A 57,204-nucleotide genomic window follows, 5' to 3' on the forward strand; every position below is an offset into this window, starting at 1 on the left:
GTGCCGCGGGGGGCGGGGCGTGCCCGCGGTAGCTGCGGGCTGCTCAGTGCAGGCGTTCCACGAGGACCGCGGCGTGGCTGCGTTCCGGGTGCTTGGAAGCCGTCAGGAGGGTGACCGGGCCGGACGCGACCTTCTCACGCAGCGCGTCGAGCGCGTCCGACTGCTCGGGTTCCGCGAGTTCCGCGAGGTAGCGCTCGCGGAACTCGGCGAAGGCCGCGTCGCCCTCGTCGGTGGCGTGGTACCAGCGGCGCAGCTCGGGCGACGGGGTCAGCGCCTTGGGCCAGTCGTCCAGCTCCGCCGCCTCCTTGGACAGGCCGCGCGGCCAGAGGCGGTCGACCAGCACACGCGCGCCGTCGTCCGGCTCCGGCGCGTCGTAGACGCGGCGGACACGCGGGTTGTGGCGGGCTGCGGGGCTCATGCCCCAAGTCTCGCCGAGGCGGCACCTGTCAGCCGGCACGGCACGCCAGGGGCGCCGGGTGATCCGTCGCCTCCCAGCGGGCAACCCTCCAGTGCTAGGGTCTGCGCGCCGAACGACATATCCAGGGGGAAAACCGGCATGAGTGCCAGTACGGGCCTGACATCTGACGCGGGGTCGTCCGCAGGCGGGCGCAAGGGTCTCGTCCTCGCGGCGATGATCTGCGCCGTAGCGATGACCTTCATCGACCAGACCATCGTCTCGATCGCCGCGCCCAAGATCCAGAGCGAGCTGAACCTGAGCGGGACCGGCGTGCAGTGGGCGGTCAACGCCTACCTGCTGGCACTGGCCGCCTTCTTCGCGCTCGGCGGGCGCCTGTCCGACACGCTCGGGCACACCCGGATGGTGGTGATCGGCGTCATCGTCTTCGCCGGCGCCTCGGGGCTGTGCGGCCTGACGCCGCACGGCTCGGCCGCGCAGGCGTGGATCATCGTTTTCCGCGCGGTGCAGGGGCTCGGCGGCGCGCTGATGTACCCGGCCGCGCTCGCGATCGTGGTCAACACCTACGACCTGAGGTCGCGCGGTCGCGCGCTCGCTCTCTTCTTCGGGATCGCCGGCGGTCTGACCGCGGTCGGCCCGGTGCTGGGCGGCTACCTGACGGAGTGGACCTGGCGCGGCATCTTCTGGGTCAACATCCCGGTGGCCCTCGTCGCGCTCCTGCTGATCGCGGTCGCGCGCCCGAAGACGCAGTTCCGCCCGGCCCCGATCGACTGGGTCGGCGTGGTGCTGATCGCCGCCGGCGTCGCGCTCAGCGTCTTCGGCTTCCAGCAGTCGCACGTCTGGGGCTGGCACAACCCGCTCATCGGGCTCTCCATCGCGATGGGCGCGGCGCTGCTGGTCGTCTTCTACCGTTACGAGCGCGGGCGGTCCGCTCCGCTGATCGACGTGGCGATCTTCGGCGACCGGGCGTTCCTGGTGCAGTGCGTGATCCTGGCCATCGCGATGGCCGTCTTCCTGCCGATGTTCTTCTTCGCGAGCGAGTACGCGGCCGTGTCGCTCGGGCAGAACACCCAGAAGTCCGGCATCACGCTGCTCTACTTCTTCATCGGCTTCGTCGTGACCGCCCAGATCGGCGGACGGATGCTGGACAAGTTCGGCGCCAAGCGCCCGGTCGTCATCGGCTCGGTGATCGCGGCGGTGGGCTTCTACCTGTGGGCGAGCAAGGTGACCTCGCTCGACCTCAACCAGCTCACCTGGGCGATCATCGTCTCCGGCGCGGGCATGGGCATGATGGTCGGCCCGTCCAACACGGATGCCGTCAACCGTGCCTCCAGCGTCTCCTACGGCGAGGCCACCGGCATCACCCAGACCGTGCGCAACTACGCCTCGAGCCTGAGCTTCGCCGTGCTGGGCACCGTGATGATCTCGGTGTTCCAGGCCCGGATCGCCGACTCCCTCGTCAACGACCAGCACATGTCCCGGGCGGCGGCGAACGCCGCGGCGGAGGCGTCGACCCACGGAGCGTTCAGCGGCGGCGGCTCGGCCGGTTCCGGCGGTTCCGGCGGTTCCGGCGGGGGCTCGGCGGCGGCCATCCCGCACTTCGTCCGGTACGACTTCGCCCAGGGCGTCCAGTACGTCCTCTACATCATGGCCGGACTGATGGCGCTCAGCGCGCTCGTCGCCGTGCTGGGCCTGCGCGGCGGGGTGCAGACCGCGCCCGCGGGGGACAGCGAGCCCGAGGCCGAGACCGTCTCGGGCGGCTCGGCGGCCTGAGGGGCCGTCAGCCGTCGTTCCTGAGCCGCCGAGGGCACCCCGTCCGCCGCTGGGCCGTGGACCAGCGCCGAAGCCCGCAGCGCCGCCGCGACCACGCGGTGAAGGCTCGTCACGCCACCGGCGTCACGCCGCCGTCGTCACGGCGGCGGCCGCGTCGTGCAGTGCCGTCCACAGGTCCAGGGCGCGGGGGCGCTCCTGGCGCAGGCCCTCGTGCTCCGGGTTCGCCTCGGCGAGGGCGAGGTAGCCGTCCAGCGCCCGCAGGGCCTGCTCGACCGCACGGGGCACCCCGCCAGGGTGCGCGCGCAGCCGAGCGGCCAGCGCGTCGAGTTCGTTCCGGGTCACAGCGCCAACTCCTACGGGCGGAATCGGGGCCGCGATCGGCGGCCTGCGTTCGGGGAAGCAGCTCAAGACTCGCCCGTACTGGGCGCAGGTGTCAACCATTACACGAAAACCGTGTCGTGATTCTGCTGCCGCGAATCCGTGTGCGAGACGGCGGGTCGCCGTCCCTCAGATCTCTTCTCCCGTGCGCCGGGCGCGGAACGCCGCGGCCTTGACCCGGTTCTGGCAGGCCGTCGAGCAGAACTGGCGACCCGCGTTGCGGGAGAGGTCCACGTAGACGCGGTCGCACCGGGGGGCCGCGCAGACACCGAGGCGGCCGGCGTAGTCGCCGCCGATGGCCATGGCGAGGCCGGTGGCGCAGCCCGCGCTCCACCCGACGGCGTAGGAGTCGTCCGCGCCGTGGAAGTGGACCTGCCACGGCTCGCCCGCGACACGGTCGAGCTGAGGCCGTGCGCCGCTCTCCCGGAGCAGGGCGTTGAGCGCGTGCGCGGCCTCGTCGAGGCGCTCGTCCGCCACGGCTTCGAAGACGGTCCGCAGCGAGCGCGCGGTGGCGGCCAGGTGGTCGGCGGCAGCAGGACCGAGATCGGCGTCGGCGTTGAGGAGCGCGCGAACCGCGCCGACGCGCTCGGCGCCCTCCGGGGCGAGGTATCCGCGCCCGCGCGCCTCACCGTCGGTCAGCGCGTTGACCAGCGCGACCGAGGCCTCGAGCAGCGTCCGCATGTGACTGTCGAACAGCACTTGGCCAGTTACCTTTCGTCCGCCTACGGTGAAGCCACCGGTTCATCACTGACCATAGTCGATTCACCAGTGACGCGAGGGGGCCCCGGCCGTGAGGCGATCCGAAGCGCTCCCCCGCACCGTCCGCCTGCTGCTGCTCGCACGCGTCGTCAACCGCCTCGGTGCCTTCTCGCTGCCGTTCCTGACCGCGATGATCTGCGCCGACCACGGCGCGAGCCTCACCACCGCCGGACTGGTCACGGCCGCCTTCGGCCTGGCGACCATCCCCTCCCGGCTGACCGGGGGACGCCTCGCCGACCGCCTCGGCCGGCGCACGACGATCCTGCTCGGCCTCTGCGGATGTGCGGTGTCGCAGCTCGCCATCGCCGCCTCGGGCTCGCTCGCCTGGGCGGTGGCGGGCGCGGTGCTGCTCGGGCTCGCCTACGAGCTCTACGAACCGCCGAGCCAGGCGATCATCGGCGAGTCCGTGGCCCCGGCGCAGCGGGTGCGGGCGTTCAGCCTGTTCAGCGCCGCGCTCGCGGCCGGCGCCATGGGCGCGGGGCTGCTCGCCGCGGTGCTCGGCCGCTGGGACCTGCGCTGGCTGTTCGTCGTCGACGCCCTCACCTGCCTCGCCTGCGCGCTGCTGGTCAGGCTGGTGCTCCCCCGCGACCGTCCCGCCGTTGGGCGGCGAGGCAGAGCGGAGCCCGCTGCCGCCGCGCCGACGTCCCCGCCCGTCCGGCCGCTGCGCGACCGGGCGCTGGTGAGCATCCTGTGCACCGGCACCGCCTACGCCCTGATCAACCAGCAGACCGTGATGTCGCTGCCGCTCGCGCTCGCCCGGCAGGGGAGGCCGGCCGCCGACGCCGGGCTGCTGTTCACCGCCGCGGCGGCCACCACCGTGCTCGCGCAGCCACTGGTCCGGCTGCGGGGGGTGACGCGGCTCTCGACGCCGACCGCGCTCGCGCTCGCCCATCTGCTGCTCGCCGCAGGGCTGCTCGGGTATGCACTCCTGCACGCACTGCCGGCCCTGCTCGTCTCCGCGGCGGTCTGGAGCCTCGGTGACCTGCTGGTCATGGGCCGCGCCTACGCACTCGTCACCGACCTGGCGCCCCCCGGAGGCAGCGGCCGGTATCTCGCGGTCTTCGGCACCAGCTGGGGCGTCGCCGCGACGCTCGCACCGCTGCTCGGCACCCAACTGCTCGCCCGCGCGGGGACGACGGCGCTGTGGTCGGCGACGGCGGGGCTGTGCGTGGTCCTCGCCGCCGTGCATCTGCGGGCGACGCCCGACGCGGCGCGTCCGTCGGTGCGTCCCGAGCCGGAGTGGCGCCCTGCGGCTAGGGTCGTGCTACGCACACGGAGCGCGCGCGACGAGGAGTGAGCCGTCATGACCATCGCCACCGAGCTGCTCACCGACGCCTTCGGCCGGATCAGGGAGGTCGTCCACGACACGGTCACCGATCTGACGCCCGACCAGCTGGCGTTCCGGCCCGAACCGGGCGGCAACTCGATCGGCTGGCTCGTCTGGCACCTCACCCGTATCCAGGACGACCACATCAGCGACCTCGCCGACCAGCCGCAGGCCTGGACCGAGCTCGGCTGGCACGAGCGCTTCGACCTGCCCTTCGGGCCCGGCGCCACCGGCTACGGCCACAGCTCGCGGCAGGTCGCGTCGCTCAGCGGCATCGACGCGGAGCGGTTGCTCGGCTACCACGACGACGTGCAGGACCAGACGGCCGCCTTCCTCGCCGGACCCGGCATCCACCATCTGGACCGGGTCGTCGACTCCAACTGGGTTCCGCCGGTCACCGCGGCGGTCCGGCTGATCAGCGTCGTCTCCGACGCCCTGCAGCACGCCGGCCAGTCCGCCTACGTGCGCGGCCTGCTCCCCCGCTGAGCCGGATCCGACGCCCGCGGCCAAGACGGACCGTCGGCTCAGGCCGACTGGCGCACCACCAGCCGGGTGCCCATCACCACGGGCCCTGCCACCGCTCCGCCGCCCACCAGCTCGGACACGACACGTGCGCCCATCTCCTCCACCGGCTGCCGCACCGTCGTCAGGCGGGGCGTCGTGCGGAGGGCGAGCGCGTCGTCGTCGAAGCCGATCAGTGCGATGTCGTCCGGCACGCGGACGCCCAGGCGCGCCAGGGCGCGCAGCGCGCCGGCGGCCATCGGGTCGGACGCGGCGAAGACAGCGTCCAGGCCGGGACACCTGTCGAGCAGACGCAGCATCGCGGCCTCGCCGGAGGCGACGGTGAAGTCGCCGTGGGCCACGATCTCGCGTGCCGCGCCCGCGAGCCGCACCGCGCGGCGGTAGCCGGTGAGGCGGTCGACGCCGACGGACATGTCCGCGGGGCCGGCGATGGTGGCGATGCGGCGGCGGCCGCGCCTCTGCAGGTAGCGGACCGCACCTGCGGCTCCGCCGACGTTGTCGGCGTCGACGAACGGGATCTCCGCGCCACCGGGCGGGCGGCCCATCGAGACGACGGGGACGTCGGCGGCCCGCAGCAGCCGCGGCAGGGTGTCGTCCCCGCGCAGGCCGACCAGGACCACGCCGTCGACGTGGCCGCCGCCCAGGAAGCGCAGCAGGGAGGGGCGGGAGTGCCACAGCGCCGTCAGCACCAGCAACTCGCGCTGCTGCGGCACCAGGGCGCGCTCGATCGCGACGAGCAGGCGCGGATAGAACAGGTCGGACTGGTAGTGGAGCATGTCCTCGCAGACCACGACCGCCACCGCGCCGGTGTCCCTGGCCCCCGCACGCGGGGCGCGGTGCCGGACGTAGCCGAGGTCCGCGACGGCCTGCTCGACCGCCCGGCGCGCCGCGCCGCTGACCCGGGCCGACCGGCTGAGCGCGCGGGACGCGGTCGCGGTGGACACCCCCGCCCGCAGGGCGACCTCGGCGAGCGTCGGCTTGGCGGTCACGGATCCGACTCCTTGAGTTCTCGTCATGGCCCGTCCAACTGGGAGCGCTCCCAATATGGAGCCAGGAACGCAAGAAGCCGTCAAGGGCCCGTGCGGCGTTTGATTCTTGAAGCCTCGTCGGCCTTCTCGGCCCCGCGGCCGTGCCGAGCACGCGTCGTCCACCGTCGGCCCCGGGTCGGGTATCTGGGCGAGCGCCTCGGCCGGCGGTTCGAGAACGGCGGGCGTGCAGAGCGCGGTCAGGTACACGATCGCGAGCCGCGCGCCCTCGGCGGCGAACGCGGCCGCCGTCGCGGCGGTCGCCGGGGGCGTGCCCAGTTCGACCCCGTAGGCGCGGGACTCCTCCGCGTTCCAGCCGACGCCGACGCCGAGTTCCAGGCGGCCGGCGGAGAGCACGTCCACGGTCGCGGCCATCTTCGCCGGCATGGCCTGGCGCCGGTAGGGGACGCCCGCGTGACGAGTGCGCCGAGCCGCAGTCGCCGCGTGGCCAGGGCGACGGCGCGAGAGTCGTCCAGTGCCGCCCCGTCACCGTCGCCCCGCCATCGCCGGAGCGGGCCGGACCGACCACGGGACCCGCCACAGAGGTGGCAGGTCCCGTCGTCCGCGCGCTCCTGACGCTCAGGAGGCCGTGCAGGTGAGCGTCGGCACGGCGTTGCTGCCGCTGTACGTCGCCCCGAAGCCGAAGCTGGTGTTGCCTCCGGCCGCTATCGCGCCGTTGTAGGACATGTTGGCGGCGGTCACGCTCGAACCGCTCTGGGTGTAGGCGGCGTTCCACATGTTCGAGACCGCCTGGTTGCCGCCGAACGTCCAGGTGACCTTCCAGCCCGTGGTCGCGGCCGTTCCGGTGTTGGTGACGGTGACGTTGGCGTTGAAGCCGCTGCCCCAGTCGCTGCTCACGGTGTAGGTGGCGGTGCAGCCGCTCCCGCCGCCCGTACCCCCGCCGCCGGAGGCCGACGTCGTGGCGGTGACGGCCGCCGAGGCCGCTGAGACGTTGCCCGCGGCGTCCTGGGCGGTGACGGTGTAGCTGTATGCGGTCGACGCCGTCAGCCCGGTGTCCGTGTAGCTGGTGCCGCTGGGCACCGTGGCGACCTTGGTGCCGCCCCGGTACACGCTGTAGGCGGTGACGCCCACGTTGTCCGTGGAGGCCGTCCAGGACAGCGTGACACTGCTGCTGGTGGTGCCGGTGACGGTCAGTCCGGTCGGTGTGCTGGGCGGGGTGGTGTCGCCCCCGCCGGAGGAGGCGCCCAGGCTCGGGAAGGCGTTCGTCACCAGCTGCTGGAACTGGGCGGCGAACCACTGGCCGGCCGGGATGTCGTAGCCGGGGATGGCGTCGGTCGGGTAGGTGCCGCCGTTGCCGTCGGTCTGGGTGCCGCTGGGGTCGCAGTGCGGGTCACCGTGGGCGTGGGTGGCGGTCGGGTAGTCGCCGTCGGACTCGCCCGGCGGCTTGACCCAGACGAAGGCGATGATCGGGTCGCTGCTCCCGTAGGGCTGCGCCTGTGGCCGCGCGCCGATGCCCGCGCCGTTGACGTTGCACCAGTCGCCGCGGAACGGACGCTGGTCGACCTTGTTGGCGGCCACGTAGGCGTCGACGGTGGTGGGCGTCGAGTTGAGCGCGGTGGGCCGGGCGGAGCCGCCCCAGCCGTTGCGCGAGGTGTCGACGATCATGCCGACGCTGCTCGGGAAGCCCTGGGCGACCAGCGCGGCGTGCATGTCCTCGTCGTAGTGGTGCTCGTCGAACTCGGGGTTCCACTGGTAGAACTTGGCCGAGTCGAGCGGCTGGCCGCCCACCTGGAGGGTGGAGTTGGGCAGGAACGGCTCGTCGACCGGCGTGGTGTTGGCGGTGTCGCTGATGAAGCCGTCGACACTGGCGACCCCGGCCGCCGTGGCCTTGGCGACCTTGGCGAACTCCTGCGCGGCGGGCGTCATGTTGCTGGACCAGCCGAGCCAGCCGGAGTGGCCGATGTCCAGGTAGTCGTAGACGTTCGGGATCGCGTGCAGCTTGTTGAGCGCGTACTCGACGCCGGTCTCGTAGTAGGGCGTGGCCGTCGCGCAGGCGGTCTTGCTCTGGTTGGTGACGGCGTTCGGCAGCGAGTCCGGCTCGATGATCGCCGCGATGCGGATGTTGCTGTACTTGCTGTTGCCCAGGATCGCGGCGATCGGGTCGATGTACTGGGACTCGTACTCGGTGAGACCCGCCGAGGTCGCCGGGATCTCGCCGTTGGAGGCGAGCGCGGCGCAGTCGCGTCCCGGCAGGTCGTAGATGACGACCTCGAACAGGTTGTCGCCCTCGGCCACGGCGTTGTCGAGCTGGGCCTGCAGGCCCCGGTGGGTGCTGTCGCCGGCGATCGCGCCGATGTGGTCCATCCAGATCGCGGTCTGGTAGCCGGCGACCTTGCTCTCGGCCGCGCCGAGCGTGCCGCCGTCCGCGCCGGCCTGGGCGCTGACCTCGCCCACGTAGTCCGGGTTGAGGTAGGGGGTGGCTCCGACGAACGGGTTGGCCAGGTGGGTCACGGCGGCATGGGCGGCGGGTGCGGTGGCGAGCGGGACGACCAGCCAGGCCATGCCCAGCGTCGCGGCCACGGCCGCGATCCGACGGCGTCTGCGCAGGGGTGGATGCGCCACGGTGGTTGCCTTTCTGTGCCTGGGAGCGATCCCAGATCTGGAGGGGGATTCCCGTACAGGGCGCCCGCCTGGCGAGCAGGGGCGCACCTGGGGGCTGGGGCAGCTGTTGGGAGCGCTCCCAATCGTTGGCAGTCACTGACGCGGCGTCAAGTGTCTTGTCGGTGTTCAGGAAAATTCCATCCGAGTCCGCTTGCGGGGCTGTCGGCGCGTCGCCGGCTCCGCTACGGTGGCGCCCGGGCAGCGCGGGGAGCACTCCTCCCGAAGGAACCACCACCGTCAAGGAGCGTGCCTTCCATGCGACTTCGCGCCATACGCCCGCGCACCCAAGTGGCGGCCGTCGCCGCCGCGCTCGGCGGCTTCACCGCCGCCGTCGTCCCGCTCACCGCGACCGCCGCGACGCCGACGTCCGCGGCCGCCGCCGCCCCGGCGGCCTGCAGCGTCGCTTACACCGTCAGCAACGACTGGGGCACCGGCTTCACCGCCGCGATCACCGTCACGGACACTGGAACCGCCCCGCTGACCTCCTGGACCCTGGGCTATGCCTACAGCGGCAACCAGACGCTCCAGTCCGGCTGGAACGGCACCTGGAGCCAGTCGGGCAGCGCCGTCACGGTGACCGCGCCCAGTTGGGCCACCACGATCGCACCCGGCGCCTCGTACACGACGGACGCAAACTTCGGCTACTCGGGCGTGAACAGGGCGCCCACGGCTTTCACCGTCAACGGCGTCGCCTGCGGCGGCGGCGCCTCGCCGAGCTCCAGCCCGACCCCGTCGCCGAGCACCTCACCGAGCCCTTCGCCGAGCCCGTCCGCGAGTTCGAGCCCGACCGGCTCCCCGGGGGCCGCGCCGGCCCTGCACGTGTCCGGCAACCACCTGATCGACGCGAACGGACGCACCGTCACCCTGCACGGCGTCGACCGCTCCGGCACCGAGTTCGCCTGCGTGCAGAACACCGGCATCTTCGACGGGCCTTCGGACCAGACGTCCGTCTCGGCGATGACCTCCTGGCACATCAACGCCGTGCGGGTGCCGCTCAACGAGGACTGCTGGCTCGGCACCGACGGCGTCAACCCCGCCTACGCCGGGTCCAACTACATCACCGCGATCAAGGCCTACGTCGCCCTGCTGGAGCAGAACGGCCTGAACGTCATCCTGGACCTGCACTGGACCGACGGCGTCTACACCGGCAACTCCTCCGGCTGCTCCGGCGCGACGGCGGTCTGCCAGAAGCCCATGCCGGACGCGGCGGGCGCGGTGCCGTTCTGGACCTCGGTCGCCTCGACGTTCAAGGGCGACAACGCCGTCGTCTTCGACCTGTTCAACGAGCCCTACCCGGACCGGGCGACGGGCAGTGAGACGAGCGGCTGGACCTGCTGGCGCGACGGGGGCACCTGCCCGGGCATCGGCTACTCCGTCGCGGGCATGCAGTCCCTCGACAACGCCGTGCGCGGCACCGGCGCGACCAACGTGGTCATGCTGGGCGGACTCGCCTACTCCAACGACCTCACCCAATGGCTGGCGTACGAGCCCACCGACCCGACCGGCAACGTCGCGGTGTCCTGGCACTCGTACAACTTCAACGCCTGCGGATCCAGCTCGTGCTGGAACGCGCAGATCGCGCCGGTGGCGGCCAAGGTGCCGCTGGTCACCGGCGAGCTGGGCGAGAACGACTGCGCCCACGGCTACCTCGACTCGCTGCTGCCCTGGCTCGACAGCATCGGCGCCTCCTACCTCGCCTGGACCTGGAACACCTGGGACTGCTCCAGCGGCCCGGCCCTGATCAGCTCCTACGACGGGACGCCGACCGGCTTCGGCGCCGGCTACAAGGCACATCTGGCCGCGCTCGGCTGATCCGACGTCAGGCCTTGCTGCGGCCGCGGCCCCGGCGACACCCGGCCCGGCGCGAGGCGGTCGGGGCGTCAGCCGACCAGCAGCGCCAGCGAGCCGTCGCGTTCGACCAGCGGGCGGACCTGGGAGAGGTCGGCGATCATGACGTCCGCCTCCAGGTCGGCGGGGTCGTGGCTGGTCGCGAGGGCGAGGGTGCGCATGCCGGCGGCGCGGCCCGCGGCGAGGCCCGCCGGGGCGTCCTCGACGACCAGGCAGCGGGCCGGCTCCACGCCCAGGCGGTCCGCCGCGGCCAGGAAGGCCTCCGGGTCGGGGTGGCCGCGGCGGACGTCCTCGGCGCCGACCAGCATCGGCACGGTCAGGCCGAGCGTCGAGAAGCGGCGCAGGGCCAGCGTCCGGGTCGCGGCGGTGACCACCGCCCAGCGGTCTCTGGGCAGGGACGAGAGCAGTTCCTCGACGCCCGGGAGCAGCCTGCTGTTCGGGGCGTCGGCCAGCTCCAACTGCTGGACCCGTGCGGCGGCTGCTGCCACCTGCGGCTCGGGAAGGAGCTCGCCGATCACCTCGTGGACGCGTCGGCCGAGGTAGCCCACCTCGTCGAGCCGCTCCTGAGCCAGACCGACCTCCTCGGCCCAGCGGGCCCAGGAGCGACGGACCGAGCCCACCGAGTCGATCAGCGTGCCGTCATTGTCGAAGAGGACGGCGTCGACGGTGAGCACGGCAGGTGCGGTGGAGTGTGCGGTCACGGAAGGGGATCGTCCCTCCTATCCGGGGAGCGGCCCGTTCCTCGGCAGGGCCCTGTACCTCTCCAGCCTCCCCGGCCGCGGCCGTTCCTCCAAGAGGAAAAAGTCCCGCAAGGGTCGAAAGCCCCGTGAGCCGCACGGACCACGGGGGCCACAAGGGCCACGGAGGCCGTGGGCGGACGGGGGACGCCCGTCAGCCGTGACCGTACATCAGTGAGCCAGGGGTGGTCAGCAACTCGCCCGTCTCGAGCCAGGTCTTCAGTCCCGACAGTATCATCGGCCAGCCGCCGTACAGCTGGTCGTTGGCACCCTCCCGGAGCTGGTCGTGGGTGACGGTGAGCCGGCAGGAATCGCCGACCGGCTCGATCTCCCAGGTGACCCTGGACGTGCCCTCCGCCTTGACCTCGTCGCTCCACAGCGCCCTCATGCTCTGCACCAGCCGACGCGGTGGATCGACCTCCAGAGTGACGCCCTCGCCGAGCGGCGTGGGCGCGCCGGGGGCGGACATCGCGAACGGCGCCCCGGGCTCGAGCTCCCCGATCATGCCCGCGCCGAAGTTGTACTTGGCGCGGATCGCGGGATCCGTGATCGCCTCCCAGAGCCGCTCCGGGGTGGTGCGGATGTAGATCTCGAAGACCTTCTCCATGGTGGACTCCAGATCGCGCTTGAGGCCGCTGAGCGCAGCCGCCCAGGGCTCGGCGTACTTGCTGACCCAACGGTCGTGGACCAACCGGATCGGGACGGGGTTCAGGAAGTGCAGCTTCTCCCGGCCCTGGCGTCGGGTGACGACCAGGCCGGCCTCTTCCAATTGCTTGAGGTGCTTCATCACAGCGAAGCGACTCGTCTCGAACCGTGCTTCCAACGCACTCAGCGTCTGTCCGTCCCGCTCATACAGCGCGTCGAGGAGGGCGCGCCGGGTGGGATCGGCCAGGGCCTTGAAGACCTCGTCCACACTCCCGAAAATAGGTGACCATAAGGTCACATGTCAAGCCGTCTCCTAAATTCCCGCCGGTGCGCCTTGTGACCAGCGGCGACATCAGGGCAGCATGTGCCCAACCTCCCCATCGCACTGCGAGGTCCCGCTGATCCCCGCCAAGCACCCCGCAAAGGACGTCGACACCGGCGGCGCTCCTCCCGCCGCCCCGCTCGACGATGCCGAGTCCCCGGCCCCGCGCCGGCGTCCCACGGTCGCGGCCGTGGCCTGGCTGGTGGCCCTGGCGCTGGCCGGCGCGACCGGCGCCGCCTCCCCCTCCGGGGAGCTGGGCACCTCCCGGACCGCCTCCGCCGACCGCGTCAGCGACCGAGTCGGCGCGGTCTTCACCGGCGGAGTCGGCGGCACCCACTACTGCACGGCGAGCGTGGTCGACAGCCCCGAGGGCAACATGATCGTCACCGCCGCGCACTGCCTCAGCGGCGACGACGGCGACAAGGTCTTCATCCCCGGCTACCGCGACGGTGCGGCCCCGCACGGCGTCTGGCCGATCACCCGCACCTTCGAGGACCCCGCCTGGACCGCTGGCGGCGACCCCGACGTCGACGTCGCCTTCGCCCTGGTCGCGCCCGTGAACGGACGCACCGTGGAACAGACGCTGGGCGCCAACCGCCTCGCCGTCGACGAGGGCTTCGACCACGTCGTCACCCTCACGGGCTACCCGGGCTCCACGGATCTGCCGATCACCTGCTCGGACCTGGTCGACCGCTTCAGCGCGACGCAGATGCGGATCGACTGCACGGGGTACAGCGACGGCACGAGCGGCAGCCCCTGGCTGATCCCGGGCCAGGGCGGCCCGACCCACGACGAGGGAACGGTCATCGGGGTGATCGGCGGCTTCGAGACCGGCGGCTACACGGACGACATCTCGTACAGCTCGTACTTCGGCGACCGCGTCGGCGATCTCTACCGTCAGGCCGTGGCCCAGGACGCACGGGGTTGAACGCACGACGCGTTACGAGGCGTCTTTGCGAAAGCGGCGGCCGGGCACCGGTCGGGGTGAACTCCGGGGATCTTCCGTGAACTCCGCAAACCTCGCGAAACCCGCGAATCCCGTGAACTCCGCGACCCCCGCGAACTCCGGATCAGGAATTGCCGCTGCCCGGATACCAGGCGAGTGCGTGGGCCTCCGCGAGCGTGTCGCGGACCTGGTTGCGGTAGCGGACGGCCTGCTGGGGATCGGTTTCCGCCAAAGCAGCCGCCGCGAGCGCCGCGGCCGAGGTGGACCAGGCCAGCAGCCGCACCGCGTCCTGCGCGGACGCGTCGATCAGACGTTCGTCGGGCAGTTCCGCCGCGTGTCTGGCGAGGAGGGTGGAGAGCACCCGCAGATGGGTGCGCGTCACTGCCGGAGGCGGCAGTGGTTCGTTGGCGTGACGTCCCACGTCGACGGCTCCAAAAAGAGGGCGAGGGTTCGTGGACCCATCATGGCGCAAATGCCTCTGGCATGTACGCGCATTCCTTCAACGAATACGCACACATTCCGCATTTCTTGATCACGAACCGACGCGTCCGCTTCCGGTGCGGAACCGTCGACACCAACCCACCACTCCCCTAGGCTCCGAGCCATCAAACCCCGTCGTGAACAGGGAGCCCTCGCCCATGTCCGTCGAGCTCGATCCGGGTCTCTCCCACCGCCGCGGCGCGTCCGCTCCGGCGCTGCCCGATGCCACCGTGAGCGCCGACCTCGCCCGGACCGCCCGCGCGTTCCCCGGCAACGACGCGCTGGTGGAACGCGCCACCGGCCGCCGCTGGACCTACGCCGAGTTCGACGCCGCCGTGGACGATCTGGCCCGGGGGCTGCTCGCCGCCGGCATCGAGGTCGGCGACCGCGTGGGCATCTGGTCGCCGAACTGCGCGGAGTGGGTGGTGACCCAATACGCGGCCGCGCGGGCCGGGGCGATCCTGGTCAACCTCAACCCCGCCTACCGTCGGCACGAGATCGCCTACGCGCTGCAGCAGTCCGGGACCAAGCTGCTCGTCTCGGCCACGCGCGTGAAGACCAGCGACTACGTCGCGCTGGTGCAGGCGGTCCGCGACGAGTGCCCGGAGCTGCAGCGGGTGGTGTTCATCGGCACGCCGGACTGGGACGCGCTGGTCGAGGGCGGCGCCGACGTCCCGCTGTCCGCACTGCGCGAGCGCGAGGCGGGTCTGTCGCCGGACGACGCGGCCAACATCCAGTACACCTCCGGGACGACCGGCCGTCCCAAGGGCGCGACGCTCTCGCACCGCAACATCCTCGGCAACGGCTTCCAGGTGGCGGAGGTGCAGGCCTGGACCGAGCAGGACCGGGTCTGCGTACCGGTGCCGTTCTACCACTGCTTCGGCATGGTGATGGCCAACCTGGGCGCCACCTCGCACGGTTCGTGCATCGTCGTGCCCGGCCCGCTGTTCGACCCCGTGGACGCGCTGGACGCCGTCGCTGCGGAGCGCTGCACCGTGCTCTACGGTGTGCCGACCATGTTCATCGCCGAACTCGCCCAGCTGGAGGCCCATCCGGACCGCTGGGACCTGTCCACGCTGCGCACCGGCGTGATGGCCGGCTCCCCCTGCCCGGCGGAGGTGATGAAGCGGGTGATGGCCGAGATGGGCATGACGGAGGTGACCATCGCCTACGGCATGACCGAGACCTCCCCCGTCTCCACCCAGACCCGCCCCGACGACTCGCTGGAACACCGGGTCTCGACGGTGGGCCGGGTGCACCCGCACGTCGAGGTCAAGGTCGTCGATCCCGAGTCCGGGGCGACGGTCCCGGTCGGCGCGCCGGGCGAACTGTGCACCCGCGGGTACTCGGTGATGATCGGTTACTGGAACGAGCCGGAGCGCACCGCGGAGGCCGTGGACACGGACGGCTGGATGCACACCGGGGACCTGGCCGAGATGGCGGCGGACGGCTACGTCTCGATCGTGGGCCGGATCAAGGACATGGTGATCCGCGGCGGCGAGAACGTCTACCCGCGCGAGGTGGAGGAGTTCCTCTACACCCACCCGGACGTCGAGGACGTCCAGGTGATCGGCGTCCCCGACGAGCGCTACGGCGAGGAGCTGATGGCATGGGTCAAACTCCGCCCGGGCGCAGCGGAACTGACGGCCGACCAGCTGCGCGAGTTCTGCTCCGGCAAGCTCGCCCACTACAAGATCCCGCGCTACGTCCACCTGGTGGACGCCTTCCCGATGACCGTCACGGGCAAGGTCCGCAAGGTCGAGATGCGCGAGGAGTCCCGCAGGCTGCTGGGGCTCTGAGGCGCGAGTCGAGCCGTGATCGCCGCCGCCCGGCGAGAGCCGGGTGCGGCGGCGACACCGGCGAGTCGCGGGTGCCGCCACGCACGCCGCCAGAAGCTCGTCAGGCAGGCCTCAGCGCCGATCCGCGAGGAGCTCGAAGACTCGCACGCGGCGACCGCAGGTGGGGTTGACGGTCTCACGGACCGGGTGCATGCCCAGTTTGGTCATGATCCGTTCGGAGGCGTCGTTGCCCACCTGGGCGATGCTGAGGACCCGGTCGAGCCCCCGCTCGTCGAAGCCGAAGCGGAGCGCGGCCGTGGCGGCCTCGGTGGCGAGGCCCTGGCCCCAGTAGGGGCGTCCCAGCCGCCAGCCGACCTCGACGGCCGGCAGGAGCTCCGGGAGGAAGGTGGGCACCGAGAAGCCGGTGAACCCCGCCAGTTCGCCGGTGGACCGGATCTCCACGGCGAACAGGCCGAAGCCCTGCGACTCCCACTCGCTCTCCCAGGCGTGGATCCCGCGGCGCGTCTGCTCCTCGTCGCGGACGCTGCCGTCGCGGATCCAGCGCATGACTTCGGGATCGGCGTGGACGGCGGCCATGGGCGCGACGTCTTCCTCGCGCCAGCGACGCAGAATCAAACGGGGGGTCTCGAGCGTGACCATGCGATCATTCTGGATCACTCACGGCCGAGAGGAAGTTGGCGACCAGCGGATTGCGGTCGTCGCGGCGCCAGGCGACGGCGACGCGGGTGCGCGCGTCCCCTGGGGCGATGCCGCGGTGGACGACGCCGTCGAGGCGGATGCGGCGGATGCTCGCCGGGGCGAGGGTCACGCCGAGCCCGGCCTGGACGAGCGCGCACAGGGTCTGCCACTCGACGGCGCGCTGGACGATCCGCGGGGTGAAGCCCGCCTGCTCGCACAGCCCGACGATCTGGTCGTGCAGCTGCGGCCCCACCGCCCGGGGCAGCAGCACGAAGGGCGCGTCCGCCAACCGTGCGAGGGGGACCGTGCGGTGGGCCGCGAGCGGGTGCCCGCTCGGCAGCACCGCCACGAAGGGCTCACGAAGGACCACATGGAAGCCGAACTCCGGCTCTTCGTCCGGCGGTTCACGCAGCAGGCCGACGTCGATGCCGCCCTCGCGCAGCGCGGACAGCTGCGGGGAGCTGGTCATCTCACGGATGTCCAGCCGCACGTCGGGGAACCGCTCCCGGTAGGCGCGCAGCAGGCCGGGCAGGACGGTGAGGGCGAGCGACGCGGCGAAACCGATCCGGAGCCGCCCGGCCTCGCCGCCGCCGACGCTGCGGGCCGCGGCGAGGCCGTCGGCGAGCTCGGCGAGCGCCCGCTGAGCGGCGGGGAGCAGCTCGCGCCCGGCCGGGGTGAGCGTGACGCCTCCCGGATCGCGGTGGAACAGCGGATGGCCGACCTTCTCCTCCAGGCGGCGGATCTGCTGGCTGAGCGGCGGTTGGGCGATGCCCAAGCGGGCCGCGGCGCGGCCGAAGTGGAGTTCCTCGGCGAGCACGACGAAGGCGTGCAGCTGCGGGAGCGGAAGTTCGGGACGCTGCATACGCCTACAGATATCAGGTACTGCCGCAAGGAGTATTGGACGTATCACCCCAGCTCGCCTAGCGTTCGGATCATGACAGGGACCATCAGGGAGCGACGTCCGATCCTCAGCGGCTCGACCTTCGAGGAGCAGATCGGCTACGCCCGCGCGGTCGTCGACGGCGACTGGGTGCACGTCTCGGGCACGACCGGCTTCGACTACACCGCGATGACCATCTCCGACGACGTCGTGGAGCAGGCCGAGCAGTGCCTGCGCAACATCGGCGCCGCGCTGGCCGAGGCGGGCTGCACCTTCGCGGACGTCGTGCGGGTGCGCTATCTCCTGCCCGAGCGGGCCGACTTCGAGCCCTGCTGGCCCGTCCTGCGCCGCTGCTTCGGCGAGGTGCGGCCGGCCGCGACCATGATGGTCTGCGGCCTGGCCGACGAGCGGATGAAGATCGAGATCGAGGTGTACGCGCGCCGCTCCGCGCGCTGAACCGGCTGGGCGCCCCCGCCGCCCGGAGCAACCGTTACCGAACCGACCCCTCCCGGATCAGCCCCGCTCCGGATCAACCGCCCTCCGCGACCGCCCGGTTGTAGAGGGCGAGCACGTCGTCGTCGAAGTACGGGCTGTACGAGACGTCGGGGGTGTCCCCGCCCTGCTGGTAGCCGCCGATGACGCCGATGACCGTGCCGGTGCGGGTGGCGCGGTCGAAGCCGGTGAGCCACGGGCTGCCGCTGGTGCCTCCGGGGAAGGCGGGGCAGGAGATCTTCATCTGGTAGGTGCTCTGCTGCGTCGTGGTGTTGAAGCAGGCGATCGGCTCGCCCGCGTTGGCCGGGTAGCCCGTCAGCGCGACCGTGCGCCCGAAGCCGGCGTTGACGCCCAGCTTGTTGCCGCCGAGCACGGAGGCGATGGTCTTCCCGTCGACGCTGCCGAGCACCAGGAAGGCCACGTCCAGGTCGGGGTCGCTGGAGTCGATCCAGCGCTGGTCGACCACGATGCTGCGGATCGGCCACTCGCCCTGCGGCTCGGCGCCGTCGCGGTAGCCGGGTACGAAGACGATGTCGGTGTTGTAGTTCCCGCCCTTGCCGCCGTGGACGCAGTGCGCGGCGGTCACCACCATGCTCTGGCCCTGGCTCTGCACCACGCTGCCGGTGCAGAAGTGGTCACCGGCGCCGCTGTGCGCGAAGATCGCGCCGACCCGCGCGGTGATCTGGTTGGCGGGAGCCGTCGCCGTCTTCCCGCCGTGGGCGGAGACGGCCCGGGTGAGCCGCTCCTGTTTCCACGCCGAGGGCGAGGGCAGGGCGCGGACGACCGCCTCGCCGGAGGTGCTGGGCGCGGCGCCGGCGCCCCTTCCGCCGGGCGAGGCGGCCACGGCCGCCCCAGAAACCCCGGAGATCCCCGGGCTCCCGGACGCGGGCGTGCCGGACGCAGCGGTGCTCCCGCTCCCGCAGGCCGCCAGCAGCGCGGCAGCCAACACGACGGCGGCTCCGGTCACCAGCCGAGTCCGGGGCGCGCCCGGTCGCGTCCGGCGCGCCCGCAGCCCGTTCCACTCCGTTGACGGCTGCCGCTCCCGCAGTCGTTCCCGCACACACATGTGCCGCGCCCCTCCGTGGGATCCGCATCACCGCTCGGTTCGTCTGCGGTCCATCCTGGGACGCGAGGTGGACCGGCACGTGGCGGCGCGCCGGTCCACGCGGGTGCTCCCGAAGCGCCCGCTCCCGCACCGCGGGGTGCTGCCCCCGCGCCGCGCGCCAGGGGTCAGCGCCCCGGGCGGGACGCCCGCGCCGGGACGACGAGGAACGCGAGCGCGAGGGCCAGCACCGCGAGGCCGCACCAGGAGATGGCCGGCAGCCGCTCACCCAGCACGGCGACCCCCAGGACGGCGGCGACGGCCGGTTCCGCCAGCGTGAGGGTCGTGGCCACCTGGGCGCTGGTGCGCCGCAGGCCGTAGCCGAAGAGCCGGTAGGCGAGGAAGGTGGTGACCACCGCGAGGTGCAGCACCACGGCCGCGCCGCGCGGCGTCCCGAGCCACCCGGAGCCGGTGCCGAGCAGGACGGGAAGCACCAGCAGCGCCGCACCGCCGAACATGGTGCCGAGCACGGCTCCCGAGGCGTGGCCGTGCACGATGAGCCTGCCGCCGACGAGGGTGTAGACCGCGTAGGACAGCCCGGAGACGGTCGCGAGCGCGACGCCGAGCAGATCGACCGGCGCGGCGCCGGCGGTGAGGTCGGGCCCGAGTACCAGGAACGCGCAGCCCAGGACGGCCGCGCCCGTGGCAAGGCCCCAGCGCACGGTCGGCCGCGTCTGCCCGGTCAGCCAGGCCAGCAGACCGGTGAAGACCGGCGCGCTGCCGAGGGCGACCACCGTCGACACGGCGACGCCGGAACGCGCGGCGGCCGGGTAGAAGCTGAGCGGATAGCCGACCACCGCGATCGCGCCCAGGGCCAGCAGGCGGCGCTCGGCACGGGTGCAGTGACGCGGGAGGGTGCGGGCGCCGCGGCTGGAAAGCAGGAGCAGCAAGCCACCCAGCACCAACCCCGCCGCGCCGACTGCGACCGGGGACGCCCCGGCGGGCGCGAAGGAGGCCACCGTCCCGGTCGTGCCCCAGAGCACGGACGTGAGAAGGATCGGCGCGGGCCCGCGCAGCAGGTCGGGGCGGTCCGCGTGGACCGGTGCAGCGGGGGCCTGAGCAGGGGAGGAGGAAGAAGAAGAGATCGTCGTGCGGTTCGGCACAGTCGTGAACTTCCGTCGTCGGGAACCGTTCAGGGAAGCGGGTTCGCAACGGGCGCACGCCACGGCACCCGGGCCTTGGCCGGGGTGTGCTTCGAGGTCAGACCGTCAGCAGGAGATGCGCCCGTTCAGGCGCACAGCGGGGGCAGGACGGCGTGCCAGTAGAGGTTCACGCCACCGACCCTACCCGACGGGATCCGCGGGTCCCCGACTACGCCGGATAGGCACGGGTCTGGGAGGCCTTGACGGCGGCCCACACTTCGCTGCCCTCGTGCAGGCCGAGGTCGGCGACGGCGGCCGGGGTGAGGTCGGCGGTGAGCCGGAGCGGACCGGAGAGGTCGAGGCGGACCTGGTCGCCGTGGCGTTCCATGCCGACGACGGTCACCGGCCACTGGTTGCGCGCGCTGGTGTCCGGGCGGGCGCGGTGGACCGTGACCGCGGCGGGCGGGAAGGCCGCGAAGACGGGACCGTCGGCGGCGTCCGCGACGGCGAGGGACGGCCCCGCGTCGAGGGCGACGTCGTGGCCGGTTGCGGTGCCGCGGAAGAGGTTGAGCCCGACCAGGCGGGCGATGTAGTCGCTGCGCGGGTGCCGGGCGATGTCAGCGGGCGCGCCCTCCTGCACGGGCCGGCCGTCCTCCAGCACGACCAGGCGGTCCGCCAGCACCATGGCGTCGAGCGGGTCGTGGGTGACCAGGACGGCGACCGCCTCGAACGCGGCCAGGTGGCGGCGCAGCGTCGTGCGGACCTCCAGGCGGGTGCGGGCGTCGAGCGCGGCCATGGGCTCGTCGAGCAGCAGCAGGCGCGGCCGGGGCGCGAGGGCGCGCGCGAGCGCCACGCGCTGGGCCTGGCCACCGGAGAGGGCACGAGGACGCGACCGGGCGAGGTCGGCGAGGCCGACGCGCTCGAGCCACTCGTACGCGAGCGCGCGGGCCTCGCTCTTGGCCTGCCCGTGCGCGCGCAGGCCGAAGGCGACGTTGTCGAGGGCGGACATGTGCGGAAAGAGCAGGTAGTCCTGGAACACCACGCCGACCGGCCGCCGTTCGGTGGGCACACACACGCGCGCGGCTGGATCCTCCAGGAGCGCACCGTCCAGGCGCAGGTGACCGCCGGTCAGCCGGGTCAGCCCGGCGAGGGCCCGCAACGCGGTGGTCTTCCCGGCCCCGTTCGGCCCGAGCAGCGCGACGACCTCCCCGGAGGCGGCGGTGAGCGGGAGGTCGAGCGAGAAGGCGCCACGGTCGACGACCAGCCTGGCCTCCAGCGCGGGCGCGGGCATGGACCGGCCGCCCGACCGGTCCTCCGTCGGCGCCGCGGACGCGTCCGGCTCGGCCGTGGCGGGCTCGGCCGCGTCCTGCTCGGCCGCGTCCGCGGTCGGCGCGGGGTCGGGGTGCGGTGGGGGTGTGGTCATGCCTGGGCTCCCGTGGTCCAGCGGCCGCGCAGGGCGAGGAGCACCGCGAGGGAGACGGCGAGGAGCACCAGGCTGAGGGCGACCGCGGCGTCGGGGCTGTCCTGCAGTTCGAGGTAGACGGCCAGCGGCAGCGTCTGCGTGGTGCCGGGGAAGTTGCCGGCGAACGTGATGGTCGCGCCGAACTCACCGAGCGCGCGGGCCCAGGCCAGGACCGCGCCCGCGCCCACGCCGGGCGCGATCAGCGGCAGGGTGACCCGGCGGAAGACCTCGAACCGCGAGGCGCCGAGCGTCAACGCGGCCTCCTCGTAGCGGGTGTCGGCGCTGCGCAGCGCGCCCTCGACGCTGAGGACCAGGAAGGGCATGGCGACGAAGGCCTCGGCGACGACGACCCCGGCCGTGGTGAACGGCAGCGTGATCCCGAACGCGCTGTCGAGCCAGCGTCCGATGATCCCGTTGCGCCCGAGCACCAGCAGCAGCGCGACGCCGCCGACGACCGGCGGCATCACCAGCGGCAGGGTGACCAGCGTGCGGGCGAGCCGCCGTCCGGGGAAGTCGGTGCGGGCCAGCAGCCAGGCGAGCGGCACGCCGAGCACGAGCGAGACGGCGGTCGCGGCCGTCGCGGTGGTGAGCGAGAGGCGCAGCGCGGGCCAGACGACGTCGCCGCTCAGCAGCTCCGGCATGGAGCGCCAGGGCGCGCGGACGAGCAGGCCCACGAAGGGCAGCACCAGGAAGGCGAGGCCGATGACCGCGGGCACGAACAGCGCCCACGGCCGCCCGCTCCCGCCCGTCGTCGCGGGACCGCCCGCCGCGCCTCCCGCGCCGCGTCCCGCGACGCGCCCCCCGCGCGCGTCGCGGGACCACCGGGACCGCCGCCCGTGGCTGAGCACCTCGACCGGCGACGACTTCTCGTCGCCGGTCACGGCGTCGTGCTCGTCCGTCATGGCGTCACGGGGCCTGGAAGCCCGCGGCGGCGAGGACCTGCTCGCCCTGGGACGAGGCCACGAAGGCGGCGAAGGCCCGCGCGGCGGCGGCGTTGGCGCTGCCCTTGACGGTGGCGATCGGGTAGGTCGTGACGGCCTTGGCCGCCTCGGGGAAATCGACCCCGGTGACCTTGCCCTTAGCGCCCTGGACGTCCGTCTTGTAGACGAGCGCGGCGTCCACCTCGCCCAGCTCGACCTTGTTGAGCGCGGAGGTGACGTCCTGCTCCAAGGTGACGGGGCTCAGCTTGACCCCGCTCGCGGCCAGCGCCTTCACGGCGGCCGCGCCGCACGGGACGGTCTTCGCGCACAGCGCCACCTTGACGCCCGAGCCGGTCAGGCCGGCGAGGGTGGTCAGGTGCTTGGGGTTGCCCGGGGCGACGGCGATCTCCAGCTCGTTCTTGGCGAAGTCGACCGGGGTACCCGCGGCGTCGCCCTTGGAGACCACGGTCTGCATGGTCGCCGTGCTGGCGGCGGCGAAGACGTCGGCGGGGGCGCCGGAGACGATCGAGGCAGCCAGGGTGTCGCTGCCGCCGAAGTTGAAGATGACCGTGGTGCCCGGGTGGGCGGCCTCGAACTCCTTGCCCAGCTCGGTGAAGGTTTTCTTCAGCGACGCGGCGGCGAAGACCGTGACCTTGCCGCTGACGGCCGCGCCCGAGGCGGTGGAGGAGACAGAGGCCGAGGCCGAGGGGCCGGAGGAGCCGGCAGAGGAGGACGAGGAGCTGCAGGCGGCGAGCCCGAGCAGGGCGAGCGCGGCGGTGGCGGCGACGGCGGTGCGGCGCAGGCCGGGCACGGAGCGAGTGGTCATACGGGGAACCCCCAAGGTTCTTCGGCCAAGGTTCTTCGGCTCATCGGAAGGCACGGCGTCGGCCGGGACGGACCGCGGCTCAGGTCCGTTCGACGACGACGTTGGTCGACTTGATCACAGCTACGGCCGGCACCCCGGGCTCCAGGCCCAGCTCCTCCGCGGACTCCCTGCTGATCAGTGAGACCACGCGGAACGGCCCCGCCTGGATCTCCACCTGTGCGGCGACGTCCCCGAGGATCACTTCGGTGACGATGCCGCGGAATCGGTTGCGCGCCGAGGAGGGCAGGCCCCCCTCGGCCGTCTCCGACCGCGCGAGTTCGCGGGCGAAGGCGGCGAGCTCGGGACCCGGCACGATGCGGTGACCGTGTTCGTCCCGCTGCGCACTGAGCCGACCCGCGTCGACCCAGCGGCGCATCGTGTCCGCGCTGACGCCGAGCAGAGCGGCGGCCTCGCCGATCCGATAGCTGTTCACGTGACGATCATCCTGTCGCACCTGCTGCCCCTTCGTCACTCGTAGCATGGCACAAGCGAGCCTCGGAGTGAACTTCCTCTCGCATGTGCGGGCCTCCAGTGATCACCGGGGACACTCCCCGCTCTTTCTCCGCGCCTTCCTCCGCGTCCACCGCGCCCGTCCGCATGCTGACCGACCGGGTCGCGAAACGGAATCCGCCCCTAGGATCTTGGTACGGACCATAGACGGTGGGGGCGGCATGGGGAGTGGGCACGACGCGCAGGAGACGCGCACACTGCGCCGCGCGCGGCGCTCGGTCGCGGCGGTCTTCGCCATCCACGGCGCGGCGGCCGGGAGCCTCGCGACCCGGATCCCCTGGATCAAGGACCATCTGCACCTGTCCGCCGGACAGTTGGGCCTCGCCCTGGTCGCGCCCGCCATCGGGTCGTTCACCTCGATGCCGCTCGCGGGGCGCGTCCTGCACGCGCGCGGACACCGCGCCGGGAACGGGCTGCTGATCTGCCTCTACGCCGCCGCGCTGGCACTGCCCGCGCTGGCGCCCAACCTGCCGCTGCTGGTCATGGCGCTGCTCGTCTACGGCGCGACGGCCGGCGTCGCGGATGTGGCGATGAACGCGCAGGCCGTGGAGGTGGAGGCGCGGCTCGGTCGGTCCGTCATGTCGGGGCTGCACGGGATGTGGAGCGTCGGCGGGCTGCTCGCCTCCGGCGTCGGGATCGCCGCCGCCGCGCTCGCCGTGCCCGGCTCCGCGCACCTGCCGGCCATGGCGGCGTGTCTGGCGCTGCTCGCCCTGTCGGCCTGCCGCGGGCTGCTGGACGTGCGGCCGGAGCCGGAGGAGGAGGCGCCGCCGCGGTTCGCCCTGCCGCCGCGTTCCGCCTTCGCGATCGGGCTGGTGGGCTTCTGCGCGGTCTTCGCCGAGGGCGCGGGCGGGGACTGGAGCGGGGTGTACCTGCGGTCCGTCGCGGGCGCCGCGCCAGCCGTGGCGGCGGCGAGCTACACCGCGTTCGCGGGCACCATGGCGGCCGCGCGCCTTTCGGGCGACGCGGCCGTGCGGCGCTTCGGAGCCGTGCGCGCCACGCGGGGCAGCGGCGCGCTGGCCACGGCGGGCGGCCTGCTGGTGGTGACCGCCGGCAGCGCCGTGCAGGCCATCGCGGGCTTCGCGCTGCTCGGCGTCGGCATCGCCGTGGTGGTGCCGCTCTGCTTCGCGGCGGCCGGGCACAGTGGGGACAACCCGAGCCGGGCGATCGCGGGCGTGGCGACGGTGACCTACACCTCGGGCCTGATCGCCCCGGCCACGGTCGGTCTGATCGCGCAGGCGACGTCACTGCGCGTCAGTTTCGGCGTGGTCACGGCCCTGACACTGGGGCTGGCCGCAGGCGCGCGGCTGCTGGCCCCGAGGGCGGCGCTGCGCGGCCGGTCCGTCGGCCCGCGCGAGTCCGACGCAGTCGAATCGAATCTCTGATCGATTTCGAATATGCCGCTTTCTGGCTCATCCGACAAATCCGTGGCCGGAAAACGTCAGAGCCCGCAATCATAGGCGCATGAGTTCCTCCGACTCCTTCGACCCGAGGGACCGTCAGATCGTCATTCCCGCCAAGGACGAGCGGGCCGATCCGCCCTACCTCCAGGCTGAGCGGGTCATGCTCGAAAGCTTCCTCGAGTGGCACCGGGACACGCTGGCGGTCAAATGCGCCGGCCTCGACGCGGCCCAGTTGCGCGAACGTTCCGCGCCGCCGTCGACGCTTTCCCTGCTCGGTCTCGTCCGCCACCTGGCGGACGTGGAGCGGTACTGGTTCCGCGTCGTGCTCGGCGGGCAGGACGCGCCGGCGCACTTCTGGACCGAGCAGTCGCCCGACGGCGACTTCGACGAGGTCGACACGGCCGACGTGGAGGCGTCCGTGTCGACCTGGCGTCAGGAGGTCGCGCTGGCCAGGGAGCTGGCCGGGGCGCGCACGCTCGACGACACCGGCACCCGTCGCGGCGAGCAGGTGCCGCTGCGGTGGATCTACATCCACATGATCGAGGAGTACGCCCGCCACAACGGACACGCGGACCTGCTCCGCGAACGGATCGACGGCGTCACGGGCGAGTAGCGTGACGCCGGAACCGCAAGGCCGTGTGCACGACCGCGAGTCCGGAATGTGCCCCTCGGGGCGCGCGCGAAACCGGGTCTGCATCGAAGTCAGCAGATCCGGCGAACAAAAAATCGCATATCTGTTCGAGTGGAACCAGCTGAATCGCCGCCACGTCCGAATGAATCGTCAGAACGGTTGACACAGACGGCGCGGCGAGGCGTCCGGACGGGTGCCTTGTCGGTGATCAATGCGATACTCGGACAGCATCGTGGGAAACCACGTCAGCAAGAAGCCCGCCACGCACCGGTTCAATGCCGAAATCGCGGGCACCACACGGGGCAGCAGGATAGATGGGGAGGTTGGGCATGGGAGCAGCACTGCGTGACGACTACCGCGGGTGGCTGTCGCCGTCGGGGAGGTACCCGGTGGCGGTCCCGGACTACGAGGAGCCGTGGGACTCCCCGGAGCCCGACGCGGCACCGCTGTCCCCCAAGATCACCCAGGTCCGCCCGACCGGCTTCGAGTCCGCCCGTGAGATCGGCGAGCACGTCCGCGTCGGCACCCCGGTGATCATGGATCTCAGCCAGATGGCCGATCCGGACGCGAAGCGCCTGATCGACTTCGCCTCCGGCCTGGTCTTCGGCACACGCGGCACGATGGAGCGGATCGCCCGCCGGGTCTTCCTGCTGGCGCCCCCCGAGATCGAGGTCGTGGTCATCGACAACGCCTCGGACGACTCCGGCTTCTACAACCAGAGCTGATTGCGCGTCGGGCTCTCTTGCCGGAGCCCGACGCGCGGACACCGCCGGCGCCGTGCCCCCGTCGCGGCTCCGGCGGTGCGGATTCTGTCGGTGGCCCCGCTTAGGCTGCAGGTCGGAGGTGGACGGAGCAGCCGTCCCCCGGCAGACCGGGAGCGGGTGAGGCGATGTTCGCGCTGCACGGCATCTGGCGCGCGGACCGGCGCCTCGCGCTCTGGGCGGAGGACGCCGCCCGCCCGATCGCCCCGCCGGACGCCGAGGCGGGCCTGCACCCCTTCGCCTGTCCCCCCGCCGCACTGCGCGCGCTGCTGTCGGCCGTGGGGCCCGGCCTCGCCTGGCTCACCGAGCAGGCGGCGGAGGACGACACCCGCCTGCTGCTCCCCACCGCCGAGGGCGCGCCGCTCCCCTCTCCGGAGATCGCCTTCCCCTCGGCCCACGAACGCCGCGCCGCGGCGCGGCTGACGCCGTGGCGGGTCCCGAGTCTGCTCTTCACCCCGGGCCAGGCCGCGCAGCTTCTCGGCGCGCTCCACTCCCCCGACCGCCAGGCGGTCCACCCCGACCTCCCGGGCCTGGGCCCGGTCGAGGCCGCCTACGGCGCGTCCCTGCGCTGGCTCACCGCCCTCCACGACCTCGCCTGGCGCCTCTCCGGCCGCGGCCGGGTCCTCCCCGCGGTCACGCTACGGGGTCGCACCCCCTCCGGCTCCCCGGACGACCACGGCCCGGCCGCGCAGCCGGCCTCCGGCCCCGCCCAAGGACCGGTAGCCGCCGCAAGCCTCACCGCGAGCTCCCCCAGCGGCGACCTGCCCCACGGCCCCGTCGGCGGAGCCGACGGGCCGGCGCGTGCGTATGCGCGGTGGGTGGCGGCGCCGCAGGGGGCGGATCTGGGGGAGCTGGCGGGGCTGGTGGCCGCGTGTCCGCATGTGTGCCGGGCGGAGGCCGGGGCGCGGCGCGGGGCCGGGGCCCTGGCGGAGGAGCTGCTCGGGGTGCTCGTCGACGAGGAGACGCGGGCACGGCTCGCCTCGGTGCCGGTCGAGCCAGGGCAGGGCGGGGACGTCGCGGCGCTCGTCGCCGCGCTGTGCGCCGAGGAGGGCGCGCTGCCGGGCCCGGCCGAGCGCTGGCGGGCGCTGGCCGAGCGCCTGCGCCGCTGGCGCGCGCCGGGTGAGGGCGCCTCAGGCAGCGGGCTGCGGCTGGGCTTCCGGCTGGTCGAGCCGTTCGGGCAGGCCGAGGAGGACGAGGACCGCTGGTGGCTGGAGCTGCTCCTCTCCCCAGCCGACGAGCCCTCGCAGGTCGTCACCGCCGAGGACCTGTGGGCCGGTCGCGCGGGGGCCGAGGTGCTGGCGGAGACGGTCCCGGCGCCGGAGGGCCTGTTCGTGCTGGAGCTGCGGCGCGCCGCGCGCACGCATCCGCTGGTGGCCGTCCTCGCCGACGAGGGCCGGCCGCAGGGCCGGTGGCTGGACCGGTCGGAGGCCCTCACCTTCCTGCGGGACGCCGCGCCCCGGCTCGCCGAGGCGGGGTTCGAGGTGCTGTTGCCGTCCTGGTGGCGTGAGCCCCCCTCGCTCGGGCTGCTGTTGGCAGCGCGACCGGCGCAGGCGGGCGTGGTCGAGCAGGAGAGCACGGTCGGTCGCGACGAGCTGCTGGCCTTCCAGTGGCAGCTCGCCCTCGGCGGCGAGCCGCTGACCGTCGAGGAGCTGGCGCTGCTGACGGACGCGAAGGACACCCTCGTCCAGCTGCGCGGCCGTTGGGTCGTGGCCGATCCGGAGCGGCTCGCCGCGGCCACGGCGTTCCTCTCCCGCGAGGGCTCCGGGGAGATGGCCGTGTCCGAGGTGCTCGGGCTGATGCTGGACGCGCGCGAGCCCGCGGGGCTGCCGGTCCTCGCCGTCGAGGTCGAGGGCCGGCTGCGGGAGCTGATCACCCGCCTCTCCGGCGGAAGCGAGGACGGAACCGAGGGCGGGAGCGCGGACGGAAGCGGGAGCACCACGGCGGCCGGTGCGCCCGCGCCCGTCCCCCTGCCCGAGGGCTTCACCGCCGAGCTGCGTCCCTACCAGCACGACGGCGTGGCCTGGCTCGCGCAGCTCGCCCGGCTGGGCCTCGGCGGGGTGCTCGCCGACGACATGGGCCTCGGCAAGACCGTGCAGACGCTCGCCCTGCTCGCGGCCGAGTACGCGGGCGGCACCGGCGCCCCTCCGGGCGCGCCGACGCTCGTCGTGGTGCCGATGTCCCTGCTCGGCAACTGGGAGCGGGAGTGTGCGCGCTTCGCGCCCATGCTGCGCGTGCACGTGCACCACGGCGCCCGGCGCGGCGGCGCGGCGCGGGTGCGCGAGGCCGCGCTCGGCGCGGACGTCGTGCTCACCACCTACGGCCTGGCGGCCCGCGACTTCACCGCGCTGCGCGCCGTCGCCTGGCACCGGGTGGTCGCCGACGAGGCCCAGCATCTGAAGAACGCCGCGACGCTCCAGTCCCGCGCGGTACGGGCGTTGCCCGCCACGCACCGCGTCGCGCTCACCGGCACGCCGGTGGAGAACCGCCTGGCGGATCTGCACTCGCTGCTCGACTTCGCGAACCCGGGCCTGTTCGGCACGGCGGAGCAGTTCAAGGAGCGGTACTCCGTCGCCATCGAGCGCAACGCCAGTGAGCGCGCCACGGCGCTGTTGCGCCGCCGTACCGAGCCGTTCGTGCTGCGCCGCGTCAAGACCGATCCGGCGATCGCGGCGGAGCTGCCGCGCAAGCAGGAGATGACGGTGCTGTGCAATCTGACGGTGGAGCAGGCCGCGCTCTACCGCGCCGTCGTCACCCGGCTGCTCCAGCGGATCAAGGGGTTCGGCTACACGCGGGATCTGGAGCGGCGCGGCTCGGTGCTCGCCGCGCTGACCCGCCTCAAACAGGTATGCGACCATCCGGCGCTCTTCACCGGGGAGGGCGCGCGCGGCGGCGCGGTGCGCGTCGCGGGCCGCTCCGGCAAGGTGGCGCTGCTGGAGGAGATCCTGGAGCAGGCGCTCGCGGAGGGCGACACCACGCTCTGCTTCACCCAGTACGCGCAGTTCGGCAAGTTGCTCCAGCCCTACCTGCGCCGCCGCCTCGGCTGCCGGGTGCGGTTCCTGCACGGCGGCGTGCCCGAGCCCGAACGGCGCGCGCTGGTGGACGCGTTCCAGGAGGACGGGGAGCCGTCCGTCTTCCTGCTCTCGCTCAAGGCGGGCGGCACCGGCCTCAACCTGACGGCCGCCAACCAGGTGGTGCACCTGGACCGCTGGTGGAACCCGGCGGTCGAGGAGCAGGCCACCGACCGTGCCTTCCGGATCGGCCAGCGCCGGGACGTCCAGGTGCGGCGGCTGGTGTGCGTGGGCACCGTCGAGGAGCGGGTGGACGAACTCCTCACCGCCAAGCGGGCGCTGGCCGACGCCGTGATCGGCGAGGGCCTGCCGGCCGACGCGGGCGTGCTGGAGGTGCTGACGGCGCTGTCCCCCGACGCGCTGGCGGACGTGCTGTCCCTGGCAGAGGAGGCGGTGAGCGAGCTGTGAGCATGCTGCCGTGGTCGGAGCGGTTCCTGGCCCGCGTCGAGTCCCTGGGCATCGGCCTGTACGCGGCGCAGATGCGGGAGGCGGGCGGTTCGGCGCAGGTGCGGGAGGTGTCCGTGACGCCGGGTTCGGCGCGGGCCCGGGTCGGCGGCGTGGACGTGTGGGCGGACCTCGCCGTCTTCGACGCCGACCAGTGGCGGCTGGCGGAGGAGGCCCTGCTCCCGGTGCGCCGCCGCCTGCTCGCCGACGAGCTCCCGCCGGACACGGACGGGCTGCTGGCCCGGGTCGGCCTGCCGCTGCTGCCCGCGCGGGCGACGGAGCTCACCCTCGATTGCGCCTGCGGGCGCACCGGGGGGCCGGACGGCGCGGTGTGCCGACACGTCGCGGCGCTGCTCGGTGCGCTCGCCCTGGTCTTCGACCAGGACCCGTTCCTGCTGCTGCGCTGGCGCGGCCGCGACCGCGTCCGGGTCCTCGCCCACCTGCGCCGCACGCCGAGCCCGTCCGGCCCGGAGCCGCTCACGCCGACCCCGACGGGCTTCTGGACGGAGCCGGCCCCCTACCCGCCTCCGGGCGGTGACGAGCTCACCGCCGCACCCGCCCTGGACGAGCTGGGCCCGACGGGGCTCACCCTGCACGGCCGTCCGCTGGACCGCGCCCTGCGGCGGCTCTATCGGGCGATGACGGAGGACTGAGGGCCGAGGGCTGAAGGCCGAGGCTTGAGAGCCGAGGGTTGGGGCCACGGGGGCCGCGTCAGCGGGCCTCCGCCGCAGGGGCGGCATCTTGGCGACGGCACGGCCGCTTAATCGATGGCGGCCGCCCGACCAGGCGGCGATCATTCCCGGCGTGACCACAGAGAACACAACCACGACCCCGGCCGCCGACTCGCTCCCCGCCGCCGCGGCCGGGATCTGGACGCTCGGCGACCTCACCGTCAACCGGATCGGCCTGGGCGCCATGCGCCTGCCACAGACCGGTGCGGCCTTTCATCCCGACTCCCCGCCGCGCGACCGGGACCAGGCGATCCGGGTCCTGCGGCGAGCCGTCGAGCTCGGCGTGAACCACATCGACACCGCGGCGTTCTACTTCTCCGCCACCCGCAGCGCCAACGAGTTGATCAACCGTGCCCTGGCCCCCTACCGGGACGGCCTCGTCGTCGTCACCAAGGTCGGGCCCGGCCGGGACCCGTCCGGCGCGTGGACCGATCACGCCGGTCCGGCGCAGTTGCGCGGCCAGGTGGAGGAGAACCTGCGCCAGCTCGGCCGCGACCACCTCGACGTGGTGAACCTGCGGATCCTCGGCGACGCCCCGATCGCCGAGCGCTTCGGCGTGCTGGCGGACCTGCGGGAGCAGGGGCTGATCCGCCACCTGGGCCTGTCCAACGTCCGCCCGCACCACCTGAAGGAGGTCCAGGCGATCGCGCCGGTGGTCTGCGTGCAGAACCGGTTCGGCCTCGGCGCGGCCACCGCCGAACAGGACGAACTCCTGCGTGCCTGCGGCGAGCAGGGCATCGCCTTCGTCCCCTTCTACGCGATCGCGGGCGCCGGAGGGGAGCGGGGTGCGGGCGGCCCCGAGCCAGAGGCGCTCCAGGCGGTCGCCCGCGACCACGGCGTCAGCACCGCCCAGCTCCGGACTGCGTGGACGCTGCATCAGGGCCCACATGTGCTGGCCATTCCGGGTACGGGAGACCCGGGCCATCTGGAGGCCAACGTCGCGGCCGCCGGGTTGCGTCTGTCCGCGCGGGAGCTCGCCGCGCTGGACGCGGCACACCGGACGGGCCTGCGGTGACGAGCGCCTCCCCCGACTCCGCGACAGCCCTTTGCACGGTCGCCGCGCTGTGGCGCTATCCGGTGAAGTCGATGCTGGGCGAGGCCCTGGACGAGGCCGCCGTGACCGAGCGCGGGCTGGACGGCGACCGGCGGCTGGCGGTTCTCGACCTCGCGACGGGCAAGGTGGCCAGCGCAAAGCAGCCACGGCTCTGGCGGGGCCTGCTGTCGTTCCGCGCGACGCTCGCCGAGGGGCCCGCGGTGCGGATCCGGCGCCACGACGACGCGTCCGCGTGGGACGCCGGGGACCCGGCCGCCGACGCGCTGCTCTCCGCGGCCCTCCGCCGGTCGGTCACGCTGATCGACACGCCGCCGGTCGGCGCGTGCCTGGACCGCGCCCGTCCCGAGCAGGTGCTGCGCGACGGCGAGGCGGCCGAGGTGGACGCGGATGTCGTGGCCTTCGGGTCGGCCGCGCCCCCGGGCACGTTCTTCGACTTCGCGCCGCTGCATCTGGTGACCACGGCGACGCTGGCCCGGATCGGCGCGTTGAGCGCACGCGGGCGGGTGGAGGCGGAGCGGTTTCGGCCCAACCTGGTGCTGGACACCGGCGAGGGGCCGTTCGCCGAACACGCCTGGGCCGGGCGGGAGTGGCGGGTGGGGCCCGAGTTGGTGCTGCGCGTCGTCGCGTCGACCCCGCGCTGCGCGGTGCCGACGCTGGCGCACGGTCCGCTCCCGCGTGATCCGGACACGCTGCGCGTCCCGTCCGTCCACCATCGCGTGCCCGCCCTGCCGGGACGGCCCGCCGAGCCCTGTGTGGGGGTGTATGCGCAGGTCCTGAGGCCGGGGCGGGTCCGTCTGGGCGACTCGTTCACAAGACAACTGAATATCTGATGAGACAAGACTGTCTCAGTTGATATATCCTTGAAGCATGGCCACCGATCGCGAATCCGTCCTCCTCGCCGCCGTCGGGCTGCTCTCACGGCAGCCCACCGCGGCGATGGACGAGATCGCGCGCGCCGCCGGCATCAGCCGGGCCACCCTGCACCGCCTCTTCCCCGGCCGCGAGGCGCTGATCCACGAGATCGGCGCGCTCGCCCTGGCGCGGATGGAGGCGGCCCTGGACGTCGCCACCGTCGACGAGGGCGACCCCGTCGCAGCGGTCCGGCGTCTCGCGGACGCGTTGATTCCGCACGCACAGCTCGTCGCCTTCATCTCCGGCGAGAGCCGGCTCTTCGACGAGGACGCGATCAACGACGCCTGGGACCGGGTCGACGCCCGCGTCGCCGCGCTCTTCCTGCGCGGCCAGCAGGCGGGCGCGTTCCGGATCGAACTGCCCGCCTCCTGGCTCAGCGAGGCGTTCTTCGACCTCCTCGCGGGCGTCGGCTGGGCCGTCCAGGACGGACGCCTCGCCCACCGCGAGAGCACCCGTGCGCTGACCGAGCTCTTCCTCGGCGGCGCGGTCCGCCGGGACCATCCCGGTTCCGGCAGCTGATCCCCCGCTCACCACGCCTCCCCGCGAACCAGGACCGAGAACCCTTCGATGACCACGGACATGACCGTACCGCAGACCACCTCCGCCTACCGATATAACCGCCCGGGTGCGCCCGCGGGCAGCCCGCGCACCCGCTGGACCGCGCTCGCGGTCCTCGTCCTGGCCGTGCTCCTGGTGGCCGTCGACGCCACCGTGCTGGTCCTCGCGCTGCCCTTCATCAGCGAGAGCCTCAACCCCTCCGCGCCGCAGTTGCTCTGGATCGGCGACAGTTACTCCTTCGTGATCGCCGGCCTGCTGGTGAGCATGGGCTCACTCAGCGACCGCGTCGGCCGCCGGAAGCTGCTGCTGCTCGGCGCCGCCGCCTTCGGCGTCGCCTCCCTGCTGGCCGCCTACGCCCCGAGCGCCGGCTGGTTGATCGCCGCCCGCGCCCTGCTGGGCGTCGCCGGCGCGACGATCATGCCGTCCACGCTGTCGCTGATCCGGACTCTCTTCCCCGACGACCGCGAGCGCGCCCGCGCCATCGGCATCTGGGGCGCCGCGGCGACCGCCGGCGCCGCGGCCGGTCCGCTGCTGGGCGGCGTGCTGCTGGAGCACTTCTGGTGGGGATCCGTCTTCCTGATCAACGTGCCGCTGGTGCTGGTGCTGCTGGTTCTGGGCACCCGCCTGCTGCCCGAGTCCCGCGACCCGAAGCCGGGCGCGTGGGACCTGCCGAGCGTGGGACTGTCGCTGGTCGGCATCATCGGCGCGGTCTACGCCGTCAAGGAGGGCGCGGTCGAGGGCCTGGCCCGGCCGGACGTCTGGCTCGCCGGCGTCCTCGGCGTCGCCTGCCTGACCACGTTCTGGCGCCGCCAGCTGCGGCTGCCCATGCCGCTGCTGGACGTGCGGCTCTTCGCCAACCGCCGGTTCACGGCGGCCGTGCTGGCCGCGCTGATCGCCCTGATCGGGCTCTCCGGCGTCGTCTTCTTCCTGGCCCAGTACTTCCAGCTGGTCCGCGGCTACTCGCCGCTGATGGCCGGTCTCGCCGACATGCCGGCGTTCGCCGGGTCCACGCTCGGCGCGCTGGTCGCCGCGTGGCTCGCCGCGCGCGCCGGCCACCGCCGCGCCCTGGCGGGCGCGCTGCTGGCGATGGGCCTCGGCATCGGCGTGCTCGGCTGGCTGGACGCCACGACGCCCTACCTGGTGATCGGCATCGCGTTCACGGCGATCGGCATGGTCGAGGGCACCGTGTACGCCTTGTCCACCACGATGGTGCTGGACGCGTCCCCGGCCGCCAAGGCCGGCGCGGCCTCCGCCGTCTCCGAGACGGCGTACGAGCTGGGCACGGCCCTCGGCATCGCCCTGGTCGGCACCGTGACCACGGCGATCTACCGGTCCGGCCTCCCGGCGGGCAGCTCCGAAGCGGCCCGTAACTCGCTCGGCGGCGCGGTCGAGTCCTCCCGCGCCCTCCCGGCCGCCGAGGGCGGGAACCTGCTGCGCGCGGCACAGGAGTCGTTCGTCCACGGGCTGAACGTCGCCGCACTGCTCTCCGGCGGCCTGCTGGTCGCCGCGGCGGCGCTGGTCTGGTTCCTCATGCGCCTCACCAGGCGCTGACGCGCGCAGCCGTCACCTCCCCTCTGGCCCACAGCCCGAAAGCGGCCCATACTCGGCGCACTGACGTGCTTTCAGGGGGGAGAGCCACGTGGGCTTCTGGGTACTGTGGATGCTGCTGTGGGTGGCCTTCGTCGCCCGGACGTACACGGTGGCGCGACGGCGCTGGAACGGAGCGCCGGAGGCCGCCCTGCGCACTCCCGCCTCCTGGTCCGAGCGCCAGCGGCGCAGCCAGCTCCGGACGGTGGTCCCCATGACCGTCGCCTTGGACTCGTCGTTCGGGCTCGTGGTGCTCACCGCGGGCTACGACCACCTCCACGGAGCCCCGGCGACGCTGCTCGCTCTCGTCGTGCTGCTGTTCTTCCTGGTGGCCGTCGTCGCGGCGGTGCTCACCGGGATCGTCTGGCGCTTCAATCGCCCGCGTGCGCTGGTGCCCCCCGCGCTGCGCGACGATCTCGGCAGCGTCGGCGACTTCCTCGCGCGCTGGCGAGGCCGCCGCAACGGCAGCGGCTACCAGGGGTAGGACGGCTACCAGGGCCGGGCGGACAGGCCCTGCGGGCTCGCCCACGCGCTGATCCGCTCCCGGAGGGAACGGGCGTCCAGGCCGTGGGCGGCGATGTGCTCCTGCATCGTCCCGTAGTGCCGCAGCTCCTGGCGCGAGACGCCGAGACCCAGGACGCGGTGCGGCCGGTCGGCGAGGGCCTCCGCGACGAACGGCGTCGAGGTGCCCGCGAGGTAGGGCTCGACGACGACCACGTCCGCGCTCCCGCTCCCCCGGTCCGCGAGGGCGGCCCGCAGGGCCGCGGAGTCGAACGGGCGGACCGTCGAGGCGTAGAGCACCGTCGCGTCCACGCCCTCGACCCCGGCCAGCACGTCGTCGAGCACCGGCCCGACCGCGATCACCACCGGCCCGCCTCGTCCCTCACGGGCGGTCAGGAACCGGCCGGGCGTGACCGGCCGGGCCTGGGGTTGCGCTGCAGGGACAGGCGCACGTAGACGAGCCCGTCGGCGGCGGCCGCGTCGCGCAGCAGCAGCTCCGCCTCGTCCGGGTGCCCGGGGACGTGGACGGTCCAGCCGGGCAGCGTGTCGAGCAGGGCCACGTCGGCCGGGGACATGTGGGTGCGGCCCCCGGCCGGCCAGTCGAACGAGCCGAGCGCGCTGACCAGGACCGCGCCGACGCCCTGATGACCGAGGTCCAGCTTGACCTGCTCGAAGGGCCGCTCGACGAGGAAGCTGCCGAAGGTGTGCGCGATCGGGCGGAGCCCGGTCAGCGCGAGGCCACCGGTCGCGCTGACCAGCAGTTGCTCACGGATCCCGACGTTGATCACACGGTCGGGGTGCGCAGCGGCCGCCGCGTCGAAGCCGGTGGCGGAGATGTCGGCCAGCACGACCGCGAGGCGCGGGTCCTCGTCCAGGAGGGCGCTCGCGGTGGAGATGAAACGGTCACGCATGGTCGCGTCGGTGATAGTGGTCATGGCAGGACTCCCCCGGTCGGTTCAGTTCTTGGGCTCGACGACGGCGACGACCGCGTGCGGCCGTCCCGGATGCGGCCGGGTGAACGCCTCGAACAGCACGGCGTGGTCGCGTCCGTCGACGGTCGCCGTCGACCAGCCCGCGGCGGCGAAGTGCGAGGCGATCCCGCCGTACCAGCCGTGCGTGGCGGACTGGTTGTCGATCACGACGGTGTGCAGCCGGTCCAGCCCGGCCGCGCCGGCGTAGGCGATCGCCTCGTGGTTGCTTCCCTCGTCCAGCTCGGCGTCACCGGTCAGGACCCACACGGCGGGGTCCAGCAGCCCCTGCGCCCGCAGCCCCAGCGCGGTCCCGACCCCGAGCGGCAGCCCGTGGCCGAGCGAGCCGCTGCCGATCTCCACTCCCGGGATCAGTGTCCGGTCGGGGTGGTGGCCCAGCGGCGAGTCGTAGTCGCCGAAGGTCTCCAACTGCTCCGGCGCGATGAACCCCTTGGCGGCGAGCACCGCGTAGTAGGCCATCGGCCCGTGGCCCTTCGACAGCAGAAACCGGTCCCGCCCCGGATCCTCCGCGCCCTCCGGCACAACCCGCAGCACCCGGTCGTACAGGACCCAGAGCACGTCCAGGGTGGAACTCGCGGCCGGCCCGTGCTTGTCGGCGCCGGCCATCCGGCCCATCAGCCCAGCCAGGTCATCGAAGGCGTACAGCGTGCGGGTGTCGGCATCTGCCGTGGTCAACGTCATGGCATGAGGGTGCAACTTCAAGCGCACTTGAGGTCAAGTCGGCACCCCGCCCGTGCATCCGCAGACGGCGGTCGACGCTGCGCAGGTCATCACTCCGGCCAGGCGTCACCTCGAACACGCGCGTGGAGATGTTCGTCGTGCCAGCCGTCCTGGTGGAGGAGGGCGCTGCGCATCGTCCCCTCCAAGGCGAAGCCGGCCGTCTCCGCCACCCGGCACGAGGCGGCGTTGGCGACGGAGTGGGTGATCCGGAGGCGATGCAGCCCGAGGTCGTCCAGCGCCCAGCGACTGACGCGGAGAACCGCGTCGACCATCGCTCCCCGGCCGCGGCCGGCCGGGAGGAGCCAGTAGAGGAACTCGGCGCTCCCGCCTCTCAGATCGACATCGCCCAGACCGATCAGGCCCACCGCGCCGCCCGCTCCGTGCTCCGCGATCGCCCAGATCGCAGCCGCTTCGTCCCGCCAACGCTTCTCCCAGCGGGCGATCCGGGCCCGCGCGTCGGGCAGTGACAGGCGCCCTGGGCGGTTCCAGTGCTGGACGTCCGGGTCCTGGCACGCGTCCGTGAGAACCTGCGCGTCGTCGGCACGCCACGGACGCAGCTCGAGGCCGCAGGCCAGGCCGAAGACGGGCTGGTCGCTGCCGCCCATCAGGCCCTCGGGAACGACAGGGGGTATCGGAACGATCATCCGGGCATCATGCCAAACCCCGTCGGAGTGACTTCAGCGCTCACGAGACCGACGCTCTGATCAGGACGCCCTCCGGGGGCGGCCCGCGCCCGTATCGTGGCCGTATGGCAAGGACTCGGCTGTACCGGGACGGCAATCTCGTCCTGGAGGACTTTCCCTCCGAGGACATCTCCGACTACGTCGGCGATCCCGACGCGGTGGTGTGGCTGGACCTGTGCGCGCCCACACCGGAGGACTTCGCCATGATCTCCGAGGAGTTCGGGCTGCACGAGCTGGCCGTCGAGGACGCCCGCCACGAGCACCAGCGCCCCAAGCTGGACCGGTACCGCACACACGCCTTCCTGAGCACCTATGCGGTCCGCGCCGAGCCGGACGGCGACGGTCTGAGCACCAGCGAGATCTCGGTGTTCATCACCGCCAACGCACTGATCACCGTCCGGCCGGACGACCGGCTCGACATCGAGGAGGTCGTCGCCCGGTGGGACGACTCCCCGGAGCTGGCCCGCTACGGGGTGGGGTTCCTGCTGTACGGGCTGCTCGATCTCGTGGTGGACGGTCACTTCGCCGCCGTACAGGATCTCGACGACCGACTGGAGCAGTTGGAGGACCTGCTGTTCGAGGAGGGCCGCCGACAGATCCAGGAGGTGCAGCGCCGCTCGTTCGAGCTGCGCAAGACCCTGGTGCATCTGCGCCGGGTGGTGCTGCCGATGCGGGAGGTCGTGAACTCCCTGCTCCGCCGCGATCTGCACATCGTCGCCGAGCCGATGATCCCCTACTACCAGGATGTCTACGACCACGTCCTGCGAGCCACCGAATGGACCGAGTCACTGCGCGACCTGGTCGGCTCCATCATGGAGACGAACCTCACCGTCCAGGGCAACCGCATGAACATGATCATGAAGAAGGTCACCAGCTGGGCCGCCATCATCGCCGTCCCGACCGCGATCACGGGCTTCTACGGGCAGAACGTCCCCTACCCCGGCTTCGGCCGGGAGTGGGGCTTCCTCACCTCCACCGGGTCCATGATCGTGATCTCCGTGTTGCTCTACCTGGGCTTCAGGAAGCGCGACTGGATCTGACGTGGGTCGGGCCGCCGAGCCGGTCGGCACCGCGGTCCGCCCGGCACCAGTAGGCTGCGCACGCCGGCCAGAGCGGCCGGGGGGAAGGGACACGCGGTGTACTGGGTGGGGCTGCTGCTGTGCGTCGTGCTGGGTGTCGAGGCCGGGGGGATCGTGGCCGGCATCCTGGCCGACGACACCGGCTGGAGCGTGACGCTGATCGTCGTCGGTGCGAACCTGGCGCCGTGGACGGGCATCGCCGCGTTCGCCCTCCTCCTGGCGGGCCGACGCAGGCGACTGGCAGCGGCGGCCGGCGCCGTCGAACCGCCGCAGTGGGAGACCGTCATGGCGCGGATCGAGTCCGTCCGCGCGGTCGGGGACGGTCCCGACGTTCCGCTGCGCCTCGACCTCACCGTCGCGCCGGAGGACCGGCCCGGGTGCCGCGTCGACGCCACTGCGGTGGTGAACCTGATGGACCTGGACGACTTCCGGGTCGGCCGCACGGTCGTGGTGGACCAGGACCGCGCGCACCCCTGGGAGGTCCGGGTCCACCCTCGCCCTCCGGCGGCCTTCGCCGGACAGGTCGCACTGGCGAGGATCGACAGCGCGCCGTCGGAGACGCGTCTGAGCGCGCCCGCCCGCTCGCTGCCCGCCGCGCACGGCTGGGGCGGCGTTCGGGCCGGCGTCCTGGCGGCTTTGGCCGGAGCCGTGCTGTCCGTGCTCCCGTTCCACGGCTTCTTCTAGGACGCGCACCGGCTGGCCGGTGAATCGTGTTGTCCGCGCCGGTGACGGTCACTCAGGTCGGACAGGTGACTGCCGGGTCGGCCATGGGCCACACACGAGTGAGGCTCCCGGCCTCGGTGTGAGCCCGAGGCGGGCACGCGGCCTTCCCCCACTCCGCGTCTCAGCCCCCTGCGCCCGTATCGGCGCCCGTATCGGCGCCCTTCACACCCCGAGACCGGAGAAACACCCCCGATGTCCCATACCCAGCAGCACCTCCAGGCGTCCGAGCAGCCGAGGTCATGACCCGGCCCTACGCCCGCCCGTAGGGCATGGGCCGGCTTTCTCCGGGGGTCTGTCGCCGCAGTAGGGTGAGACTTCAAGCACGCTTGAGGTAAGCGGCGAACTCCGGGAGACGGACCCCATGACCCAGTCGGCGGACCGGCTGACGATCGGCGAGCTGGCCGCGCGTAGCGGGCTGGCCACGTCCGCCCTGCGCTACTACGAGGAGCTCGGCCTGATCTCCTCGGAGCGCACGGTGGGCGGCCAGCGCCGCTACCACCGGGCGATGCTGCGCCGCCTCGCCTTCGTGCGCGCGGCGCAGCGGGTGGGACTGTCGCTGGACGAGGCCGGTCAGGCGCTCGCCCGCCTGCCCGACGACCGTGCGCCGACCGCCGCCCAGTGGGCCCCGGTCGCCCGCGCCTGGCAGCGTCGCATCGACGACCAGATCGCCGAACTCCAGCTCCTGCGCCGCAAGCTGGGCGGCTGTGTGGGCTGCGGCTGCCTGTCCTTGAAGACGTGCGCCCTCTACAACCCGGACGACACCGCCGCCACCCACGGCCCGGGCGCCCGCTGGCTCCTCGGCGACACCCCGCCGGAACCCCCGGCCCACCTCTGACGCATACCCGCCACGAAAAAGGACAGCGGGCCGCCCGGTTCATGCATCGGACCCTATCCGTACGCCCGGCGACGGCCACTCCCACGGCGGCAGAGGCGGGTACGCCGGCCGCGGCTCGACACGCCTCGCGCTCACGGGAGCCGCTCACCAGGCTCGCTCTGCCGACGCAGCTCCCGCACGTGCACGCGGTGTTCGACCCGGAGCTCGACTTCGTGGCGTCAGAGCGAAGGCACCCCGGCCCCCGTTGGCGCGCCCGGGCCGGGGCGGTGGAGGAAGTACTCGGTGCCGAGGCCGAGTTGGCGCAGCGCGGGGTCGGCGAATGCCGAAACGCTCGCGCCGCGGTCGAACTCGGAGGCGTGGCAGCGCAGGGCCGCCCACTTGATGGCCAGCCACGGGCGGACGTCGAGCGGGACGGCGATGCGCTCGTCCGGGGTGGAGGGGACGTCCGCCGGCGCGAGGCCGATCGCGGCCGCGTGGCCGACCAGCGAGGACGGGGCGGTGACCAGCCAGACCGACTCCACGGCCCACGCCGGGCCGTGCGAGGGCAGCAGGAAGGGGACCGCCGCGGCCTCGACGGCCGCAAGGGTGGCGCGGTGGACGCGGATGTGGTCGAGGTGCCCGGAGACGCCCGCCGCGTCGTAGGTGACGACGGCGGTCGGGCGCAACGCGCGGATCCGCTCGACGAGGTCGGCGACGACGTCGTCGAACGGCGCCGCGCACAGGGAGCCGGGCCCCTGGCCGCGACGGCCCGAGTCGCGGTAGGGCAGCATCGCCGAGGAGGTGACGCCGAGGACCTCGAGGGCCTCGGTCCACTCCTTGGTGCGGGTGCCGGGCGCGGCGAAGGAGCCGCCGCCGGCGAGCTCCCCGTCCGTGCAGGTGACGACGGCGGTGGGGCGTCCCGCGTCCGCGGCACGGGCGAGGAGGCCGCCGGTCCACAGCGACTCGTCGTCCGGGTGGGCGTGCACCGCCAGCAGGGCGTGCCGCGCCCGCGTCGGCTCCGTCGGCCCAACGGGCTCCGTCTGCGGCATCGCGGCTCGCTCCCCTCGTCGACGTGGGTCCACGCTACTGGACGTGCACGGCCACGCCCGGCCTCCCGCCCCCGCTACCGCTGGCTACCGCCACTGCTCCCGCTGCTGGGCGTTCCCGAAGTACGCGGCCAGCTCGGGGGCCAGCGGCGGGATGTCGTACGGACGCCCGCCGTCCCGCAGCGACATCGTGGCCATGTAACCGGCGGCGACGCTCATGCGGGCGGCGAGCGGCGAGGTGTCCGTCGGGCCGCCCTCGCGGACGAAGCGGGCGAACTCGGCGAGGATGGCAGTGTCACTCCCCCCGTGAGTGCCCTCCACGTCCGGGACGCGGTAGCTGATGTCGCCGTCAGCCCGGTAGCGGGTGGGGCCGGTGTTCCAGACCCGGACCTCCGCGCCCGCCTCGTCGCCGAAGTTCTCCAGACGTCCCTCCGTGCCGATGACGGTGTAGTTGCGGACGTAGTCGGGGCTGAAGTGGCACTGCTGGTAGGCGGCGAGGACGCCGTTGTCCAGCCGCATGTTCATCACCGAGACGTCCTCGACGTCGACGTGGTGGTTGAGGCCCGTGCGGGCGGTGGGCGGCCACTCGTACTCCTTGAGCCAGTTCTCCGGGCGCGGAGTGCCCGGGGCGCGGCGCGGGAGGTCTCCGTGGAGCATCAACGAGCCGAAGGCGTTGACGCGTTCGGTGTAGCCTCCGGCCAGCCAGTGGATGACGTCGAGGTCGTGGGCGGCCTTCTGCAGCAGCAGGCCGGTGGTGCGGCTGCGTTCGGCGTGCCAGTCCTTGAAGTAGAAGTCGCCGCCGTAGGAGACGAAGTGGCGCACCCAGACGGTCTTGGGCTCGCCGATGTCCCCGCGCGCGATGACCTCGCGCATCCTGCGCACCACGCCCATGTGCCGCATGTTGTGGCCGACGTAGAGGCGCGCGCCGGTCTCGTAGGCGGTGCGCAGGATGGCGTCGCAGCCCTCGACGGTGATGTGCATGGGCTTCTCGAGGTAGACGGCCTTGCCGGCGCGCAGGCAGTCGACGGCGACGGCCTCGTGGGTGTCGTCGGGGGTGACCACGAGGATCGCGTCGAGGTCGGCGCGGTCGAGCAGGTGCCGGTAGTCCGCGACCGCGTCCTCGGGCTTGATCCAGTCGAGGCGGTCGAGGCCGCGCCGCAGCGCCTCGGGGTCGTTGTCGCACACGGCCGCCACCACGCTGCCGTGGCCCGGACGGTGGGCGGCGAGGGCGAGCGAGAGACGCAGGCCGAGACCGATGACACCGAGGCGCACGTCTTGCAGGGTCACTGAGTTCCTTTCAGCAAAATTCGTCCACACGTCACTTGGATCCGGTGAAGGCGATGCCCTCGGTGATCCGGCGCTGCGAGACGAGGAACATGACGATCATCGGCAGGCTCGCCAGCAGCGAACCGGCCATCAGCACGGGGTAGTCGGTGACGTGCTCGCCCTGGAGCGTGGCGAGGCCCACCGAGAGCGGCATCCGGCCGGCGTCGCTGGTGACGACCAGCGGCCACAGCAGGTCGTTCCAGGACCACAGCACGGTCAGCACGCCGAGCGAGATCAGGCCGGGCTTGGCGAGCGGCAGCATCACGGACCAGAAGATCCGCACGGGCCCCGCGCCGTCGAGCCGGGCGGCCTCCTCCACGTCCAAGGGCAGGGAGAGGAAGAACTGCCGCAGCATGAAGGTGCCGAAGGCGCTGAACAGGCCGGGCAGCACGATGCCGGTGAGGGTGTTCAGCAGGCCGAGGTGCATCAGGATCTGGTACTGCGGCAGCAGGTAGGCCTGGCTGGGCACCATCAGCACCGAGAGCATGACCAGGAAGAGCACGTCACGGCCCGGGAAGCGCAGCCGTGCGAAGGCGTAGGCGGCCATGGAGCAGAACAGCAGCTGCGCGGCGACGCGGACCACGGTGATGACGACGGTGTTCAGGAACTGCCGCAGGAACGGCATGCTCGTGAACACCTCCGCGTAGTTGGACCAGCGCCAGCCTGGCAGGAAGGTGGGCGGGACATGGGTCGCCTCGCCGAGGGTCTGCAAGGAGGTGAGCAGCTGCCACAGGAACGGGGCGACCATCGCGGCGGCGCCGACGGCGAGCAGCACGTGGACCGGCCACAGTCGTTGGCTACGCATAGTGGACCCACCGCTTCTGGACCCGGAACTGAACTGCCGTCAGCAGGAGCAGTGCCACGGTGAGGACGACCGCGATGGCGCAGCCCATGCCCTGCTCGTGGTCGAGGAAGACGTACTCGTAGAACAGGTAGGCGATGGTCTTGCTGTCGGCGAGGGCCGGGTTGGACCGGCCGAGCATCAGCAGCACGTAGTCGAACATCTGCAAGCCGCTGATGACGGTGACCACGGACACGAAGAAGATGCTCGGGCTGAGCAGCGGCAGCGTGATGGAGAAGAACTGCCGGACGCGTCCCGCGCCGTCGAGTTGGGCGGCCTCGTAGTAATGGCGCGGGATGCCCTTGAGCCCGGCCGCGAAGATGATCATGTTGTAGCCGACGACCGACCAGATGCCGACGAGGGCCATGGCGTAGACGGCGAAGCGCCCGTCGGAGACCCAGTGCGGGCCGTGGATCCCGACCAGCGACAGCAGGTAGTTGATCAGGCCGTAGTCGCCGTTGTAGAGCCAGCGCCAAACCATCGCCACCGCGGCGGGCATGCTGACCACGGGGATGAAGTACAGCGTCCGGTACAGGCCGACGGAGCGGCCGCGCACCTGGTTGAGCAGGGCCGCGAAGACGATCGAGAGCGGGATGGAGGCGAGCAGCAGCAGCGAGTAAAGGACGGTGTTCCAGGCGGCCTTGGGCAGCTGCGGATCGCTGAGGAAGGCGCGGTAGTTGGCGAGGCCGGCCCACTGCTGGCCGCCGAAGGCGCCCCAGGAGGTGAAGCTGTAGTAGACGGACTGGACGATGGGCCACAGGTAGAAGCCGGCGAGCCCGAGAGCCAGCGGGGCGACCATCAGGTAGCCCCAGACCCACTCGCGCGGATGCCCGTGGCGTGCGACGACCCGGCGGGCCAGTCGCGACCGGGCTCCGGCTCGGGCCGCCGCCACCGAGACGGCGGACCCAGCTGCGGACCCGGCGGAGGAGGGCGACGCGGCCTCGGCGCCGACGGTGCGGGTGACCGGCATGGTCACCCCTTCGCGAGGTCGGCGTCGGTGGTGGACTTCAGCTGCTGGGCGCCCGCGTTCAGGCTGAGCTTGCCGGCCCAGATCTGGTCCAGGATGGTCTGGTCGGCGGTGGCCCAGGGGCCGGTGTTCGCCGAGACCGGGTAGGGCACGGCGTGGTCCAGTTGGTCGACGAAGGTCTGCAGGTGGAACTGCGGCATGGACTTGACCCAGGCGTCGCCGAGCCCGTGGTAGGCGGGGATGACCGCGCCGCTGGCCGCCTGGATCGCGTTGGCTTGCTGCCCGCCGAGGAACCTGACGAACTCCCACGCCGCGTCGGCGTGCGGGGTGCGGGCGTAGATGACGTTGGCCAGGCCGTTGATGACGGTGGCCCTGCCCTGCGGGCCGGCGGGCAGCGGCGCGACGTCGGCCTGGAGCCCGGGGGCGTTCTTGTAGGTGAGCGCGTCCCAGTCGCCGTCGGTGAACATCGCCACCTTGCCGGAGGCGAACAGCTGGGACGGGTCGGTGTCCGTCATCTGCTGCGCGGTCGGCGAGGTCTTGTACTTGGTGATGAAGTCGAGCGCGTACTGCATCCCGGAGAGGGTCTTGGCGTCGGTGAACCCGGAGGACTTCTTGTCGGGCGAGACGACCCAGCCCCCGGCCTGGAAGATGTCGTTGTAGAGGTTCTCCTGGGTCCAGTCCGGGGAGGCGATGCCCCAAGTGCCCTTGGCAGGGTCGGTCAGCTTCTTGGACGCGTCGATGACGTCCTGCCAGGTCCAGGCGGCGGTGGGGTAGGCGACCCCGGCGGCGTCGAAGAGCTTCTTGTTGTACCAGAGGCCGATGGTGTCGTAGTCCTTCGGCATCCCGTACTGCTTGCCGCCCACGGTGTAGATGCCGTTGAGCGACGCGGGGAAGGGGCTGCTCTCGAAGCCGGGGCGGCCGGAGAGCGGCAGCAGCTGGCCCTGGCCGGCGTAGAGGCCGATCCGGGTGGTGCTCATCCAGAACACGTCGGGGGCCGTGCCCGAGGCCGCCTCGGTCTGCAGCTTCTGCCAGTAGTCGGCGTTCGGCGTGAGCTCGATGTCCACCGTGATGTTCGGGTGCAGCTTCTCGAACGCGGTGACGATCTGCTGCATGGCGGGCTTCTGGTTCGGGTCCCAGATGCCGTAGGTCAGCGTGACCGGTCCGGTGGCGTCGCCGCCCCCGGCGGCGGAGGTGGAGGACGAGCAGGCCGAGGCGGCGGCGACGAGCGCGGCGGCGCACAGCAGCGCCGACAGCTTTCTGGTCATCGACGGTCCCATCGATCGGTGGGGGTGGAGGGTGTGTCGGGGACCTTAGTCGAGCATTTATGTCGAGAACTAGCGTTAATTGAGCAAGGGTGCGCAGACGAGACCGGAAAGTGATCCGTGCGTGACTTGCTCGTGTTCTACCGCTCAGTACATATGAGACTTGTTGACGAAATAGCCCAGGTGGACGCCTCAGGCGGACGCGAAGAGCAGCCGCTCGGCCTCGTTCAGCGCGTGCCGCACCGCGCCCAGGCAGACCGCGTCGGCGCCCAGCTCGGAGACCACGACCTCGGGCGGGTACAGGCAGACGTCGGCCAGGTAGGCGCGGATCGGATCGGTGAGCTGCTCCCCCGCCTGCGCCAGGCTGCCTCCGACGACCAGGAGCTCGGGATCGAGCGGGGTCACCAGCGTCACCAGCGCCTCGGCCAGGGAGCGGGCGAACGACTCGACGGCACGCGCGGCCTCGGCGTCCCCCTCACGGGCCCGGCCCAGCGCGAACAGGGCCGCCTGGGAGGGCGCGCGCAGCTCCCCCGGGTCGACGGCCATCGCGTAGTCCATGACGTGCTGGAAGGTCCGCCACCTGCTGTTCGGGTGTCCGCCGAGCTCGCCGGCCGCCGCGTGGGAGCCGCGGTAGGGCGTGCCGCCGAGCAGCAGACCGAGGCCGATGCGGCTGCCCGTGTGCAAATACATCACGTCCGCGCGCCCGCGGGCGGCGCCGCGCCAGTGCTCGGCCAGGACGGCCAGCCGCATGTCGTTCTCGACCAGGACCGGCACGGCGAGCCTGCGCGCCAGCTCGGCCTGGAGCGGCACGCCCGTCCAGTCCGACAGCACGACGCTCTTGACCACTCGGCCCTCGCCGTCGATCACGCCCGTCGTGCCGACGCCGACGCCCGTCAGGGCCGAGACCCCGATCCCGGCCCCCGTGCAGGCCTGCTCCACGAGTCCGCCGATCGCGTCCAGCCGGCGGGCCGAGGGAAGATCGGTCGGCACGCTCACCTGCTCGCGGGCGACGATCCGCCCGCGCAGGTCCGCGACCATGACGGTCACCCGCGCCGCGCCGATGCCCACTCCCGCGACGTGGCCGACCGCGCCGCGGAAGGCGAAGCGCCGGGCGGGGCGGCCGCGCAACCCCTCGGCGGCGTTCGGGGCGAACTCCTCGGCCTGGCCCTCGCGGAGCAGCGTCTCCATGATCGCCTCGGTGGTGGCGCGGGAGACCCGTGCCGCGCGGGCGACTTCGGCGAGCGTGGCGCTCTCGGTCGCGTGCAGGGCGCGCAGCACCGCGACCTGGTTGAGCCGACGCAGAAAGCTCGCGTCACCGCTCTCGCGTGGCACCGGTCCTCCTGCACGTCTCCGTCTCACGGCTCCCGCCCCGGGAGCCGGATGTCGATCCTAGGCGGTCACCGGACCAGCCTTCGGGTTACTCCGACGGAGCGGAACCCCCGCGAGCCCGCGTCACCCGTTCATACGGCCTCTGACCTGCCGGATCATGCATTGACGCACCGTGAGACGACAACCCTTCGGGCCGAGCCGCCGAGGTGCGGGGCGCCGCCCCGGCATTTCTCATGACTTCAGAGGCAACCGCCGCCCCAGCCGTACCGGAGCACCGGAGTCCCGCGTGAGCACCGTGGAAACCCATCCGTCGAACCGGCGCCGCAGCGTGCTCGTGATCGCGCTTTTCGCGGTCGCCGCGCTGCTGGGCGTCGCGCTCATCGTGAAAGGCTCGCAGCGCTTCGCCCCGCCGCCGCAGCCCTCGGCGGCCCAGGGCTTCGGCGCGTCCGCGTCCGCGGCGCCCAGTGCCGGGCCCTCCCCGGTCAGGCCGCTGCCCCCGGCGACGCCGACCCGGGTGCGGATTCCCGTGATCGGCGTGAACGCCCCGCTGACCGGGCTCTCGCTGCAGTCCGACGGCCACCTGGCGGCTCCTCCCGCGGCGAACCGCAACCTCGCGGGCTGGTACCAGGCAGGCATCACGCCCGGCTCCGCCGGGAGGGCGGTGATCGCCGGTCACGTCGACAACGCCCAGGGACCCGCTGTCTTCTACGACCTCGGCGCACTGAAGAAGGGGTGGACGATTGACGTGGACCGCGCGGACCACACCACTGCCGTCTTCACCATCGACGCCGTTCAGGCCTACGCCGCGAGCAGCTTCCCGACCCGGCAGGTCTACGGCCAGACCGCCGACGCCGAGCTACGCCTGATCACCTGCGGCGCCGGCTTCGACCGCAGCCGGCAGGAGTACCTCGGCAACGTCGTGGTCTTCGCCCATCTCACCGGGTCGACGCACCACTGAGCCGTCTCGGCCTCGTCGCGCAAAGCTTGGCACGACCCATGCGCGGACCTGCTTGATTAATTACAGGTCTTGTCAGAAATGCGCAACGTCCCGTAGAAAGGGTCCGGCTGCTGAGGACACGTCAGCCACCATGCCCTGACCCCGAGACAGCGTGAGGTCGAAGCGTGACATCTCCCCTGCCCCGGTGGCTGCGCGCCACCGTCGCCTGCTGCACGACACTGGCCGCGGCCTCCGCCGGCCTGCTCCTCGCACCACCCGCGCTCGCCGCCGGAGCCGCCAGCGGCGCGGCCCAGTACCCGAACTTCGCGCCCACCCCGCCCATGGGCTGGAACGACTGGTCCTACTACCAGTGCGGCATCGACGAGAAGACCATCCTCGGCAACGCCCGCGCCCTGGTCAGCACCGGGCTGGCCAAGAAGGGGTACGACACTGTCACCATCGACGACTGCTGGATGGCCAAGCAGCGCGACGCCGCCGGCGACCTGGTCGCCGACCCGCAGCTGTTCCCGGACGGCATGGCCTACGTCGGCGCTCAACTGCACAAGCTCGGGCTGAAGTTCGGGATCTACGAGGACGCGGGGACCGACACCTGCGGCGGCTACCCGGGCTCGCTGGGCCACTGGCAGCAGGACGCCGACCTCTTCGCCTCCTGGGGCGTCGACTACGTCAAGCTCGACGGCTGCAACGTGCCCAGCAAGCCCGGCGAGACCGACGAGCAGAGCTACCGCGACACCTACACCGCGATGAGCCAGGCCCTGCTGAACACCCACCGCAGGATCGTCTTCTCCATCTCCGCACCCGCCTACTTCCAGGGCGAGTCGAACTGGGACTCGGTCATCCGCTGGTCCTCCCAGCTCGGCAACCTCTGGCGCGAGGGCGCCGACATCGCCCTGGGCCAGGACACCGGCCCCGACAAGTGGGCGTCGATCGACTACAACTACAGCTACAACGTCGGGCTCGCCGCCCTGCAGAAGCCCGGCCGGTGGAACGACCCCGACTTCCTGCTCGCCGGCGACACGGGCCTGAGCCGTGACGAGATCCAGAGCCAGGTCTCGCTCTGGTCCATCATGGCCGCGCCGCTGATCTCCAGCACCGACCTCACCCACCTCTCCCCCGCCGCGCTGGCCGTGCTCGGCAACAAGGACGTCATCGCGGTCGACCAGGACCGTCTCGGCGTCCAGGGCCGGATCGTCCGGCACGGCACCGGCTACGACGTGCTGAGCAAGCCCCTGGCCGACGGGGACCGTGCGGTCGCGCTGTTCAACTCCTCCGACAGCGCGCGGACGATCACCACCACCACCGCCGAGGCCGGTCTTCGCGCCGCCTCCGGCTACTCCCTGACGGACCTGGTGAGCAAGCAGGTCACCGAGACCACCGGGGTGATCTCCGCCGACGTGCCGCCGCACGCCACCGTCCTGTACCGCGTCCACACCGGCGCGGCCCGCGGCTTGGCGCCCGCCACCGCGATCACCTGGCGCGACGTCAGCACCGCGCAGCACCCCGGGACGTACCGGATCACGCTGGCCGACCACGGCGCGGTCGCCCTGAACGATGCGCAGCTGCGCGTCGGCGCGCCCGCCGGGTGGACCGCGACGCCGGCCACCGTCCGCCTGCCGCGTATCGCGCCCGGCGGGTCGGCGAGCACGACGGTGAAGGTGAGCGGGCCGCAGGGCGCGCCCGGCACGACCGTCACCCCGATCACCGCGACCGCGAGCTACCGCGCCGTCGGGTCGGGCCGCGTCGACACCGTCCGCGGCGAGCAGACGATCGTCCAGGTCGTCCCCTACCCGTCGCTGGCCTCCGCCTTCGACAACGTCGGCGCCACCTCCGAGACCGACACCACGCCGGGCAACTTCGACGGCGGCGGCGACAGCTACTCGACAGAGGCGCTCGCCAAGGCCGGTGCCACGCCGGGCGCCGCGATCAACGCGAACGGCCTCAGCTTCACCTGGCCGTCCGCCGCGCCCGGCACCGCCGACAATGTCGCGGCGAGCGGCCAGGAGATCGCCTTCGGCGGGGAGGGCAGCACGCTCGGCTTCCTCGGCGCGGAGGCGGGCTTCGTCTCCGGCACGGTCACCGTCACCTACAGCGACGGCACCACCAGCACCGGCCAACTCGGCTTCCCCAACTGGTGCTGCGCCCCCACCGACGCCTACGGCGCGAAGACGGCGTTCACCACGGACCACCGCGACACGCCCACCGGACCGGCCAACTACGGCACCAGCTACGGGGTTTTCACCAACACCGTCCCCCTGACGCCGGGCAAGACGGTCCGTTACGTGACGCTGCCGAACGCCCCCGCGATCCACGTGTTCGCGCTGACCGTGCAGCCGTGACCGGCGGGTAGCCGCGCAGAGCGGAAGCCGCCGCCCCGAGCACGACGGGGCGGCGGCTCACAGCTTCCGCGGCTCCGGCTCACGCGGTTCGCGGCTCACGCGGTTCGGGCGGCCTGGATGAAGGAGTCGCGCGGGTGCCTCGCGCCTCGGCCGAAGGCCTACCAGCAGCCCTCGACCGTGGTCGCCCAGCGGTCGATGAGGTCGCGGGCGGAGGTGGTGTTGAAGCCGCCCTGCTCCAGGAAGGCGAAGGCCTTCCAGCGTCCGTCCTGCTTGTTGAGGGTCACCCCGGCCAGGGCGATCGCGCCCGTCAGCGTGCCCGTCTTGGCGTCGATGCGCCCCTTGGCGCAGTCGGTCGGCGCGGTGGTGAACCGTCCCCAGCTGGGGCCGAGCGTGCCGTCCACGCCCGCGATCGGGAAGCCGACCAGGACCGGCCGCAGCACCGACTGGTAGCGCGGGTCGACCGCCAGCGCGGCCATCGACGCCAGGGCCTGGGCCGTCATCCGGTCGTCACGGGAGAGCCCGCTGCCGTCGTAGAGGCGCACTCCGCCGAGCGGCACGTGGTAGCGCGAGACCTCGCTGAGCACGGCCTTGGTGGCGCCCTCCCAGTCGGCCTGCTGACCGACCGCGAGGGCGGTGAGCCGCGCAAAGCCCTCGGCGTTGTCGTTGACGCTGTCCTTCAGCATCCGCTCGACCTCGGACGCCAGCGGCTCCGAGGTGTGCGAGGCGAGCTGGACCGCGGTGCGCGGCGCCTTGGCGCGCGTCAGCGTGGTCTTCTGCACGCCGACTCCGTGGGTCCCGAGCCGCGCTCGGAAGACGTTGCCCGCGTACAGGGCGCTGTCCACGTCCTCGTGGCCGAAGACCTGAAGCGCGCTGATCGAGGAGACCTCGCCGGGGATGTAGCCCGGCTGCCACCCCGGAGAGGTCGGCTGGACGTGCGGGAAGAGCGAGTCGTCGACGTAGAGCGTCACCGAGCCGAGGTGCCGCGCCTTGAGCGCCTGGGCGGTCGCGTCGGCCAGGGCGTTGACGTCGTCGCCGGTCAGGTCCTGGTCCGCGCCGCCGACGAGGTAGAGGGCGTGGCCCAGGAGCAGGGCGCGGGTGCGCTCGGTGTGGCTCGGGCCGAGCACGGTGAGTGCGGCGATCGCGGTCGCGATCTTGGTGGTGGACGCGGGCATCAGCTGCGCCGCGGCCCCCGAGGACCAGACGACGCGTCCGCTCGCCGCGTCCAGCACCTCCCCCGAGGCCTGCGAGCTCGGCAGCGCGTGGAAGCGCAGGCCGAGGTTGTGCACGATCCGCTGGTCGCCCAAGGTCGCGCCGGCGGCCGTGGCCGTGCCGACGCCGAGGCTGAGCGCGGAGACCCCGACGAGCGCGACGACGCACGCGCGGCGCAGGGTAGGACGAAGGGTGCGGCGAGGCCGAGGCATGTCTCCCCCATGACCGGCCGCGCCCCCGCGCGCCGGTCTGCTGATCTTCATTCGACAGACCGCCCGATTGTGCCAGGATCCGGGCAGGAGGCGGTAGCGCGACACTCTGGGGTGAATGCGGGCAGACCTGCTGAAACAGGCCCACACGGCTGCGGAATCGGAGTGTCGTCGCCACAGCGCCGCACGGGCTCCCAAGGCGCAGGGCCGCGCAAGCCCCGGGGGCCAGGCCCGCGAGCCCACAAGCGCGTCAGGCCCGCGAGGCCACAAGCGGCTCAGGCCCGCGGGGGCCGCCGGGCCCCAGAGCCACCAGACCGCCCGACCCCATGGCGGCCAGACCACAAGGCCGGATGGCCGCACGGACAGCCAGCCGGCGGGACCGGGGCGTAGGCGGAGCGCACCCCCCGGCGGGGGTCAGCGGGCTTGGGAGAGGCGGGTGAGGATGTGGGCGGCGGGCTCGTCCGTCGCGTGGGTGTGGCCTGTGCCGGCCCAGAGGTTGATGTGTTCCGGGTCGCCCGCCGCGGCCGCCGCGCGGCGTAGGGGCGAGGTGAGGTGGTGGAGGGCCGGGTAGCCGCTCGGGGCCTCGGCGGTGTGGCCGTCGGTGAAGGCGTTGCGCAGGGCCCGCGCGGGCCGGCCGGTGAACGCGCGGGTCACCACCGTCTCCTGACGGGCCGGATCGGCGAGGGCCGCGCGGTACGGCGCTGAGGTGCCCGCCTCGTCCGAACGCAGCAGGACGGTGCCGACGGCCACAGCCGCGGCGCCGGCGTCCAGCGCTTCGGTCACCGCGTCCGGCGTCGCGACGCCGCCCGCGCCGATCAGCGGCAGCGTCACGGCGTGCCGCACCCGGCCGAGCAGCTCGGCCAGCGGGATCGGCTCAGGGATCAGCCGCGGGGTCAGCGTGCCGGAGTGCCCGCCCGCGGCGGAGGCCTGCACGGCCAGCATGTCGACGCCGGCCTCCGCGGCGGTCCGCGCCTCGGCCGGTGAGGTCACCGTCTGCACCACGACGGTCCCGGCGGCGCGCAGCGCCGCGACGACGCGGGCCTCGGGCAGGCCGAAGGTGAAGCTGACGACCGGCACCGGCGCGTCCAGCAGCAGGGCGATCTTCGCCGCCCAGTGGTCGTCGTCCTCGACGACCGTCGCGCCGAGCGTCGCCGGGTCGAGGCCGACCGCGCGAGCGTCGTCGGCGAGGGAGCGGGCATAGCGCGCGAACGCCTCGCGGTCGACGGGGACGGGGTTGGGCGCGAAGAGGTTGACGCCGAAGGCGAGGCCCTCGGCGCGCACCGCCGCGATCTCCTCGGCGAGGCCGGACGGCGTCTTGTAGCCGCCTGCCAGGAACCCGAGGCTCCCGGCCCGCGCGGCGGCCGCGACCAGCGCGACCGTCGTCGGGCCGCCGGCCATCGGCGCGGCCAGAACCGGGAGGTCGAGCCCGAGAGCGTCCAACGGCGAGGGCATGGATCGTCTCCTTCGGCGACCGCGGAGCGGCGCGGCGCGGTGCGGAGCGGCACGGTGCGGGCGTTCGGGCGGGCTGGCGATCACCATCCTGCCCCCGCGCCGCCGTCCGCGCCACGACCGGCCGTCCGTTCAGGCGTCAGCGCCGAGGCGGCGTTGACGGTTGAGGGTCTCGAGGAGGCGGAGCCAGATCTCGCTCGGGGTCGGGTAGCTGGGGACGGCGTGCCAGAGGGCGGCGACCGGGACCCGGCCGACGACGGCGACCGTCGCCGAGTGCAGCAGGTCGGCGACGCCGCTGCCGACGAAGGTCGCGCCGACGAGGGTGTCGGAGGCACGGTCGATCACCAGCTTCGCGCGGCCGGTGTACTCCTCGCGCAGCAGGTAGGTGCCGGCGAGCGCGGCCATGTCGTACTCGACCGTCTCGACGTCGATCCCGGCCTCGCGGGCACCGTGCTCGGTCAGGCCGACCGAGGCGACCTCGGGGTCGGTGAACGTCACCTGCGGCACGGCCCGGTGGCCCTGCGCCGTGCTCAACTCGGCGGCGAAGCCGCCGGACGCACCGCCGCCGTTCGCCCGGGAGGCGATGACCTCACCGGCGATCCGGGCCTGGTACTTGCCCATGTGCGTGAGCAGCGCACGGCCGCAGACGTCGCCGATCGCGTAGAGCCACTCGCCCGGCACGCCCTTGACCCGCTGCTGGTCGTCGACGTCGAGGTAGCCGCCGTCTGGCAGTCCGACGGCGGGGAGGCCGATGTCGTCGGAGGCCGGCACCCGGCCCAGCGCCACGACGATCTCATCCACCGTCAGTTCCGTTCCGTCGTCCAGCGTCAGCGTCGCCGGTCCGCCGTGCACACGGCCGACGCCGGTCTCCGCCGCCTTCTCGCGCCGCACAGCGACGACCTTGCGGCCGAGCAGCAGGTCGACCCCGCTCTTGCCCAGCTCCGCGGCCACCAGCTCACCGGCGAAAGGCTCCTGCTTCGCCAGCAGGGCGCTGCCACGGTGGACGAGCGACAACTCCTCGACGCCCAGGCCGCGCAGCCAGGTGGCCGCCTCGCAGGCCACCACGCCGCCGCCCAGCACGGCCACCCGGCGCGGGACTTCGCGCAGGTGCGTGACGTCGCGGGAGATCCACGGGTGGGCCGCGCGCAGGCCGGGGATGTCCGGGACGGACGCTCGCGATCCGGTGTCGACGACCACCGCGTGCCGCGCGGTGATCGTCCGGACCGAGCCGTCCGGCTTCGTCACCGCCACGGTGCGCTCACCGGTGAGGCGTCCGTAGCCGCGCACGACGCCGATGCCGGTGTCGAGCGCCCACTTCACCTGACTGTCGTCGGAGAGGTTGTTGACGATCGCGTCCCTGCGGTCCAGCACGGCGTCCACGTCGATCCCGTTGTCGCCCACGAGCGCGGCCACGCCGGGCAGATGCCGGGCGGTGTTCAGCACCTCGACCGGCCGCAGCAGTCCCTTGCTGGGCATGCAGGCCCAGTACGAGCACTCGCCGCCGACGAGTTCGGCCTCGACGATGACCGACTCCAGGCCGGAGAACTGCGCCGCGTACTGCGCGGCGTTCTCACCGGCCGCCGCGCCCCCGAGCACGATGACGTCCCACTCCGACCGCTCGGGGTCGACTGCCGCTGCCATGAGCCACTCCTGCCTGTTCGGTCCAGAGGGTGCGCCCGGCCTGCCGGATCCCGGCGGGCCGCCCACACCCCGTGCGCCCTGCCATTCTGGAGGAGCCGTTCGCGTGCGGCACGTCCATCCGCGCGGACGTCACACTCACGTCATCACGCGGACGTGGCAGGACGTCGTCGTCGCGGCCGATCCCGGGGTCCAACTCCGGTTACTCGGGGCAGCGGTGGCGCAGAACGTTCGGCCCGGCACAGCTCCACAGCGCCTCGACCAGCTCCTCGGCTCCCGCTGTCTCCCCGGCCCGAGAACCGCAGCGCTTCCACGTCGTCGCTCTGCCTCTCCTGTGCGGGGTGCAGGTCCCGGGCAGCAGCTAGTGCAGAAGCAGGCGTGGATCGTTACATAAGGATCATGAATTTCCCCCCTCCGGACCGGGAACACGCCCGGAGCGAGCCGGAAAACGAGAAGGTGCGCGGCCCGCGACAGCGGGCGCCGCACCTTCGGTCGGCGCTCGGTGGTCGGGCGGGTCAGGCGACGTCCTTGCGGCTGACGCCCAGGTACCCGACGAAGACGGCGATCAGCGCGGCGAGCACGAGGCTGACCGGGCCCGTGCCCCAGTCCAGTCCGCCGCGGGCGTGCGAGACGCCCATCCAGTCGGCGAACGACGCGCCGAGCGGCCGGGTGACGATGTAGGCGAACCAGAAGGCGAAGATCGCGTTCAGGCCGAGCTTCCAGTGGCCGATGGTCGGAATCGCGATGAGGACGGCGAAGAGCACGCCGGAGGAGAAGTAGCCGAGCTTCAGCGTGCTCGCGGTCATGTCGCCGGTCGCGGTGCCGAGCGCGAAGGTGGTGAGCACCGTCGCCCAGTAGAAGAGCTCGCGCCGGCGGGTGGTGATGCTGTGGATCGAGAGCGTCTTCTCCGTGGCGTACCAGAGGCCGAGGACCGCCGCGAGGACGACGGCGAAGAAGCTCGTGGAGACCACGTACGGGATGCCGAGCTGCACGTGCATTACGTCGGCGGCCATCGTGCCGAAGACGCTCACCATGACGACCGCGAACCAGTAGATGCCCGCGCTGTAGCGCTTGGCGAACAGCTGGACGGCGAGCGACACCGCCAGCACCACGCCGGCCGCGGGCACGACCAGGAACGGATTGAAGGTCTTCACCAGGAAGTCGGAGGTGGTCTCGCCCATGCCGGTGGTGAGCACCTTGACGACCCAGAAGAAGACCGTGACTTCGGGGACCTTGCTCAGAGCCTGTCGGGCGTCCACCCCACCGTGGCGCGCGTGCAGCAGTTGATCTCTCGCCATAGCCGGAGAGCTTTTCACACCCTGGCGCCCCGACCGCACCACGGGGGCCCCGACCCCAAAATCTCACCCACTTATGGAAACGCCCATAACGGGGCGAACTTACTCGATCTGCCCCACAATCCACTCGCACAGTTCGTGCGTCGCCAGCGCGTCGCGAGCGTCGATGCGGGTGCCGGAGCGGACCGCGTCGAGAAAGGCGAGGACGACCTGCTCGATGCCGCGCTGCCGGGCGACGGGGACCCAGTCGGGGCGGCGGCGCACGCGCGGATCGCCGTCCGGGTAGGTCACGACCTCGGCGAGGTTGCGGACCTCCAGCTTCGCGCCCCGGCCGGAGACCTCCAGGACCTCCTCGGTGGCGCCGCTCTCGCGGTTCATGATCCCCAGGGCGGTGAAGCCGTGGCCGGAGAGCTCCAGCACCAGGTGGCGCACCAGCGGCCGCCCGTCCGGGCCCGGCGTGCAGCGCCAGCGCACCTGGCGGTGCGTGGCCTCGGTGGGAAGCAGGAACCGCAGGGTGTCGACGACGTGGACGAAGTCGTCGAAGACCATGCTGCGCGCCGCCTCCGGCAGGGATCGGCGGTTCTTCTGCAACAGCACCAGGTCCCGCGGCTGCGCCGCGGCCTCGACGTAGCCGGGCGCGTAACGGCGGTTGAAGCCCACCATCAGCGAGCGGCCCCGGCGTTCGGCCAGCTCGACCAGCCGCCTCGCCCCGTCCAGCGTCTGGTCGAGGGGCTTGTCCACGTAGACGTCGACATCGGCGGAGAGCAACCGCTCCACGATGGGCACGTGCTGGTCGGTCGCCGCGTGGACGAAGGCGGCGCGGATGCCGCTGTCGATCAGCTCGCCGAGGTCGGTGAAGCGCGCCCCCGCCGCCACGCGGTGGGCGTGCCCGAGCCGCTCGACCTTCTCCCGGTCCCGCGTCATCAGCCGGAGGTCCAGGCCCGGCAGGGCGCCGAGCACCGGCAGGTACGCCTTCTGCGCGATGTCGCCGAGGCCGACCACCCCGACCGGGAGCGGCTCGTCGACTGGGAGGCCGACGGGAAGGGTGTGAGGCACGGACGCTCCAGGCATGCGGGGTGATCACCGACGCGCCCA

At 72.8% G+C, this 57,204-nt stretch carries 51 protein-coding genes and 1 pseudogene; 22 read left to right on the forward strand and 30 right to left on the reverse strand.

Features of this window, described 5'->3' with window-relative positions:
* Positions 1-43: 43 nt before the first annotated feature.
* Positions 44-418: a DUF488 domain-containing protein gene (locus TR48_RS15170; protein ID WP_042367202.1), complete on the reverse strand. Its 375-nt coding sequence runs from the start codon at positions 416-418 to the stop codon at positions 44-46.
* A 138-nt stretch (positions 419-556) separates the two neighbouring features.
* Between TR48_RS15170 and TR48_RS15175 the strand changes: the two genes are divergently transcribed.
* Positions 557-2,188, forward strand: coding sequence for an MFS transporter (locus TR48_RS15175; protein WP_042367204.1), 1,632 nt, complete (start codon positions 557-559; stop codon positions 2,186-2,188).
* 123 nt (positions 2,189-2,311) lie between these two features.
* On the opposite strand, the gene TR48_RS15180 is transcribed toward TR48_RS15175, so the two are convergent.
* Positions 2,312-2,530, reverse strand: a complete 219-nt coding sequence (locus TR48_RS15180) for a hypothetical protein (RefSeq protein ID WP_042367206.1) — start codon at positions 2,528-2,530, stop codon at positions 2,312-2,314.
* Between the two features lie 165 nt (positions 2,531-2,695).
* Positions 2,696-3,265: a CGNR zinc finger domain-containing protein gene (locus tag TR48_RS15185; protein WP_236652158.1), complete on the reverse strand. Its 570-nt coding sequence runs from the start codon at positions 3,263-3,265 to the stop codon at positions 2,696-2,698.
* Between the two features lie 91 nt (positions 3,266-3,356).
* Here TR48_RS15185 and TR48_RS15190 point away from each other — a divergent pair, with 91 nt between their 5' ends.
* Both TR48_RS15190 and TR48_RS15195 read left to right on the forward strand, forming a co-directional pair.
* Entirely contained in the window at positions 3,357-4,622 is a 1,266-nt protein-coding gene (locus TR48_RS15190) for an MFS transporter (protein WP_042367207.1), read from the forward strand.
* Positions 4,623-4,628: 6 nt separating this feature from the next.
* Positions 4,629-5,138, forward strand: coding sequence for a mycothiol transferase (locus TR48_RS15195; protein WP_042367209.1), 510 nt, complete (start codon positions 4,629-4,631; stop codon positions 5,136-5,138).
* Between the two features lie 38 nt (positions 5,139-5,176).
* Here the strand turns inward: TR48_RS15195 and TR48_RS15200 are convergent, their stop codons facing one another.
* Positions 5,177-6,586 carry a LacI family DNA-binding transcriptional regulator gene (locus TR48_RS15200; protein WP_152627985.1) on the reverse strand — a complete coding sequence of 470 codons (1,410 nt, stop codon included), beginning with the start codon at positions 6,584-6,586 and terminating at the stop codon, positions 5,177-5,179.
* A 192-nt stretch (positions 6,587-6,778) separates the two neighbouring features.
* Positions 6,779-8,782 carry a glycoside hydrolase family 6 protein gene (locus TR48_RS46350; RefSeq protein ID WP_042367211.1) on the reverse strand — a complete coding sequence of 668 codons (2,004 nt, stop codon included), beginning with the start codon at positions 8,780-8,782 and terminating at the stop codon, positions 6,779-6,781.
* Between the two features lie 294 nt (positions 8,783-9,076).
* On the opposite strand from TR48_RS46350, the gene TR48_RS15210 reads away from it, so the two are divergent.
* Positions 9,077-10,633 (forward strand): cellulase family glycosylhydrolase, encoded by a 1,557-nt coding sequence (locus TR48_RS15210; protein ID WP_042367213.1) that lies wholly within the window; start codon positions 9,077-9,079, stop codon positions 10,631-10,633.
* A gap of 68 nt (positions 10,634-10,701) precedes the next feature.
* Here TR48_RS15210 and TR48_RS15215 read toward each other — a convergent pair whose 3' ends face one another.
* Complete coding sequence (locus tag TR48_RS15215) at positions 10,702-11,370, reverse strand: HAD-IA family hydrolase (protein WP_236652159.1); 669 nt, start codon at positions 11,368-11,370, stop codon at positions 10,702-10,704.
* A gap of 190 nt (positions 11,371-11,560) precedes the next feature.
* Positions 11,561-12,319, reverse strand: coding sequence for an ArsR/SmtB family transcription factor (locus TR48_RS15220; RefSeq protein ID WP_042367215.1), 759 nt, complete (start codon positions 12,317-12,319; stop codon positions 11,561-11,563).
* 94 nt (positions 12,320-12,413) lie between these two features.
* On the opposite strand from TR48_RS15220, the gene TR48_RS15225 reads away from it, so the two are divergent.
* Entirely contained in the window at positions 12,414-13,301 is an 888-nt protein-coding gene (locus TR48_RS15225) for a trypsin-like serine peptidase (RefSeq protein WP_052442687.1), read from the forward strand.
* Between the two features lie 142 nt (positions 13,302-13,443).
* Here TR48_RS15225 and TR48_RS15230 read toward each other — a convergent pair whose 3' ends face one another.
* Positions 13,444-13,701, reverse strand: coding sequence for a hypothetical protein (locus tag TR48_RS15230; protein WP_042367217.1), 258 nt, complete (start codon positions 13,699-13,701; stop codon positions 13,444-13,446).
* A gap of 256 nt (positions 13,702-13,957) precedes the next feature.
* Between TR48_RS15230 and TR48_RS15235 the strand changes: the two genes are divergently transcribed.
* A complete protein-coding gene (locus TR48_RS15235; protein ID WP_042367219.1) occupies positions 13,958-15,598 on the forward strand; it encodes an AMP-binding protein in 1,641 nt (546 codons plus the stop codon).
* Between the two features lie 111 nt (positions 15,599-15,709).
* On the opposite strand, the gene TR48_RS15240 is transcribed toward TR48_RS15235, so the two are convergent.
* Together TR48_RS15240 and TR48_RS15245 are read right to left on the reverse strand one after the other, a co-directional pair.
* Positions 15,710-16,237 (reverse strand): GNAT family N-acetyltransferase, encoded by a 528-nt coding sequence (locus tag TR48_RS15240; RefSeq protein ID WP_084729435.1) that lies wholly within the window; start codon positions 16,235-16,237, stop codon positions 15,710-15,712.
* Between the two features lie 4 nt (positions 16,238-16,241).
* Entirely contained in the window at positions 16,242-17,138 is an 897-nt protein-coding gene (locus TR48_RS15245; RefSeq protein ID WP_042367221.1) for a LysR family transcriptional regulator, read from the reverse strand.
* Between the two features lie 84 nt (positions 17,139-17,222).
* Here TR48_RS15245 and TR48_RS15250 point away from each other — a divergent pair, with 84 nt between their 5' ends.
* Positions 17,223-17,612, forward strand: a complete 390-nt coding sequence (locus TR48_RS15250) for a RidA family protein (protein WP_042367357.1) — start codon at positions 17,223-17,225, stop codon at positions 17,610-17,612.
* A 73-nt stretch (positions 17,613-17,685) separates the two neighbouring features.
* Here the strand turns inward: TR48_RS15250 and TR48_RS15255 are convergent, their stop codons facing one another.
* The 6 genes from TR48_RS15255 to TR48_RS15280 form a co-directional block, all read right to left on the reverse strand.
* Entirely contained in the window at positions 17,686-18,615 is a 930-nt protein-coding gene (locus TR48_RS15255) for a trypsin-like serine peptidase (RefSeq protein ID WP_042367223.1), read from the reverse strand.
* Positions 18,616-18,878: 263 nt separating this feature from the next.
* Positions 18,879-19,853, reverse strand: coding sequence for a DMT family transporter (locus TR48_RS15260; RefSeq protein WP_084729439.1), 975 nt, complete (start codon positions 19,851-19,853; stop codon positions 18,879-18,881).
* Between the two features lie 208 nt (positions 19,854-20,061).
* A complete protein-coding gene (locus tag TR48_RS15265; protein ID WP_042367359.1) occupies positions 20,062-21,123 on the reverse strand; it encodes an ABC transporter ATP-binding protein in 1,062 nt (353 codons plus the stop codon).
* A 128-nt stretch (positions 21,124-21,251) separates the two neighbouring features.
* Complete coding sequence (locus TR48_RS15270; protein WP_084729443.1) at positions 21,252-22,196, reverse strand: ABC transporter permease; 945 nt, start codon at positions 22,194-22,196, stop codon at positions 21,252-21,254.
* Positions 22,197-22,200: 4 nt separating this feature from the next.
* Positions 22,201-23,040 carry a molybdate ABC transporter substrate-binding protein gene (gene modA, locus TR48_RS15275; protein WP_042367225.1) on the reverse strand — a complete coding sequence of 280 codons (840 nt, stop codon included), beginning with the start codon at positions 23,038-23,040 and terminating at the stop codon, positions 22,201-22,203.
* Positions 23,041-23,119: 79 nt separating this feature from the next.
* Entirely contained in the window at positions 23,120-23,512 is a 393-nt protein-coding gene (locus TR48_RS15280) for a TOBE domain-containing protein (RefSeq protein ID WP_042367227.1), read from the reverse strand.
* Between the two features lie 238 nt (positions 23,513-23,750).
* On the opposite strand from TR48_RS15280, the gene TR48_RS15285 reads away from it, so the two are divergent.
* The 10 genes from TR48_RS15285 to TR48_RS15330 all read left to right on the forward strand — a co-directional run bounded on the left by TR48_RS15285 (position 23,751) and on the right by TR48_RS15330 (position 35,219).
* Positions 23,751-24,971 carry an MFS transporter gene (locus TR48_RS15285; RefSeq protein WP_042367228.1) on the forward strand — a complete coding sequence of 407 codons (1,221 nt, stop codon included), beginning with the start codon at positions 23,751-23,753 and terminating at the stop codon, positions 24,969-24,971.
* Between the two features lie 79 nt (positions 24,972-25,050).
* On the forward strand, positions 25,051-25,602 hold the full coding sequence (locus tag TR48_RS15290) for a DinB family protein (protein ID WP_201777121.1): 552 nt from the start codon (positions 25,051-25,053) through the stop codon (positions 25,600-25,602).
* Between the two features lie 347 nt (positions 25,603-25,949).
* Positions 25,950-26,345, forward strand: a complete 396-nt coding sequence (locus TR48_RS15295) for a cell division protein SepF (RefSeq protein WP_042367230.1) — start codon at positions 25,950-25,952, stop codon at positions 26,343-26,345.
* Positions 26,346-26,509: 164 nt separating this feature from the next.
* Positions 26,510-29,857 (forward strand): DEAD/DEAH box helicase, encoded by a 3,348-nt coding sequence (locus TR48_RS15300; RefSeq protein ID WP_042367233.1) that lies wholly within the window; start codon positions 26,510-26,512, stop codon positions 29,855-29,857.
* The gene (locus TR48_RS15305; protein ID WP_152627986.1) at positions 29,854-30,546 is read left to right on the forward strand and encodes a hypothetical protein; all 693 of its coding nucleotides are present in this window, start codon (positions 29,854-29,856) and stop codon (positions 30,544-30,546) included. The genes TR48_RS15300 and TR48_RS15305 overlap by 4 nt, the downstream gene beginning before the upstream one ends.
* Positions 30,547-30,688: 142 nt before the next feature.
* Positions 30,689-31,639 carry an aldo/keto reductase gene (locus TR48_RS15310; RefSeq protein ID WP_236652164.1) on the forward strand — a complete coding sequence of 317 codons (951 nt, stop codon included), beginning with the start codon at positions 30,689-30,691 and terminating at the stop codon, positions 31,637-31,639.
* A complete protein-coding gene (locus TR48_RS15315; RefSeq protein WP_236652160.1) occupies positions 31,636-32,508 on the forward strand; it encodes an MOSC domain-containing protein in 873 nt (290 codons plus the stop codon). The genes TR48_RS15310 and TR48_RS15315 overlap by 4 nt, the downstream gene beginning before the upstream one ends.
* A 37-nt stretch (positions 32,509-32,545) precedes the next feature.
* A complete protein-coding gene (locus TR48_RS15320; RefSeq protein ID WP_042367239.1) occupies positions 32,546-33,109 on the forward strand; it encodes a TetR/AcrR family transcriptional regulator in 564 nt (187 codons plus the stop codon).
* Positions 33,110-33,157: 48 nt separating this feature from the next.
* Entirely contained in the window at positions 33,158-34,699 is a 1,542-nt protein-coding gene (locus tag TR48_RS15325) for an MFS transporter (RefSeq protein ID WP_042367241.1), read from the forward strand.
* A gap of 88 nt (positions 34,700-34,787) precedes the next feature.
* Positions 34,788-35,219, forward strand: coding sequence for a hypothetical protein (locus TR48_RS15330; RefSeq protein WP_042367243.1), 432 nt, complete (start codon positions 34,788-34,790; stop codon positions 35,217-35,219).
* 5 nt (positions 35,220-35,224) lie between these two features.
* Here TR48_RS15330 and TR48_RS15335 read toward each other — a convergent pair.
* From TR48_RS15335 to TR48_RS15345, 3 genes and pseudogenes are all read right to left on the reverse strand, one after another.
* Positions 35,225-36,171 (reverse strand): annotated as a pseudogene (locus TR48_RS15335) (transketolase family protein).
* A gap of 21 nt (positions 36,172-36,192) precedes the next feature.
* Positions 36,193-36,906, reverse strand: a complete 714-nt coding sequence (locus tag TR48_RS15340; RefSeq protein WP_174501705.1) for a thiamine pyrophosphate-binding protein — start codon at positions 36,904-36,906, stop codon at positions 36,193-36,195.
* Between the two features lie 89 nt (positions 36,907-36,995).
* Positions 36,996-37,589: a GNAT family N-acetyltransferase gene (locus tag TR48_RS15345; protein ID WP_042367245.1), complete on the reverse strand. Its 594-nt coding sequence runs from the start codon at positions 37,587-37,589 to the stop codon at positions 36,996-36,998.
* Between the two features lie 104 nt (positions 37,590-37,693).
* Here TR48_RS15345 and TR48_RS15350 point away from each other — a divergent pair, with 104 nt between their 5' ends.
* From TR48_RS15350 to soxR, 3 genes are all read left to right on the forward strand, one after another.
* The gene (locus TR48_RS15350; RefSeq protein ID WP_042367247.1) at positions 37,694-38,668 is read left to right on the forward strand and encodes a magnesium transporter CorA family protein; all 975 of its coding nucleotides are present in this window, start codon (positions 37,694-37,696) and stop codon (positions 38,666-38,668) included.
* A 96-nt stretch (positions 38,669-38,764) separates the two neighbouring features.
* On the forward strand, positions 38,765-39,391 hold the full coding sequence (locus TR48_RS15355) for a hypothetical protein (protein ID WP_052442689.1): 627 nt from the start codon (positions 38,765-38,767) through the stop codon (positions 39,389-39,391).
* A gap of 400 nt (positions 39,392-39,791) precedes the next feature.
* Complete coding sequence (soxR, locus tag TR48_RS15360; RefSeq protein WP_042367249.1) at positions 39,792-40,265, forward strand: redox-sensitive transcriptional activator SoxR; 474 nt, start codon at positions 39,792-39,794, stop codon at positions 40,263-40,265.
* A 218-nt stretch (positions 40,266-40,483) separates the two neighbouring features.
* Here the strand turns inward: soxR and TR48_RS15365 are convergent, their stop codons facing one another.
* The 6 genes from TR48_RS15365 to TR48_RS15390 form a co-directional block, all read right to left on the reverse strand.
* Positions 40,484-41,293, reverse strand: coding sequence for a PIG-L deacetylase family protein (locus TR48_RS15365; RefSeq protein WP_042367251.1), 810 nt, complete (start codon positions 41,291-41,293; stop codon positions 40,484-40,486).
* 84 nt (positions 41,294-41,377) lie between these two features.
* Positions 41,378-42,571: a Gfo/Idh/MocA family protein gene (locus tag TR48_RS15370; protein WP_042367369.1), complete on the reverse strand. Its 1,194-nt coding sequence runs from the start codon at positions 42,569-42,571 to the stop codon at positions 41,378-41,380.
* A gap of 37 nt (positions 42,572-42,608) precedes the next feature.
* Positions 42,609-43,421: a carbohydrate ABC transporter permease gene (locus TR48_RS15375; protein WP_042367254.1), complete on the reverse strand. Its 813-nt coding sequence runs from the start codon at positions 43,419-43,421 to the stop codon at positions 42,609-42,611.
* Positions 43,414-44,427 carry a carbohydrate ABC transporter permease gene (locus TR48_RS15380; RefSeq protein ID WP_084729447.1) on the reverse strand — a complete coding sequence of 338 codons (1,014 nt, stop codon included), beginning with the start codon at positions 44,425-44,427 and terminating at the stop codon, positions 43,414-43,416. Before TR48_RS15380 ends, TR48_RS15375 begins: the two co-directional genes overlap by 8 nt.
* 2 nt (positions 44,428-44,429) lie before the next feature.
* The gene (locus tag TR48_RS15385) at positions 44,430-45,689 is read right to left on the reverse strand and encodes an ABC transporter substrate-binding protein (RefSeq protein WP_042367256.1); all 1,260 of its coding nucleotides are present in this window, start codon (positions 45,687-45,689) and stop codon (positions 44,430-44,432) included.
* Between the two features lie 189 nt (positions 45,690-45,878).
* The gene (locus TR48_RS15390) at positions 45,879-47,018 is read right to left on the reverse strand and encodes an ROK family protein (RefSeq protein ID WP_042367258.1); all 1,140 of its coding nucleotides are present in this window, start codon (positions 47,016-47,018) and stop codon (positions 45,879-45,881) included.
* Positions 47,019-47,310: 292 nt separating this feature from the next.
* On the opposite strand from TR48_RS15390, the gene TR48_RS15395 reads away from it, so the two are divergent.
* The gene (locus TR48_RS15395) at positions 47,311-47,973 is read left to right on the forward strand and encodes a class F sortase (protein WP_042367372.1); all 663 of its coding nucleotides are present in this window, start codon (positions 47,311-47,313) and stop codon (positions 47,971-47,973) included.
* A 164-nt stretch (positions 47,974-48,137) separates the two neighbouring features.
* The gene (locus tag TR48_RS43245; RefSeq protein WP_063770993.1) at positions 48,138-50,309 is read left to right on the forward strand and encodes a beta-sandwich domain-containing protein; all 2,172 of its coding nucleotides are present in this window, start codon (positions 48,138-48,140) and stop codon (positions 50,307-50,309) included.
* 158 nt (positions 50,310-50,467) lie between these two features.
* Here the strand turns inward: TR48_RS43245 and dacB are convergent, their stop codons facing one another.
* The 5 genes from dacB to TR48_RS15425 all read right to left on the reverse strand — a co-directional run bounded on the left by dacB (position 50,468) and on the right by TR48_RS15425 (position 57,165).
* Positions 50,468-51,730 carry a D-alanyl-D-alanine carboxypeptidase/D-alanyl-D-alanine endopeptidase gene (gene dacB, locus TR48_RS15405; RefSeq protein ID WP_042367260.1) on the reverse strand — a complete coding sequence of 421 codons (1,263 nt, stop codon included), beginning with the start codon at positions 51,728-51,730 and terminating at the stop codon, positions 50,468-50,470.
* A gap of 411 nt (positions 51,731-52,141) precedes the next feature.
* The gene (locus tag TR48_RS15410; RefSeq protein ID WP_042367262.1) at positions 52,142-53,179 is read right to left on the reverse strand and encodes an NAD(P)H-dependent flavin oxidoreductase; all 1,038 of its coding nucleotides are present in this window, start codon (positions 53,177-53,179) and stop codon (positions 52,142-52,144) included.
* A 129-nt stretch (positions 53,180-53,308) separates the two neighbouring features.
* Positions 53,309-54,817 (reverse strand): dihydrolipoyl dehydrogenase family protein, encoded by a 1,509-nt coding sequence (locus TR48_RS15415; protein WP_042367264.1) that lies wholly within the window; start codon positions 54,815-54,817, stop codon positions 53,309-53,311.
* Between the two features lie 512 nt (positions 54,818-55,329).
* On the reverse strand, positions 55,330-56,112 hold the full coding sequence (locus TR48_RS15420) for a COG4705 family protein (protein ID WP_042367266.1): 783 nt from the start codon (positions 56,110-56,112) through the stop codon (positions 55,330-55,332).
* 99 nt (positions 56,113-56,211) lie between these two features.
* Complete coding sequence (locus tag TR48_RS15425; RefSeq protein WP_236652162.1) at positions 56,212-57,165, reverse strand: Gfo/Idh/MocA family protein; 954 nt, start codon at positions 57,163-57,165, stop codon at positions 56,212-56,214.
* Positions 57,166-57,204 lie beyond the last annotated feature (39 nt).

Origin of the sequence: Streptacidiphilus neutrinimicus, assembly GCF_000787815.1 — a bacterium.
Classification (GTDB): Bacteria; Actinomycetota; Actinomycetes; order Streptomycetales; family Streptomycetaceae; genus Streptacidiphilus; species Streptacidiphilus neutrinimicus.

Excerpts from the sequence above, each read along its gene's own strand:
- TR48_RS15345 (WP_042367245.1), bottom strand. The coding sequence starts at position 37,589 with ATGATCGTTCCGATACCCCCTGTCGTTCCCGAGGGCCTGATGGGCGGC.
- TR48_RS15225 (WP_052442687.1), top strand. The coding sequence starts at position 12,414 with ATGTGCCCAACCTCCCCATCGCACTGCGAGGTCCCGCTGATCCCCGCC.
- TR48_RS15245 (WP_042367221.1), bottom strand. The coding sequence starts at position 17,138 with ATGCAGCGTCCCGAACTTCCGCTCCCGCAGCTGCACGCCTTCGTCGTG.
- modA (WP_042367225.1), bottom strand. The coding sequence starts at position 23,040 with ATGACCACTCGCTCCGTGCCCGGCCTGCGCCGCACCGCCGTCGCCGCC.
- TR48_RS15350 (WP_042367247.1), top strand. The coding sequence starts at position 37,694 with ATGGCAAGGACTCGGCTGTACCGGGACGGCAATCTCGTCCTGGAGGAC.
- TR48_RS15170 (WP_042367202.1), bottom strand. The coding sequence starts at position 418 with ATGAGCCCCGCAGCCCGCCACAACCCGCGTGTCCGCCGCGTCTACGAC.
- TR48_RS15265 (WP_042367359.1), bottom strand. The coding sequence starts at position 21,123 with ATGCCCGCGCCCGCGCTGGAGGCCAGGCTGGTCGTCGACCGTGGCGCC.
- TR48_RS15240 (WP_084729435.1), bottom strand. The coding sequence starts at position 16,237 with ATGGTCACGCTCGAGACCCCCCGTTTGATTCTGCGTCGCTGGCGCGAG.
- TR48_RS15415 (WP_042367264.1), bottom strand. The coding sequence starts at position 54,817 with ATGGCAGCGGCAGTCGACCCCGAGCGGTCGGAGTGGGACGTCATCGTG.
- TR48_RS15320 (WP_042367239.1), top strand. The coding sequence starts at position 32,546 with ATGGCCACCGATCGCGAATCCGTCCTCCTCGCCGCCGTCGGGCTGCTC.
- TR48_RS15200 (WP_152627985.1), bottom strand. The coding sequence starts at position 6,586 with ATGCCGGCGAAGATGGCCGCGACCGTGGACGTGCTCTCCGCCGGCCGC.
- TR48_RS15410 (WP_042367262.1), bottom strand. The coding sequence starts at position 53,179 with ATGCCCTCGCCGTTGGACGCTCTCGGGCTCGACCTCCCGGTTCTGGCC.
- TR48_RS15420 (WP_042367266.1), bottom strand. The coding sequence starts at position 56,112 with ATGGCGAGAGATCAACTGCTGCACGCGCGCCACGGTGGGGTGGACGCC.
- TR48_RS15325 (WP_042367241.1), top strand. The coding sequence starts at position 33,158 with ATGACCACGGACATGACCGTACCGCAGACCACCTCCGCCTACCGATAT.
- TR48_RS15210 (WP_042367213.1), top strand. The coding sequence starts at position 9,077 with ATGCGACTTCGCGCCATACGCCCGCGCACCCAAGTGGCGGCCGTCGCC.
- soxR (WP_042367249.1), top strand. The coding sequence starts at position 39,792 with ATGACCCAGTCGGCGGACCGGCTGACGATCGGCGAGCTGGCCGCGCGT.
- TR48_RS15290 (WP_201777121.1), top strand. The coding sequence starts at position 25,051 with ATGAGTTCCTCCGACTCCTTCGACCCGAGGGACCGTCAGATCGTCATT.
- dacB (WP_042367260.1), bottom strand. The coding sequence starts at position 51,730 with ATGCCTCGGCCTCGCCGCACCCTTCGTCCTACCCTGCGCCGCGCGTGC.
- TR48_RS15300 (WP_042367233.1), top strand. The coding sequence starts at position 26,510 with ATGTTCGCGCTGCACGGCATCTGGCGCGCGGACCGGCGCCTCGCGCTC.
- TR48_RS15235 (WP_042367219.1), top strand. The coding sequence starts at position 13,958 with ATGTCCGTCGAGCTCGATCCGGGTCTCTCCCACCGCCGCGGCGCGTCC.
- TR48_RS15385 (WP_042367256.1), bottom strand. The coding sequence starts at position 45,689 with ATGACCAGAAAGCTGTCGGCGCTGCTGTGCGCCGCCGCGCTCGTCGCC.
- TR48_RS15285 (WP_042367228.1), top strand. The coding sequence starts at position 23,751 with ATGGGGAGTGGGCACGACGCGCAGGAGACGCGCACACTGCGCCGCGCG.
- TR48_RS15295 (WP_042367230.1), top strand. The coding sequence starts at position 25,950 with ATGGGAGCAGCACTGCGTGACGACTACCGCGGGTGGCTGTCGCCGTCG.
- TR48_RS15380 (WP_084729447.1), bottom strand. The coding sequence starts at position 44,427 with ATGCCGGTCACCCGCACCGTCGGCGCCGAGGCCGCGTCGCCCTCCTCC.
- TR48_RS15195 (WP_042367209.1), top strand. The coding sequence starts at position 4,629 with ATGACCATCGCCACCGAGCTGCTCACCGACGCCTTCGGCCGGATCAGG.
- TR48_RS15270 (WP_084729443.1), bottom strand. The coding sequence starts at position 22,196 with ATGACGGACGAGCACGACGCCGTGACCGGCGACGAGAAGTCGTCGCCG.
- TR48_RS15375 (WP_042367254.1), bottom strand. The coding sequence starts at position 43,421 with ATGCGTAGCCAACGACTGTGGCCGGTCCACGTGCTGCTCGCCGTCGGC.
- TR48_RS15340 (WP_174501705.1), bottom strand. The coding sequence starts at position 36,906 with ATGACGTTGACCACGGCAGATGCCGACACCCGCACGCTGTACGCCTTC.
- TR48_RS15175 (WP_042367204.1), top strand. The coding sequence starts at position 557 with ATGAGTGCCAGTACGGGCCTGACATCTGACGCGGGGTCGTCCGCAGGC.
- TR48_RS15365 (WP_042367251.1), bottom strand. The coding sequence starts at position 41,293 with ATGCCGCAGACGGAGCCCGTTGGGCCGACGGAGCCGACGCGGGCGCGG.